44 protein-coding genes, 2 tRNA genes and 1 pseudogene (2 of these 47 cut by a window edge) are annotated in these 57,671 nt (G+C 42.6%); 35 read left to right on the forward strand and 12 right to left on the reverse strand.

Annotated features, from left to right (window positions below):
• The 18 genes and pseudogenes from ACOYVE_RS12210 to ACOYVE_RS12295 form a co-directional block, all read left to right on the forward strand.
• Positions 1–25 carry the end of a response regulator gene (locus ACOYVE_RS12210; RefSeq protein ID WP_422882214.1) on the forward strand. Its footprint begins 371 nt before the window's first position, so only the last 25 of its 396 coding nucleotides appear in the window; its start codon lies off the left edge, out of view; it ends in the stop codon at positions 23–25.
• A gap of 1,472 nt (positions 26–1,497) precedes the next feature.
• Positions 1,498–3,522, forward strand: a complete 2,025-nt coding sequence (locus ACOYVE_RS12215; RefSeq protein ID WP_422882216.1) for a type I restriction-modification system subunit M — start codon at positions 1,498–1,500, stop codon at positions 3,520–3,522.
• 365 nt (positions 3,523–3,887) lie between these two features.
• Positions 3,888–5,735: an ATP-dependent nuclease gene (locus ACOYVE_RS12220; protein WP_422882218.1), complete on the forward strand. Its 1,848-nt coding sequence runs from the start codon at positions 3,888–3,890 to the stop codon at positions 5,733–5,735.
• Positions 5,732–7,222 carry a restriction endonuclease subunit S gene (locus tag ACOYVE_RS12225; RefSeq protein ID WP_422882219.1) on the forward strand — a complete coding sequence of 497 codons (1,491 nt, stop codon included), beginning with the start codon at positions 5,732–5,734 and terminating at the stop codon, positions 7,220–7,222. The genes ACOYVE_RS12220 and ACOYVE_RS12225 overlap by 4 nt, the downstream gene beginning before the upstream one ends.
• Before the next feature lie 113 nt (positions 7,223–7,335).
• On the forward strand, positions 7,336–9,504 hold the full coding sequence (locus ACOYVE_RS12230) for a DEAD/DEAH box helicase (protein ID WP_422882221.1): 2,169 nt from the start codon (positions 7,336–7,338) through the stop codon (positions 9,502–9,504).
• Positions 9,497–10,177, forward strand: coding sequence for a DUF2290 domain-containing protein (locus ACOYVE_RS12235; protein ID WP_422882223.1), 681 nt, complete (start codon positions 9,497–9,499; stop codon positions 10,175–10,177). Before ACOYVE_RS12230 ends, ACOYVE_RS12235 begins: the two co-directional genes overlap by 8 nt.
• A gap of 3 nt (positions 10,178–10,180) precedes the next feature.
• Positions 10,181–13,213, forward strand: coding sequence for a type I restriction endonuclease subunit R (locus ACOYVE_RS12240; protein WP_422882225.1), 3,033 nt, complete (start codon positions 10,181–10,183; stop codon positions 13,211–13,213).
• 67 nt (positions 13,214–13,280) lie between these two features.
• Positions 13,281–13,475, forward strand: a pseudogene (locus ACOYVE_RS12245) (hypothetical protein); the annotation flags it as partial.
• 593 nt (positions 13,476–14,068) lie between these two features.
• Positions 14,069–18,109, forward strand: coding sequence for a PQQ-binding-like beta-propeller repeat protein (locus tag ACOYVE_RS12250; protein ID WP_422882227.1), 4,041 nt, complete (start codon positions 14,069–14,071; stop codon positions 18,107–18,109).
• 228 nt (positions 18,110–18,337) lie between these two features.
• Entirely contained in the window at positions 18,338–20,773 is a 2,436-nt protein-coding gene (locus ACOYVE_RS12255; protein ID WP_422882228.1) for a hypothetical protein, read from the forward strand.
• Between the two features lie 188 nt (positions 20,774–20,961).
• Positions 20,962–21,777 carry an ArdC family protein gene (locus ACOYVE_RS12260; protein ID WP_422882230.1) on the forward strand — a complete coding sequence of 272 codons (816 nt, stop codon included), beginning with the start codon at positions 20,962–20,964 and terminating at the stop codon, positions 21,775–21,777.
• A 126-nt stretch (positions 21,778–21,903) separates the two neighbouring features.
• The gene (locus ACOYVE_RS12265; protein ID WP_422882232.1) at positions 21,904–22,074 is read left to right on the forward strand and encodes a hypothetical protein; all 171 of its coding nucleotides are present in this window, start codon (positions 21,904–21,906) and stop codon (positions 22,072–22,074) included.
• Complete coding sequence (locus ACOYVE_RS12270) at positions 22,049–22,573, forward strand: hypothetical protein (RefSeq protein WP_422882234.1); 525 nt, start codon at positions 22,049–22,051, stop codon at positions 22,571–22,573. Before ACOYVE_RS12265 ends, ACOYVE_RS12270 begins: the two co-directional genes overlap by 26 nt.
• Positions 22,551–23,012, forward strand: coding sequence for a hypothetical protein (locus ACOYVE_RS12275; RefSeq protein WP_422882235.1), 462 nt, complete (start codon positions 22,551–22,553; stop codon positions 23,010–23,012). Before ACOYVE_RS12270 ends, ACOYVE_RS12275 begins: the two co-directional genes overlap by 23 nt.
• Before the next feature lie 552 nt (positions 23,013–23,564).
• On the forward strand, positions 23,565–24,344 hold the full coding sequence (locus ACOYVE_RS12280; protein ID WP_422882236.1) for a hypothetical protein: 780 nt from the start codon (positions 23,565–23,567) through the stop codon (positions 24,342–24,344).
• Positions 24,345–25,557: 1,213 nt separating this feature from the next.
• Positions 25,558–26,313 carry a hypothetical protein gene (locus ACOYVE_RS12285; protein WP_422882238.1) on the forward strand — a complete coding sequence of 252 codons (756 nt, stop codon included), beginning with the start codon at positions 25,558–25,560 and terminating at the stop codon, positions 26,311–26,313.
• A 114-nt stretch (positions 26,314–26,427) separates the two neighbouring features.
• Positions 26,428–26,748: a hypothetical protein gene (locus ACOYVE_RS12290; protein ID WP_422882240.1), complete on the forward strand. Its 321-nt coding sequence runs from the start codon at positions 26,428–26,430 to the stop codon at positions 26,746–26,748.
• A 124-nt stretch (positions 26,749–26,872) separates the two neighbouring features.
• Positions 26,873–27,796 (forward strand): tyrosine-type recombinase/integrase, encoded by a 924-nt coding sequence (locus ACOYVE_RS12295; RefSeq protein ID WP_422882242.1) that lies wholly within the window; start codon positions 26,873–26,875, stop codon positions 27,794–27,796.
• A 203-nt stretch (positions 27,797–27,999) separates the two neighbouring features.
• On the opposite strand, the gene ACOYVE_RS12300 is transcribed toward ACOYVE_RS12295, so the two are convergent.
• Positions 28,000–28,072: transfer RNA gene (locus ACOYVE_RS12300), tRNA-Thr, on the reverse strand.
• Between the two features lie 138 nt (positions 28,073–28,210).
• On the opposite strand from ACOYVE_RS12300, the gene ACOYVE_RS12305 reads away from it, so the two are divergent.
• Positions 28,211–28,996, forward strand: coding sequence for a TrmH family RNA methyltransferase (locus ACOYVE_RS12305; RefSeq protein ID WP_014856084.1), 786 nt, complete (start codon positions 28,211–28,213; stop codon positions 28,994–28,996).
• Here the strand turns inward: ACOYVE_RS12305 and ACOYVE_RS12310 are convergent.
• Positions 28,993–30,876, reverse strand: a complete 1,884-nt coding sequence (locus ACOYVE_RS12310; RefSeq protein ID WP_014856085.1) for a putative porin — start codon at positions 30,874–30,876, stop codon at positions 28,993–28,995. The genes ACOYVE_RS12305 and ACOYVE_RS12310 overlap by 4 nt on opposite strands.
• 209 nt (positions 30,877–31,085) lie before the next feature.
• On the opposite strand from ACOYVE_RS12310, the gene ACOYVE_RS12315 reads away from it, so the two are divergent.
• Complete coding sequence (locus ACOYVE_RS12315; RefSeq protein WP_014856086.1) at positions 31,086–31,367, forward strand: HU family DNA-binding protein; 282 nt, start codon at positions 31,086–31,088, stop codon at positions 31,365–31,367.
• 47 nt (positions 31,368–31,414) lie between these two features.
• Here ACOYVE_RS12315 and ACOYVE_RS12320 read toward each other — a convergent pair whose 3' ends face one another.
• Positions 31,415–31,915 (reverse strand): hypothetical protein, encoded by a 501-nt coding sequence (locus ACOYVE_RS12320; protein ID WP_014856087.1) that lies wholly within the window; start codon positions 31,913–31,915, stop codon positions 31,415–31,417.
• 56 nt (positions 31,916–31,971) lie between these two features.
• On the opposite strand from ACOYVE_RS12320, the gene ACOYVE_RS12325 reads away from it, so the two are divergent.
• The 4 genes from ACOYVE_RS12325 (at position 31,972) to ACOYVE_RS12340 (ending at position 35,431) form a co-directional block, all read left to right on the forward strand.
• On the forward strand, positions 31,972–32,958 hold the full coding sequence (locus tag ACOYVE_RS12325) for a YpdA family putative bacillithiol disulfide reductase (RefSeq protein ID WP_014856088.1): 987 nt from the start codon (positions 31,972–31,974) through the stop codon (positions 32,956–32,958).
• Between the two features lie 76 nt (positions 32,959–33,034).
• Positions 33,035–34,270, forward strand: coding sequence for a phosphoglycerate dehydrogenase (gene serA / locus ACOYVE_RS12330; protein ID WP_422882245.1), 1,236 nt, complete (start codon positions 33,035–33,037; stop codon positions 34,268–34,270).
• Between the two features lie 80 nt (positions 34,271–34,350).
• Positions 34,351–34,917, forward strand: a complete 567-nt coding sequence (locus ACOYVE_RS12335) for a thioredoxin family protein (RefSeq protein ID WP_422882247.1) — start codon at positions 34,351–34,353, stop codon at positions 34,915–34,917.
• A gap of 1 nt (position 34,918) precedes the next feature.
• The gene (locus tag ACOYVE_RS12340; protein WP_014856091.1) at positions 34,919–35,431 is read left to right on the forward strand and encodes a TlpA family protein disulfide reductase; all 513 of its coding nucleotides are present in this window, start codon (positions 34,919–34,921) and stop codon (positions 35,429–35,431) included.
• Between the two features lie 22 nt (positions 35,432–35,453).
• On the opposite strand, the gene ACOYVE_RS12345 is transcribed toward ACOYVE_RS12340, so the two are convergent.
• The gene (locus tag ACOYVE_RS12345; RefSeq protein WP_014856092.1) at positions 35,454–36,653 is read right to left on the reverse strand and encodes a purple acid phosphatase family protein; all 1,200 of its coding nucleotides are present in this window, start codon (positions 36,651–36,653) and stop codon (positions 35,454–35,456) included.
• Positions 36,654–36,667: 14 nt separating this feature from the next.
• Positions 36,668–38,005 (reverse strand): deoxyribodipyrimidine photo-lyase, encoded by a 1,338-nt coding sequence (locus ACOYVE_RS12350; RefSeq protein ID WP_014856093.1) that lies wholly within the window; start codon positions 38,003–38,005, stop codon positions 36,668–36,670.
• A gap of 122 nt (positions 38,006–38,127) precedes the next feature.
• Here ACOYVE_RS12350 and ACOYVE_RS12355 point away from each other — a divergent pair, with 122 nt between their 5' ends.
• The 5 genes from ACOYVE_RS12355 (at position 38,128) to ACOYVE_RS12375 (ending at position 44,687) form a co-directional block, all read left to right on the forward strand.
• The gene (locus tag ACOYVE_RS12355; RefSeq protein WP_422882249.1) at positions 38,128–38,763 is read left to right on the forward strand and encodes a response regulator transcription factor; all 636 of its coding nucleotides are present in this window, start codon (positions 38,128–38,130) and stop codon (positions 38,761–38,763) included.
• A 101-nt stretch (positions 38,764–38,864) separates the two neighbouring features.
• The gene (locus tag ACOYVE_RS12360) at positions 38,865–41,147 is read left to right on the forward strand and encodes a TonB-dependent receptor (RefSeq protein ID WP_014856096.1); all 2,283 of its coding nucleotides are present in this window, start codon (positions 38,865–38,867) and stop codon (positions 41,145–41,147) included.
• Positions 41,148–41,161: 14 nt separating this feature from the next.
• Positions 41,162–41,752 (forward strand): HmuY family protein, encoded by a 591-nt coding sequence (locus ACOYVE_RS12365; protein ID WP_014856097.1) that lies wholly within the window; start codon positions 41,162–41,164, stop codon positions 41,750–41,752.
• An 18-nt stretch (positions 41,753–41,770) separates the two neighbouring features.
• Positions 41,771–42,337: a sirohydrochlorin chelatase gene (locus ACOYVE_RS12370; protein ID WP_014856098.1), complete on the forward strand. Its 567-nt coding sequence runs from the start codon at positions 41,771–41,773 to the stop codon at positions 42,335–42,337.
• Positions 42,338–42,395: 58 nt separating this feature from the next.
• Positions 42,396–44,687 carry a TonB-dependent receptor gene (locus ACOYVE_RS12375; RefSeq protein ID WP_014856099.1) on the forward strand — a complete coding sequence of 764 codons (2,292 nt, stop codon included), beginning with the start codon at positions 42,396–42,398 and terminating at the stop codon, positions 44,685–44,687.
• Positions 44,688–44,787: 100 nt separating this feature from the next.
• Here ACOYVE_RS12375 and ACOYVE_RS12380 read toward each other — a convergent pair whose 3' ends face one another.
• From ACOYVE_RS12380 to rnhC, 5 genes are all read right to left on the reverse strand, one after another.
• Positions 44,788–45,249 carry an EVE domain-containing protein gene (locus tag ACOYVE_RS12380; protein WP_014856100.1) on the reverse strand — a complete coding sequence of 154 codons (462 nt, stop codon included), beginning with the start codon at positions 45,247–45,249 and terminating at the stop codon, positions 44,788–44,790.
• A gap of 12 nt (positions 45,250–45,261) precedes the next feature.
• Positions 45,262–48,042 carry an excinuclease ABC subunit UvrA gene (gene uvrA, locus ACOYVE_RS12385; protein WP_422882251.1) on the reverse strand — a complete coding sequence of 927 codons (2,781 nt, stop codon included), beginning with the start codon at positions 48,040–48,042 and terminating at the stop codon, positions 45,262–45,264.
• Positions 48,043–48,131: 89 nt separating this feature from the next.
• Entirely contained in the window at positions 48,132–48,578 is a 447-nt protein-coding gene (locus tag ACOYVE_RS12390) for a hypothetical protein (RefSeq protein ID WP_157867336.1), read from the reverse strand.
• Between the two features lie 118 nt (positions 48,579–48,696).
• The gene (locus ACOYVE_RS12395) at positions 48,697–49,800 is read right to left on the reverse strand and encodes a 6-phosphofructokinase (RefSeq protein ID WP_014856103.1); all 1,104 of its coding nucleotides are present in this window, start codon (positions 49,798–49,800) and stop codon (positions 48,697–48,699) included.
• A 28-nt stretch (positions 49,801–49,828) separates the two neighbouring features.
• Positions 49,829–50,725 (reverse strand): ribonuclease HIII, encoded by an 897-nt coding sequence (rnhC, locus tag ACOYVE_RS12400; RefSeq protein WP_014856104.1) that lies wholly within the window; start codon positions 50,723–50,725, stop codon positions 49,829–49,831.
• Between the two features lie 419 nt (positions 50,726–51,144).
• On the opposite strand from rnhC, the gene ACOYVE_RS12405 reads away from it, so the two are divergent.
• The 5 genes from ACOYVE_RS12405 to ACOYVE_RS12425 all read left to right on the forward strand — a co-directional run bounded on the left by ACOYVE_RS12405 (position 51,145) and on the right by ACOYVE_RS12425 (position 55,995).
• Positions 51,145–51,231, forward strand: a tRNA-Ser gene (locus tag ACOYVE_RS12405).
• Between the two features lie 427 nt (positions 51,232–51,658).
• On the forward strand, positions 51,659–53,497 hold the full coding sequence (locus ACOYVE_RS12410; RefSeq protein WP_014856105.1) for a hypothetical protein: 1,839 nt from the start codon (positions 51,659–51,661) through the stop codon (positions 53,495–53,497).
• Between the two features lie 166 nt (positions 53,498–53,663).
• Positions 53,664–55,010: a phosphomannomutase/phosphoglucomutase gene (locus ACOYVE_RS12415; RefSeq protein WP_014856106.1), complete on the forward strand. Its 1,347-nt coding sequence runs from the start codon at positions 53,664–53,666 to the stop codon at positions 55,008–55,010.
• Positions 55,011–55,064: 54 nt separating this feature from the next.
• On the forward strand, positions 55,065–55,280 hold the full coding sequence (locus tag ACOYVE_RS12420; protein ID WP_014856107.1) for a hypothetical protein: 216 nt from the start codon (positions 55,065–55,067) through the stop codon (positions 55,278–55,280).
• A 67-nt stretch (positions 55,281–55,347) separates the two neighbouring features.
• Complete coding sequence (locus ACOYVE_RS12425; RefSeq protein WP_422882255.1) at positions 55,348–55,995, forward strand: phosphoribosylanthranilate isomerase; 648 nt, start codon at positions 55,348–55,350, stop codon at positions 55,993–55,995.
• On the opposite strand, the gene ACOYVE_RS12430 is transcribed toward ACOYVE_RS12425, so the two are convergent.
• Positions 55,992–57,134 carry an aminotransferase class V-fold PLP-dependent enzyme gene (locus ACOYVE_RS12430; RefSeq protein WP_014856109.1) on the reverse strand — a complete coding sequence of 381 codons (1,143 nt, stop codon included), beginning with the start codon at positions 57,132–57,134 and terminating at the stop codon, positions 55,992–55,994. The two genes, ACOYVE_RS12425 and ACOYVE_RS12430, sit on opposite strands and share 4 nt — an antisense overlap.
• 70 nt (positions 57,135–57,204) lie before the next feature.
• On the opposite strand from ACOYVE_RS12430, the gene ACOYVE_RS12435 reads away from it, so the two are divergent.
• Positions 57,205–57,363, forward strand: coding sequence for a hypothetical protein (locus ACOYVE_RS12435; protein WP_157867340.1), 159 nt, complete (start codon positions 57,205–57,207; stop codon positions 57,361–57,363).
• A gap of 59 nt (positions 57,364–57,422) precedes the next feature.
• On the opposite strand, the gene pepF is transcribed toward ACOYVE_RS12435, so the two are convergent.
• On the reverse strand, positions 57,423–57,671 hold the 3' portion of the coding sequence (pepF, locus tag ACOYVE_RS12440) for an oligoendopeptidase F (RefSeq protein ID WP_014856110.1). Its footprint extends 1,632 nt past the window's final position; the window shows 249 of its 1,881 coding nt (coding positions 1,633–1,881); the start codon falls outside the window, past its right edge — the gene reads right to left on this strand; its stop codon occupies positions 57,423–57,425.

Here is a 57,671-nt window from a genome sequence, read left to right on the forward strand (position 1 = left end):
TATAGAAAATAATAGACAGTATTAAAATTATATGGTTTATACTTTCTCTATGGAAAGAATAGTTGCTTGTATTTTATGAAAAGAGTACATCGGTAAATATGCCATGGTAATTTAAATCAATTTAAACAAAAAAATAATGATATTAGAGGGTTTTCGGATTTGGTCCCGCCTATGGCGGGATAAACTCCGGGACTTATGAAGAGTATTAATCGGTAAGCATATACTGATAAATTAGTCGATTTAAAATAAAAAAACCCGGTAATTAAACCGGGCTACCAGAGCTGGCGAAGGGACTTGAACCCCCGACCTGCTGATTACAAGTCAGTGAAAACCTGTCGATTTCTTACGCGTAAAATTCCTCTAACCGCTTTTGTTGCAATGAGTTACAAAGACGGCAAGGCTTGTTGCGTTATAGGACTGAAGTACATTTGAAGTAATCTTCTGATCTGGGTGTTGTTATTAATCTTATTAATATGCTATTGTACTAAGTAAATAAATTGTGTGGATAATTTGTTCTAACTGAATGATTTAGCAGCAGGTTTAAATCATTGTTCTTAACCAATATACAGGCAATAAAGGGAGAACTCTACGCCGCGCTTGAAGTCTTGCTGGGCGATGGCATGGTGATTGGCAGTGAAGGTTCCGGGATACTAGGTTCGCCTATGGCGTATGATTTTACATGGTGGGTCAGAGTCGCGCTTGAGCTAAAACCGTCGTGAACCGGATGCTGAAAGAACTTTGTACCAATCCGGACCCGGAGAAAGAGAGGCAAGCTCTGAAGACCTGCCTGTAGCTGATAGAGACGGAAACGCCAACCTTTAGAGCGGTGAATGGAACGCAGGAAGCCTTGTACTGTGAACTCCGCGACTATTAACAAACTGACCGGATGCAAGATGCAAACGTCTGCGGTAGAAAAGAAATGATTTGCCGCTCCGGGCCTAGCCTTTGAGGAATAATTCTGAGGACATGCAGACCCGGCTACATACAATACGAAACATATTAATACACTGCGGAGACGCCGTATATTCCAAAGGCGCTTTAGTGTGTGTGCAGAATAATCAGTGCGGAAAAAAGCAGTTACGTTCAAATTACAAATTTACCGCAGATTGCCTAAGCGGTAAGACGATGGTCAATTGAACCTGCAAGATATACTGCTATAGAGTGGGTCTGCGTAGATACCGGTTCTGATTCGAACAATGACTTCGGATGTAGAATGACTCGCAGAGGGGCTAGTCCATAAAAGGAAGAATTTTACAAAAGAGTTATTTAACTTAGTGTATGCTTTTTAGTGGGAACATGTCGCTATTGTTGATTAGGATTCTTTTTTAATAATGGGGTTTTTATGACCCGGGGTAAAAGCAAGCAGAAAAAGATACGGATGCCGTACGGGAAATTATGGGATTTGAAAGATGATGATTATAATGGAATAAGATTATATTTAACTAAATAATTAAAGAAATTTAATATATTTCAAATGTGTTTTTATGAGAGGCTAACATGGACTCAACGCAACTCAATTGGATAGTAAATTTCATCTGGGGTATTGCCGACGATGTGCTTAGGGACTTGTATGTGCGGGGTAAATACCGCGATGTTATCCTGCCAATGACAGTTATTCGGCGGCTGGATGCGGTTCTTGAACCTACCAAGCAATCTGTGCTTGATATGAAAGACAAGCTGGATAAGGCGGGAATTACCAATCAGGAAGCGGCATTGCGTAAAGCCGCAGGTCAGGCGTTTTACAATACTTCAAAATTTACGCTGAGAGACCTTAAAGCCCGCGCAAACCGTCAACAATTGGAAGCCGATTTTCGCGCCTACCTCGATGGATTTTCCGCTAATGTGCAGGATATCATCAATAATTTTGAGTTTCGTAATCAGATTCCGCGGTTATCAAAAGCTGACGCTCTGGGCACGCTCATTGAGAAATTTCTTGACCCGGCTATAAATTTGAGTCCACAACCGGTTTTAGATAGTAATGGTGATGTTATTAAGCCGGGCCTTGACAACCATGCTATGGGAACTATCTTTGAAGAACTTATACGCAGGTTCAACGAAGAAAACAATGAAGAAGCAGGCGAACACTGGACGCCTCGTGACGCCGTTAAACTGATGGCGCGGTTGATATTTGAACCAATTGCCGACCGTATACAGGATGGAACATACCTCCTCTATGACGGAGCCTGCGGAACCGGCGGTATGCTAACCGTCGCCGAAGAAACATTACTTCAGTTGGCAAATCAAAAGGGTAAAGAAGTCTCCGTGCACCTCTTTGGGCAGGAGATCAATGCCGAGACCTATGCCATCTGCAAAGCCGATCTGCTTCTTAAAGGCGAGGGGTCGGCGGCTGATAACATTGTAGGCGGTCCTGAGCATTCAACGCTTTCAAACGACGCTTTTCCAGATAAAGAATTCGACTTCATGCTATCCAATCCGCCCTATGGAAAAAGCTGGAAGAGCGACCTCGAACGCATGGGAGGTAAATCCGGCATAAAAGACCCCCGCTTTATTGTACAACACAGAGGCGAGGAACTCTCGCTGCTTACCCGTTCCAGCGATGGGCAATTGCTTTTCCTTGCCAATAAAGTAGCAAAGATGAAGCACAGTTCGTCTCTGGGCAGCCGCATTGCCGAGGTGCACAATGGTTCTTCGCTCTTTACCGGCGACGCAGGCCAGGGCGAAAGCAATATCCGGCGTTATATCATCGAAAACGACTGGCTCGAGGCAATCGTAGCCTTGCCTCTTAATATGTTTTACAACACAGGCATCGCAACCTATATTTGGGTTCTTTCCAACCGTAAACCGGAACATCGCCAGGGGTTGGTGCAGCTTATCGATGCCACGCAGTGGTATACGCCTCTTCGTAAAAACTTAGGCAAGAAAAACTGCGAACTCTCCGAAGACAACATTCGCCGGATTATGGAAGCCTTCCATGCCTTTGAAGAGACAGAGCAAAGCAAGATTTTTCCCAACGCTGCATTCGGATACTGGAAGGCGACTGTAGAACGCCCCTTAAGACTCAAAGGGATAAATGAAAAACGCGTTTATAGCGCAAAAGAAATAAAGAAATTAAAGGAAACGGCAGAGCGCGCAGAAGACGCTCCCGCTGTGATAAAAAAGATTCACAAACCAGGAACCAAGCCCGATCCTTTGCGCGGGTTGTTTGAGGCGGTTATAGACGGCAAGCCGCATGTGGTGGAATACGAGTCGGACACAGAATTACGAGATACAGAGCAGATTTCATTTCTCGAATGTCCTGCTTGCAACGAACCCGGCTATCTGCCCACCGATACAGATACACAAGCAGCTATTGAAAGCTTCCTTCGCCGCGAAGTGATTCCCTATGCCCCGGACGCCTGGTACGACCCGGCAAGCGTCAAGATTGGATATGAAATCAGTTTTAACAGATATTTCTACAAACCAAAAGCCCTTCGCACTCTTGAGGAAATCCGCAGCCATTTGATTGCAGTGGAGAAGGAATCGGAAGGGTTGTTGGAGGAGATTCTGGGAGGGAAATTATGAAACAGCAGCACAACCGCCGAATCATTCGCCTGAAACGGTACGATTATGCCTTTAAGAAGAAATGTTATTCATTTCAAAGCTTTTTCCCATGGGAAACATTATGTTAAATGGAAACTATAATATAGAGATAAAAACAGTCTATATTAAACGCAGACTATAATATGGAGCGTAATGTTGGTTATGTTAAACGCAGACTGTAATAAAACGAAATCAGATAGAGTAGGTCGTTATGTGCAACAGCCGGCGGGGTATAGGGCGTTTATATTTGCCCCATTGCCTCCGGATCCTCCGAATCGGCTGCAGGATCTGATGGTAGAGGAGAAGGAAGTGGAAGAGGTCTTAGAGGGAGATAATGGGAGGAACATATGAGAATTGAACGATTAAAAATCCATAACTATCGTAGTATTCGTGATTTAGAAATGGAATGTTTTCCCTTTGTAACATTGCTTGGGCCTAACAATCACGGAAAATCTAATTTGCTTTCCTCTCTTGAATTTTTCTTTTCAACATCTGCGAAACCAGTAGATCAGGACTTTTTCTTATATCGCGAAAAAGGGGATAATGACTTTTGGGTTGAGATAACTTTTCACGAGCTTACAGAACAAGAGAAGAACACTTTCAAGAAATATGTTCAATCCGACGGAACCATTTGCGTTCGTAAAACAGCCCGTATACAAAATGGTATAATTGAATCCTTCTATAATGGTTATGTAGAACAGCCTGACGTAGAATGGCTTAATTCCGACAATGCGGGGGATTACACGTCACGGGAAGTTGTTAATCAGACACCGCTAAAAGATTTAATCCCACCAAGCGGTCGAGTAACTAAGGCAAACATCGAAGAGGCTCAACAACAATATATAGAACAACATCGAGAGGAACTCAAGTTTACACGGGATCTCGAAAAAGGACCCTTGCTAGGCCAGAAGAATGTCGGTGGCGGTGTGTTACCCGATTTTTATTTAATCCCAGCAGTCCGGGATTTAACAGACGAGATCAAAGTGAAGACTACAACTACCTTTGGACGCTTATTGAATCGTGCGGTGCGTGAAATGGCAGAAAGGGACCCACGTTTTATGCAAGCACGCAAGCACTTGGAAGAAGTGGTTCAGTCTTTGAACGTCCGTGACAGTAAAGAACAAAATAATAATCAATTGGCGGTTCTTGAAAAGTCCATTGAAGAGGAACTTCGGACGTGGGGTGTCAAAGTGAATATAGAAGTAACACCGCCAGAACTCGAACGACTCTTCGAACTCGGCACTGATGTTCACCTGAACGATGGAGTCAAGACCACTGCTGACCGAAAAGGTCATGGGTTGCAACGTGCAATGATGTTTGCTCTTCTTCGAGCTTGGGCGAAGACCCTGCGAGAAGAAAGAAGCTCTCAAAATCAGGAAGAACCAGCCCCGCGCAAGCAATCGGACTCGGTTATTTTTGCCTTGGAAGAACCTGAGCTTTTTCTGCATCCTCATGCTCAACGTAAATTAGCCACGACGCTTCGTGAAATAGCTGCAACCTCAGAGCATCAAGTATTCATCTGTACGCACTCAACCCATTTTGTCGATCTTGAACACTACAAAGAGGTTGCAATTATCACCAAGGATTCTCCGGAAAAAGGAAGCTGCGTCCGCCAATGTGTCAAGGAACTGTTTGAGGGTAATGATACCGACGAAAGGAAAAAGCGGTTCCATATGGCTCAATGGATAAATCCAGAACGTGGCGAAATGTTTTTTGCCAAACGGGTTGTATTTGTAGAAGGTGAGACTGAAAAAGTTTTGTTGCCTTATTTGGCTAAAAAATTGGGTGTCTTTGATCCAGATATTTCTATCATTGACTGCGGTTCCAAACACAACCTCCCCTTGTATATTGCCATAGCCAAAGCATTCCAAATACCTTATGTTGTGATCCATGACGAAGACCCCTTGCCCGATCCGATACCCGATGATTGGAACGAGGATAAGAAAAAGGCAAGTGAGAGGACATTCGAACTGAATGATAAGATTAAAAGTCTTGTTGAATCACCTTTAGGCCTGGTGGAAATGCTCTCGCCAGATTTCGAGAATGTAAGCGGAGTTTCCAAAAGCCAGGGTGAAAAGAAGGGAAAGGCCCTTGCCACGCTAGACCATTTTGAAGCAATGAAAACATTAACTATCACCGAAAGGTTGAAACAAGTGGTATGCGCAGCCTTCAACTGTCAAGGAGAACAATCATGATTCACAATATACCCCCCTACCCCTCCTACAAAGAAACCTCCATCCCATGGCTCGGCAAGGTGCCGGAGCACTGGGAGGTGTTGCCGGGTCGTTCGGTCTTTCGTGAAATCAATGTGCGTGGTTACCCTAACGAACAAATGTTATCTGTGGCCATTAAAAGTGGTGTACTACGCCAGGTAGAATTGCTAGAGGACAGTTCCAAGAAAGATTCTTCGAATGACGATAAATCCAAATATAAACTTGTGCAACCAGGTGACCTGGTATACAACAAGATGAGAGCTTGGCAAGGGGCAATGGGAGTATCGGCTTACAGGGGAATTGTGAGCCCTGCTTACATAGTTCAAAGACTAAGAAATGCAGAAAACTTGCCTCGCTATATTCACTTTCTTCTTCGTACACCGCTTTTTGCCTCGGAGGCCGAGCGATGGTCGTATGGTATTACTTCGGATCAGTGGAGTCTGCGGGCAGAGGAATTCAAGTGTATCTACTTCCCGCTTCCCCCACTCCCCGAGCAAAACGCCATTGTTCGTTTTCTGGACTACATGGATAGTCGGATACGCAAGGCAATACGCTTGCGAAAAAAGCGCATCAAACTGCTGGAGGAATACAAGCAATCCCTGATCAGCGAAGTGGTAACCGGCAAGCGGGATGTGCGGCGCACAAATAATCCCAAAAAACCCTACGAACTCCACACCCGACCACCGGAAAAGATGAAAGACTCCAGGGTGGAATGGCTCGGCAAAGTGCCGGAGCATTGGGAGGTGAGGAGGCTGCGTAGCATAACGGAGATGCGAGTTAGTAATGTGGATAAGCATACTACTGAAGATGAACAGCCAGTCCGTTTATGCAATTATGTAGACGTATATAAAAATGAACATATCAGTTCATCAATAAATTTTATGAAAGCAACAGCAACCAAAGACGAAATCAAGCGTTTCCAATTAAAATGCGGTGACGTTTTGATTACTAAAGATTCTGAAGAATGGGATGACATCGGTGTTCCAGCAATTGTCGATAATATTGATGAAGATGTATTATGTGGATATCATCTGGCCTTACTAAGACCTTTCTCCGATATAGTTACAAGTGCTTATCTTTTACGAGCATTACAAAGTACTTCAGTTACTTATCAGTTTCATATTTCTGCAAATGGGGTTACAAGGTATGGACTGTCACACGGGTCAATTAAGGCTGTATGGCTTCCCCTTCCCCCACACCACGAGCAAACGACCATTGTGGAATATCTCGACTACCAGATTGCAAAAATCGACTCTTCCATTGCATCAGACAAAAAAATCATTGAACTGCTGGAAGAATACCGCACCCGCCTGATAGCCGATGTGGTGACCGGCAAGGCGGATGTGCGCCAGATAGCGGCAACACTTCCCGAGATACAAGAAGAGGGAACAGAAGAACCGGACATCGAGGAAGAAGAGGAAACAATAGGGGAAGGAGAAAATGTTGAATTTGAAAATGAGGGAGAATAAGAATGGATAAGAATTGTCTATATTTAAAATATTACTTTGTCGAATCTCATTATAGTGAGAAAGGTTTGTTGTTGAATATGCTCTACCAAACTAATTCTCAATAAGGAGCGAAAATGAATAATATTAATTTTGTACACGGTATCAATGGCAAGCCCGTCGCCTCTCAGGCACTCAAAGAAACCTTGGATACCATTGACCGGCTGTCGGGAAAGTGCTTTTTCGGATACCCATTAATCCCAACGCCGGAAGGCAAATATTTCATCGATGCGACACTTGTGAGCTACGAAAAGGGTGTTGTCCTTTTCGATCTGGTCGAAAGTACGGATGTGGGCGACTACGCGGCGCGGCAGGATGATCTCGCTAACAAGATTGAAGCCAAGCTGAAGCTGCATAAGGAGCTGGTCAAAGGGCGACGTCTGCTCCCGCCGTTAAACGTCATTACCTTTGCACCTGCTCTCCGCGACGTCGAAAAGTTGGCTAGAGATGGCTACCCGCTCGCTAACGAAAGCAAACTCGGAGAGATCATGTCGGGTCTTTCCTGGCAGGATGTCAGTGAAGATCTCTATCGAATGACTCTTTCGGCCATTGAGAGTTTGTCATCAATCCGCAAAAGTCGGTCCAAGCGCGAAGTGAAAAAAACTGATTCACGAGGTGCAAAACTCAAAGCATTGGAGGACTCTATCGCAACGCTGGATCATCGGCAGAACCGAGCCGTCATTGAAACAGTCGAAGGCGTACAGCGCATTCGTGGACTTGCCGGTTCCGGAAAGACCATAGTACTGGCTCTTAAGGCTGCATATCTCCATACCCAGTATCCGGACTGGCGGATTGCAGTTACCTTCCACACTCGGTCGCTGAAAGGACAATTCAAGCGGCTCATTAACAATTTCTGTATCGAGCAAAGTGGCGAGGAGCCAGATTGGACAAAGATACGTATAGTCAACGCTTGGGGCGCGCCCGGTGGTGATGAGCGTGACGGAATTTATTACGAGTTCTGCCGCTACACTGGGCAGGAGTTCCATGATTTCACATCCGCCAGCTATCGATTCGGTGGTGGCGATGGGGCGTTCGATGGTGCTTGTCAGGTAGCCTTGAGTGCGGTTGCTAATCCCCCAGAGCTTTACGATGCGATCCTAGTTGACGAAGCACAGGACTTTACCTCGAGTTTTCTGCGCTTGTGTTATGCAATGCTTAAACCGCCGAAGCGGCTGGTTTATGCCTACGATGAACTCCAGAATTTATCGGGCACCTCATTGCCGCCCCCCGAAGAAATCTTTGGCACCAATGATCAAGGGCAGCCATTAGTATCCCTTGCAGATGATATACGTCGGGACGTAATCTTACAGAAATGCTACCGCAACTCACGGCCAGTATTAGTGACGGCTCATACCCTCGGCTTTGGTATCTATCGGAAGAAGTCAAAGGGCACCGAGACGGGGTTGGTGCAGATGTTCGATCAACCTGCTTTGTGGGAAGAAATCGGATACAGAGTGAGAGAAGGACGTTTGGCTAAGGGAGAGCGCGTCGTTCTTGAACGAAACGACGAGACCAGCCCTAGGTTTTTAGAGGACCATTCCCCTATTGACGATCTGGTCGTTTTTCGGCAGTTCGATAACGAAGTTGAACAGAACGCATGGTTGGTCGAGCAGATCAAGAAAAACATTGAAGAAGACGAACTCCGGCATGATGACATTATTGTTATCCACCCTGACCCTTTCACTGCCCGAGAGCGATTGGGGCCGATCCGTAAGGCATTGTTAGAGATGGGTATTCAGAACCATCTTGCGGGCGTCGACACAGATCCCGACGTGTTCTTTAAGACCGAGACGCCTTCCGTGACCTTCACTAGTATTTACCGAGCTAAAGGCAACGAGGCGGGCATGGTTTATGTGGTCAATGCGCAAGACTGCAATGGTACTGGGGTAGGGTTGGCCAGTTTGCGCAATCGCCTATTCACAGCAATCACCCGAAGCAAGGCTTGGGTACGGGTGATTGGCTATGGGCAGGGGATGACTAATCTTATTGACGAGTTCAAATGCTTGAAACAACGAAAATTTATACTCGACTTCACGTATCCGACCGATGAGGTTCTTAAAAAACTGAGGATTGTGCACCGCGACCTATCGCCGCATGAAAAGCAGCGCTTAGAGCAAAGGCAGACTGGCGCTCGCGATTTAGTAAATGCTCTGGAGCGAGGCGAAATAACACCGGATGACTTGGATGCTGAAACAAGGCAAAAACTGATTGAGTTACTCAGGGGGACAAAGGATGAAGATGCCTAAGATAGTGCAGAACATTAAGATTGATATAGAAGGGCTACTCAAGTCATTAATTGAGTGCGGGATCGCTGATGATCAGAACTTTCCTATGCCGCGCTCTGCATCGAACAATGTATGGGAAGTTACTTTCGCCTGTGCCGAGCATGTGTCGTTTGCGATGGGTGGTATCGATTACGCAGCAATCTATAAAGAACTTTCGGAGAAACGCTCTTATACTGCAAAACTGCTCGACGGGGGACTGTTGCAACTGATGTACCGCTTTGAAGACGAGCACCTCGTCCGGCATCGCTTGGCATACTACCCTTCACCTGAACTTCGGCCTTTTCAAGAAGACCCCGAATTGTACATGCAAGATGAATTGTACCTCGACATAGTGTCGAGACGCATCGTTCCTTTCCCGCTGCGATTCGATTTCGATAAAACGGCTGCTCGGGATGTCGTTCATCCCATGTGTCATCTTACTTTGGGAGATGTCAAAGGCTGTCGCATTCCCGTTTCGGCACCACTGACCCCACGTTGGTTTATCGACTTTGTTCTGCGGAATTTCTATCTAACTGATAAATACGATTTTATCAGTAAATTACCAACTCATAAACTGAACTTTGATTTGACCATCACGGCGAATGAAAGGCATTTGATTCATATTGTTATTCCAGGCCCTTTACGAAGAGGATGAAGAATGAAACCAACAGACATATCCGAACGCGGACTAGAAACACTCATCTGTCGAGCGCTAACCGGCACAGACTGTCTGCCTGCTAAGACAGATGTGACTCCCGCCGTATCAGAGGATAAAACCCCTTACAGCGGTGCAGGTTGGCTGCCCGGCAGTCCAGCGGACTATAACCGCGAATACTGTGTGGACCTGGTTCAGCTCTCCCTGTTTCTCAAATCTACTCAACCTGAAATTGCCGAAGCTCTGGACATTGATAATGATAGCCCAACACGACGCAGTTTCCTTGCCCGTTTGCAGGGAGAAATATCCAGACGAGGGGTTGTCAATGTGCTACGAAATAGCATTGATCATGGTCCGCATCATATCGAATTGTTTTACGGAACTCCCTCCGAAGGCAACCAACAGGCAAAAACGCTGTATGAACAAAACCGGTTTACTGTTACACGGCAACTGCGGTACAGTCGTGAAGAAACACAGCGGGCGCTGGACCTTGCATTGTTTATAAACGGATTGCCGGTTTTTACGTTTGAGCTTAAAAATTCTCTTACCAAACAGACCGTACACGATGCCATAGAGCAGTACAAACGCGACCGCAATCCACGTGAAAAGCTGTTTGAACTGGGCCGGTGTATTGCCCATTTTGCCGTGGATGATAGCGAGGTATGGTTTTGTACGCATCTGCAGGGCAAGGCTTCCTGGTTTCTGCCTTTTAACAAAGGCAACAACGATGGAGCAGGCAATCCGCCTAATCCCAATGGCATCAAAACCGACTACCTGTGGCGGGAGATACTCACTCGTGAGAGTCTGGTTGATATCATAGAACACTACACCCATCTGGTGGAATTCAAAGAGGAAAAAACAAACAAAAAAAAACGGGTTCAAATCTGGCCCCGTTTTCATCAACTCGATGTGGTGCGCAAGCTTTTAGAGGATGTTCGCAAAAACGGTGTGGGACAGCGATACTTAATCCAGCATTCTGCCGGTAGCGGCAAGTCCAATTCCATAGCCTGGCTTGCCCATCAGCTTATCGGCGTGCAAAGTCACGGAAAACCTGTATTTGATTCGATTATTGTGGTGACCGACAGGCGTATTCTCGACAGGCAGATTCGCGCCACAGTGAAGCAGTTTACGCAAGTGAGCGCTACTGTGGGACATGCCGAGCGCTCGGGAGATTTGCGGGCTTTCATAGAAAGCGGCAAAAAAATCATTATCACCACGCTTCAAAAATTCCCTTTTATTCTGGATGAGATAGGCATTGAGCATCGCAACAGGAATTTTGCCATTATCATTGACGAAGCCCATTCGAGTCAGGGTGGCCGTACTCAAGCCAAAATGCATCAGGCATTGTCAACAGCTATTCTTAGCGAAGACGATGACGAAACCTTTGAAGATGAAATCAACCGCTTGATGGAAGCAAAAAAACTCCTGTCTAATGCCAGTTATTTTGCATTTACCGCCACTCCAAAAAACAAAACCCTTGAGATTTTTGGCATCCCTGTGCCTCAGCCAGATGGTAAAGTAAAACACACCCCTTTTCACAGCTATACTATGAAGCAGGCTATCCAGGAGAAATTTATCCTCGATGTGCTGGCTAACTACACGCCGATTAAAAGTTACTATCGTCTGGTAAAAACCATCAAGGATGATCCGGAGTATGATAAGAAGAAGTCTCAGAAGAAACTCCGTCGTTTTGTTGAGAACCACGAGCATGCCATACGCCTTAAAGCAGAAATCATGGTGGATCATTTTCATGAACAGGTACTTGCCAGAGGGAAAATAGGCGGAAAGGCAAGGGCAATGGTGGTTACAGGAAGTATCGCCCGTGCTATTGAATATTTTCATGCTATACAGCAATACCTGCAAGAGCGCAAAAGCCCCTACAAAGCTATTGTGGCATTCTCAGGAGAACACGATTATGGGGGCAAAAAAGTAACCGAGGCTACATTAAACGGTTTTCCTTCCAACATGATTGCCGAAAAGATCAAGGAAGACCCGTACAGGATTTTAATCTGTGCCGACAAATTCCAGACCGGTTACGATGAACCTCTCATGCATACCATGTATGTTGATAAAATTCTCTCAGGCGTTAAAGCCGTCCAAACGCTTTCACGTCTTAATCGTTCTCACCCGCAGAAGTACGATACATTCGTTCTGGATTTTGCCAATGACCCAGATAACATTCGTAAGGCCTTTGAACCATACTATAGAACAACGATTCTTTCAGAGGAAACTAATCCCAACAAGCTTCACGATCTCAAGGCAGTTCTGGATGGTTACCAGACGTATTCTCAGGATAATGTGGAAGAAGTAGTGCGGCTCTATTTGGAGGGCGCCGAGAGAAATCGTCTTGATACCATCCTGGACAGGTGTGTAGCAGAGTATTTGAATCTGGATGAGGATGATCAGGTGGATTTTAAAAGCAAAGCCAGGACATTTATCCGCACCTATAATTTTTTATCTACAATCTTGCCATACACAAATGCTTCGTGGGAGAAGCTTTCTATTTTTTTGCAGCTTCTGGTTCCAAAACTTCCCATGCCTAAAGAGGAAGATCTTTCAAGAGGCATACTGGATGCTATCGACATGGATAGTTACCGCATTCAAAAACAGCAAAATATTAGAATTTCCCTCAATGACAAAGATGGTGAAATTGATCCTATTCCAACCGCCGGCATCGGGCGTAAAAGTGAGCCGGAACTCGACCTTCTGTCAAATATCATAAACTCTTTTAATGAACTTTTTGGTAATATTAAGTGGACAGATGAAGACCGCGTACAAAAGCTTATTACCGAAGAAATACCTTCGCGGGTTGCTGCTGATACTGCCTATCAGAATGCAATGAAAAATTCAGACCGCCAAAACGCTCGCATCGAACATGATAAAGCGCTTGAGAGGGTGATGACCGCCATTCTGCAGGACGATACGGAGCTTTTTAAGCAATTCAGTGATAATGATTCTTTCCGCAATTGGCTTAAGGAGAAAATATTTTTATTAACATATCAAAATCAACAACAAGCTTCTTCTTCACAACAATAAATAGCCTGTATGCCCATTTAGAACCATTTAAAGCCTGCGCCGGCCAAATTCGGAACTTATTTATAGCGGAACTATTGAAAGGACGGTTAATTTAGCCGATAAAGTAACTATGCTTTCGGAAAATGGGGCTAAAACAGTGTTAGTTCCTCTTGATAACTCCTCCGAGATAAGTACAATCCCGGCCAGTATCTTAGGAAAAACAGACATTCCTTTCTATGGTAATAGTCAAATGTTATTGCAGAAAGCGGTTTTTAACGAATAAAGATTGTTCATTCCCTAGCGTTGATCAAATTCAGAGTTCTTGCCAATAAAAAGCCCCGGCGAGGGCAAACCGGGGCGAAAAAATAAATATAGATGTAAATAGGCGTTTAGCGCCGGCAGAAGGTGGGAGCCGACGCATTTACAACCTAACGAATGCCATAAAAAAAGTCAAGACCTTTAACTTCCAACAAAAAATCCTGCCAATACAGCCTTCCTGTACCGGGTTCCAAGAGAGTCATATGGAGTCCCTTTGGGTTTCACTGCGAGCCCACTCACTTTATTATTAGCTACTTTATCAAAGAAATTAAAAATATCATTGTTATGAATTATATTGTTGATACTGTATTGTAATTCAATTATTTTCGTATTAAAGCATCTTATGGTTACGAATATAATTATGACTTTTGAGGGTATTAATTTTTATCGTAGTAACAAGTCTTATAAAGGAAATCTCTCAATATATTCCCGCCGGGATACCATATTAAATTCTGTTTCTAAGTCAGCCGATAAGATTATAAATACAATGTCTTTATATAAAACTGTTCATATAATAATTGTAAAAGTCTTATTCATCAATAATAGAGGGATTATCTTATGAAATCAAAATTACCGTTAATCACATTTATCTTAATATTAATTGGTTATAATATACTCTACGCTCAGGAATCATGGGCTTTACTCTGGACAGGGAATCACTCCAGTTTTGTACATTCAGTTGCTTTCAGTCGAGACGGAAATATGGTCGTTTCTGGAAGTTATGATAATACGGTCAAAGTCTGGGATTCTTCAACTGGAAGTTTACTCTGGACGGGTAATCACTCTGGTTATGTATATTCTGTGGCCTTCAGTCCAGACGGTAGCAAAGTAGTTTCGGGAAGTCGTGACAATACAGTCAAAGTCTGGGATTCTTCAACTGGAAGTTTACTCTGGACAGGGAATCATTCTCATAGTGTATATTCAGTTGCCTTCAGTCCAGACGGAAGCAAAGTGGTTTCAGGAAGTGGTGACAATACAGTCAAAGTCTGGGATTCATCAACTGGTAGTTTACTCTGGACGGGGAATCATTCTCATAGTGTATATTCAGTTGCCTTCAGTCCAGACGGCAGTAAAGTGGTTTCTGGAAGCTATGATAATACGGTCAAAGTCTGGGATTCGTCTACAGGAAGTTTACTCTGGACGGGGAATCACTCTGGTTATGTATATTCTGTGGCCTTTAGTCCCGACGGAAGCAAAGTAGTTTCTGGAAGTTGGGATAATACCGTCAAAGTCTGGGATTCGTCCAATGGAAGTTTACTCTGGAAGGGGAATCACTCTTCTGGTGTATATTCAGTCGCCTTCAGTCCGGACGGTAGCAAAGTGGTTTCCGGAAGTTATGATAATACAGTCAAAGTCTGGGATTCATCAACTGGTAGTTTACTCTGGACTGGGAATCACACTGGAGTGGTATATTCAGTCGCCTTCAGTCCGGACGGTAGCAAAGTAGTTTCTGGAAGTGATGACAAGACAGTCAAAGTCTGGGATTCATCAACTGGTAGTTTACTCTGGACTGGGAATCACACTGGAGTGGTATATTCAGTCGCCTTCAGTCCAGACGGTAGCAAAGTAGTTTCTGGAAGTTGGGATAATACCGTCAAAGTCTGGACTAACCAAAAATTAATTCAGGTTAAAACCCCCAACGGCGGCGAAGTATTTGCACAAGGGACAAATAGGGACATTACTTGGTTCTCAGCAAATGTTACTCTTGTTAAAATAGAATATTCAACTGATAACGGACTAACCTGGCAAACAATAAAAGATGTAATTTCCGGAGCATTAGGAACGTATACATGGACAGTCCCTTCAGTTGTGGCAAATAATTGTAAAATAAGAATAAGCGATTATAACGATCCGACATTATTTGACGTTAGCGACGGTAATTTCACCATTAAAGAAGTAAAGGAGGAAACCTGGTATAAATTCTGGAGCGGAAGTCATACGGGGCAGGTTAATTCGGTGGCTTATAGCAAAGATGGAAAATTTGTAGTTAGCGGAAGCGATGATAAAACAGTAAAAGCGTGGGATGCAAAATCCGGCATAATGCTCTGGACCGGTGACCATGATGGGGGTGTGAGTAAAGTGGTAATTAGCCCGGACAGTACAAAGGTTGCTTCAATCGGAGACGATTATCTGATAAAAGTTTGGGATGCCACCAGCGGCAGTTTGATTTGGTTAAATGCGCATTTAGGTAAGATAAATGATCTGAGTTTTAGCAACAACGGCAGCAAAATAGTTACAGCGAGTCAAGATTATACTTTGAAGGTCTGGAATGCTTCAAATGGAAAAGTATTGTGGTCAGGCAGCCATAATGGGAATGTAAGTTCAGTGGCATTTAGCCCTGACGATTCTAAAGTTGTCTCGGGAAGCAGTGATTATAATGATAGAAAAGTTAAATTATGGGATGCTGTAACGGGAAACTTAATGTGGGAAGCTAATCATGGCGATAATATTAAATTCGTAATATTTAGTTCAGATGGCAGTAAGGTTTTTTCAATGAGCTCTTATAATAAAATCAAAGCATGGGACGCATCATCAGGTAATTTGAAATGGGAAAAAGAAATTTCTAATGATATAAGATCCGTAAGTGTGAGTCCCGATGGCAGTAAAATTGCCATTGGAACATATGGCGCTATTATAATGTGTGAAACATTAACTGGAAATACTATCTGGAATGGAAAATTAGATGAATCCTATACTCAAGTAAGCTCGATAGATTTTAGCTCTGATGGTACTAAAGTAGTAACTGGAACTTCTAGGGGCGCTTCAATATTGGACGCCGAAACAGGCAAAGTGTTATGGAAAGAAAATACTTATAACGGAGTAAGTTCAGTTGCTTTTAGTCCCGATGGAACTAAAGTTTTTTCTGGCGGAACCATGTGGACAAACAAGAAAACAATAAATTTACTATCCCCAAACGGAGGAGAGTCAATCTTAGCCGGAAGCGATTATGATATTACTTGGGAGACCGATGGAATAAAAAATATTAAACTGGAATACAGCCCAAACAACGGCTCTATCTGGAATGTAATTTTATCAAGCACAGATGCAAATACGGGTAAATATACCTGGAAAGTTCCGGTGATTAATTCGACTTCATGTAAAATAAGAATAAGCGACGTTGATTATCCTGAGATAACGGACGTCAGCGATGGAACATTTAAGATACTGAAGAAAAGTCTCAAGATTGTATCACCCAACGGAGGTGAGACTCTGCCTGCAGGAACCCAGCAGGAAATAAAATGGAGCGGCGAGAATGTCGCCAAGCTAAAGATAGAATACACGGTTGACGATGGTAAAACCTGGCTGATAGTCGCAGACAGCGCGTCCGGAAGCGCCGGGAAATATAGTTGGGCGGTGCCTGTGATAAATTCGAGTTTATGCAAAATTAGGTTAACCGACCTCGAAAATTCGACGATAACGGATATAAGCGACAATAATTTCACAATATTAACTAAGACTGTACAGCTTACAAAACCCAACGGAGGAGAAGTCTGGACATCCGGCACGGAACAAGAGATTGCGTGGTCAAGCAGCAATGTAACAAATATAAAGCTAGAATACTCTACTAATAACGGCGTAAGCTGGAAGGAAGTTATTGCCAGTGTAGCTGCCAGCACGGGTAAATATAAGTGGGTTGTACCAACGGTCAACTCGGACAGTTGTTTGGTGAGGGTAAGCGATGCGGAGTATCCGTCAATATCTGATAGAAGCGACAGTATGTTTACGATAATAACCAAAAGCTTGCGCTTGAAGCAGCCGAACGGGATAGAGGTATGGACGGCGGGAATGGAAAAAGAAATTCTCTGGGAGAGTGAAAATGTATCGGTACTAACGATAGAATATACGACGGATAACGGTGCAAACTGGAATATGATTTCAGACAGCGTTGAGGCTGACTCGGGCAAGTATACATGGATGACGCCGGAAATAAATTCAGAGATGTGTAAGATAAGGATAAAGGATGCGAAAGAGCCGGTGATATTTGATGAGAGCGATGAGACGTTTACAATACTGATAAAGACGTTAAAATTAACAAAACCCAACGGAGGAGAAGCCTGGACATCCGGCACGGAACAAGAGATCGCGTGGTCAAGCAGCAATATTCAAAACGTCAAGTTAGAATACAGCTCGGATAACGGAACAACCTGGAATGAGATAATGGCAATAACGTCGGCAGGTTCTGGCAAATATAAGTGGGTTGTACCAACGGTTAACTCGGACAGTTGTTTGGTGAGGGTAAGCGATGCAGACGAACCGGGAATAACGGACATTAGCGACAGCGTATTTACAATCGAAGAATCCACGGTGGAGGTAGCCGAAGAAATAATACCTACGGAGTACAATTTATATCAAAACTATCCGAATCCATTCAACAACAGCACAATAATTAAATATGCATTGCCGGAGAATGAAACAGTAACAATAGAATTATACAACATACTCGGTCAAAGAATAAGAACGCTGTTGGATGGAGTTTATAAATCAGCCGGAACCTATGAACTAATGTTCAATGGAGATGGTTTAGTAAGCGGCACATATTTTATCCATATGCACACATCAAAATACAGCAAAGTTATTAAAGTGAATTTACTTAAATAGCCTACTTTCCAAAAAAGAAGGGCTGCCGAAGTAAACTGCCAGAGGACAGCCCTTCTGCCCTCTTATAAACCAATAAAACTGCATATTCAGAAGAGTTTAAATTAAAGACGCTCCCGCCTTTGTAACCGGGTTCCAATAGAGTCATATGGAGTCCCTTCGGGTTTCACTGCGAGCCCCCACCCCCCTTTCGTAAAACAATCCCATAAAACAAACTAACAGGAGGTAACTATGCGTAAAAGGCAGTTAAACTCTATTTCCTCAAACGAATCAATGGGTCATTATCGACCCATTTTTTTTGCCCTTCCGGAGTTCAAAGTAAAATCCGTCGACTTCGAGTCACGCTTTTTTGAAGAGGGAGATCTGTCCTTGGAGATATTAAGCGAAGGGTATTCCTTCGCATACTTGAGGGAAGGCAAATTAAGAACCGTCAAAGCTGAGACAGACGAAGGCGCGGTAAGCTTCGAGGATTTCTTAAGGCGCTTCAACCTTGAGGCGGAAGCCAAAAACATTTTCAAAGCGGGCAAGTACCTAAGCCGAATATTTCGCCCTACAAGGTACGCCGCCTGGTACGAAGAGCTTAGCCTGTATGTCAATGCCAGGGAAGGCAAAGACGTTGACGGGATAAGTCTGGTGTCAGTCAAACTTGCAAAAGACTTAGGCTGGCATAAGGCCAAGCCCGGAATGTCGGGTCAGTTTACGCTATTCTGCAACAAAGGCCTGATTAAGGGTCACTGCGTTGTAAGCGACAGGATAACTAGCGATGTGGTGATCTACAGCGAGAACGTCAAGGAAGAGATTAAACTCACCAAAGACGGTCTTTACTACCTCGCCATTGAGCCTGTGAAATTAGGCAAGTCTTTACGTCTCGATATCCAGACAATGCTTAACGTCTGGGAGATGTTCGGCGAAGAACAATTTTTCAAGTGGACGCTCGACGGCATAGAGGCATATGTTAACGACTTACTCCAGGGCAAACTTGCTGAATATCTTGACGATGTCGAAAGCAAGACCCTCGAAGAGATAGACCAAGAGGGATGGAAACTCAAGAAAGCGATCTACCATGGCATCGACTACAGGCAGTATCCTGGACTATTCCGGTCTGCTTGGACAATGTACCGCAATGCAATATTACGCATACCTGAAGATAAGTCCGGTATGCCGGTATTTCACATACCTGTGCTTGGAGGCTTTAGAGCTTACATCAGACCGGACTTAAGAGACCACGATGAACATGGCAACTTTGAAATTCCCCCGGAAGAGAAAGTTGCGCTTGACAAATACGGCAATCTCTGGATATCAGGCAAAGACAGGATAGAAGACCTTCTTCAAATCTTAGGCGGAGGCGATTGGGACGACGGCGTAGGTATTATCCCGCTTGCCGGCGGTAAGGCATTAATTTACCGCAATCCAAACCAGAAGGGAGAATTTACTATCGAAAAACTTGAAAGCGAAGTTACGCCCAAGAAGCTTTATACGCTCAGGAGCGAGATAAAGCAAAAGAGACTTTTAAGAGAGGAAGCAAAGAAGGACGAGGTTAAAAACAGCCTGATTGCCCTCTACAAAGAGATAATGCCAACCTATGCTGAGGAGAGATACGACCGTTATAATATCATGCGGACGTACAGCAGGATAAAACATAACGGCAACTCCATTGGACTTGTAGCCAATGCCGAGATGATACGATCTTCGCTAAAAATAAGCGACGGCAGGTTCGGCAGAGTCTTGATGGGATTTAACTGGAATCTTGAACGTGTAATAGACTCCACTGTCAAGGAAGGGGTATCGGCAAGCGACGACTTAGATCAAGTAGAGCGTTTTTACAAATTCATCGCTGAGAACAAAATTAAGGTGTCCGAAGCCTTAAGACCCCGCATTCCGGAGAAATACCGCATGAAGACAGTTTTTGTAAAGAGTAAGCTCGACGAGCTGCTTGAGGCGATAAAATACGTTGTGGCCGATATGGAGATTAAAATGATCGGAGACGGCGTAGTTGGCAAAGACAGAATACCCGGATACATAGATAAGATTGTGGTTCCGATAAAAGAAATCATGCTCAACAACCTTGAAAATCCGATGGTAAGCCTGGCTGTCGAGATGTTGAAAGAATACAACTCTGAGATAGCAATGATACTAAGCAACAGGAAAAACCAGCTTGAAGACGTCGGAGATAAAATCAAGGCAGTACAGCAAAAACTTGCCGAGGAGTTTACTCAGTATACCCGTGAAGAGCAAATCGCAATAGTTCTTGCCTGGGCTGAAGAGATCTACAAGTCTCCTAAGTTTGTTCACGACAGTATCCTCTGGATAAACGGAACGACGGCAGATGTGATGATTGAGATGCTGGCAAATATCGGCATAGGGCTTCAGATCAAGAAGAACGGCACGGTAAAACGTTACCGGGAAGTAAGAAAGGCGGAGCTTGGTCTAAAGGCTATCCGTCTTTGGGACCGCCAGGAGCTTAAGAGCGAAGATTTTCACAATGCAACGGAGATCTTTGTTGACGGCTCGCAGGCATTGCTGGGAGATAGAACCCTCAACGTTGGCGATGAAATCACCATCCCTGACGGAATCTACAAAGTAAAATCCGTCAACCGGGCTTACAGCAAAAAGACCGGCAGAACGCTTAGGAACAGTATCGAGGTCTTGGTAGAGCTCAACGTTTAATTCTGAGTACGTAAGCGCTCTAATTCAAATAAAACTCCGGCGCAGGATAAGAGGCAAGGGAATCTGCAGTTTGCCTCGCAACACACACACGCCTCCGCTCGCCCTCCCTCCGCTAAGGGGGCTCGCTCCGAGGCTCCGCCTTATCCTTAAGGTTTGGAAGAACCGGAAATAAAAAAGGAGGAATACCAATGAACCGGAGAGAACTCTACGAAAGACTCACATCTCAAATAATATCAGATCTTAAGAAGGGAATAATCCCGTGGCGAAAGACCTGGAAGGTGGAACTTCCGGCAAATTACCTCACAAAGAAACCCTACCAGGGAATAAACTTTCTTAATCTCTTAAGATGTGAATATCCCACTCCGTATTATCTGACCTATCTTCAATGCAAAGAAAGAGGGGGCTACGTAAAGAAAGGAGAATCTGGTCATCTGATAATCTTCTGGTCGGTAAAAGAGGTTGAGGAGGGGGATGAAGTCTGCAAGGTTCCCATAGTGCGTTACAGTTACGTATTTAATCTTGCTCAGACGTCGTTGTACAAAGGAGACTGCGAAGAGATAGAGCTTAGGAGCTGTCGGGAGATAGTCGACCGGATGCCGAACCCTCCGGAGATAAGATACAACACGAGCCGGTGTTATTATAATCCGGCAGAGGACGTCGTATCGATGGTTCCCAAGGAGAACTTCATAAACGTCGAGGAATATTACTCGGCGCTTTATCACGAGTTAATCCATTCGACGGCGCATGCCGGCAGGTTAAACCGGGGGTTTATGGAGGATTACGCATACGAGGAACTGATAGCCGAGATAGGTTCTGTCTACTTAAGCGGTCTTAGCGGCATCATGCCCCGCACGCTGAAGAATCAGGTCTCATACATTGGCACATGGCTTAAGATGATAGAGGGCAACCCAAAAGTATTGCTTAGAGCTGCGGCCGAGGCTCAGAAAGCGGTAAACTACATAACTCAAACCAAATCAAAGGAGGAAGAACCATGCAAACAATAATCGGAGTTATAATCTGTCCGTGGTGTTATCTGCCCTTTATAGGTGGAGACGACAGCCGGGAGGAGTTCATATGTCCGCACTGCAATCGGCGTATTAATCAATGGGACATAGAAGAGGAGCTCTCGGGTGATGTATAGTCCGAAGATAAAAGAGGAATACGTAGTGGAGTTATATCGCCTGAAGTTAAAGACGGGCAGAGCAATGACGAAATTAGTCAACGAAGCTATAAGGGAGTATTTAGAGAAACAGAAAAAACAAGAGGAGGAATCAAATGGAAGAGAAGAACTTTCTGGATGAACTGTTAATGGAAGTCGAGACCCGGGAGTCGGAGCAACAGCTGGCCTACTGCGACATGTTAATCCTAAGGGCAAAGGAGTTAAAGGAGAAGATGGAGAAGAATCTCAGACAAGCAGAGGAGGAAAAGCGGATAATAGAGACGTGGCTGATAAGCAAGAACCTTGAGTTGGAGGAGAGGTATGGGATGATAATAAAGAAGTTAGAGATGATAATGACGCAGAGGGGAGAGAAGACGATTGATTTGCCGCACGGAGTAATGAAGATCCGTAAGATGCCCGACCGCGTAGAAATAGAAGACCTAGAAGTATTTATGAAGAACGCAGGCGAAGAGCTTGTGACGGTAATACCCGAGCAGATACGAGCCGATTTACAGAAGATAAAACAATATATAAAACGAACTCAAAGAATCCCGGCCGGAGTAAAGTATATAGAGGGACGGGAGGAGTTCAGACTAAAAATAAAAGAGGAGGATAACAATGACACAAAGAGCCAAACTTGAATTGCCGTTGAATCGCCCGGCGGAGATCGAGCTTCTATATGATGAGCCGATAACCGGCAGATCGCAGTACGGCGACTATTACATGTATGCGGTACTCTACGAAGGAGAAGAATACACGTTCTTTGCGCCTGAAGAGGTACACAATCAGATAAAGAACCTTGGTAAGGGAGGCAGAGCCGTCATCACGAAATTTGCCGCCCGGCGGGGCAGTAAGATGGCTGTAAGTTATGACGTCAGTCTGCCCGATAAGCCGAAGAACGAGGAAGAGGAGTCTCGCGATGAGAGTACGCCGGATAAGCTCTATGACTTGCTGCTAAAGTCTTATGAGGATGCAATCTCGATGCAGAAACGCTTAAACGGAATAATCGACATAGAGAAGGCTGCAATAACGCTCTTTATAGCTCGCAGCCGCATCAATGCAAATACCCACCTTGAATAAACTCCCGCCTTAATACCACTCAATGCCCGGGCAGCATAAATTAGACTGTGATACCTAATGGCAAAAAAGATTTGGTCGCTTCTCTTTGGGGGACCTAGAAGTATGGAACACTTTTTGCAAAGAATTGTATAAGAAAACGAATTTATGAATAAGGATGAGGTTGCCTATGAAACAGGTCTTTGACATTTTGGAAGACTTGCAGGGTTTTTACAGTCCAAACTGGCAGACTTATCTAGCATCTGGCAGTTTTATGTAAATACTCTGAAGGCGATCATTTCTTAGAACCGAGAAAATATTATATTAATCTTTCTTATGTTTGATAAATTATACCTGTCTGTTATAACTATAAACTTCCCTCATCTCTCCTTGGACTTACTTGCCTGATTTAATGAGCCGTTGCCATAGTCTGACGTATTAGTGTAGTAAGCTTTGTGTAAAAAAGGCAGGGTGGAGTACGCTCTATTGTAGGCTGCTTTAAGGGGATGGTTGGTTTACTCCGGATAACTTTCCTATAGTCAACACTCTAACCAATCACAATTAAAAAGGAGCTTAATGAGTAAAACAAAAACCCAAACTCCTACCAGGCGCGTAAAAGCGCTTAGTAAGGAAGAAGATGTTTTTGCTCGTTATTTAAGAGAGCAAAGAAGTTTCTTGTTTAATCCGTATTTAGAAATTGATAACGAACTGGGCTATAATAAGGTTGTTGACGGAATTGTATCGAAGTTGTTACAAGACTTTTCAAAACGCGGAACGTACAAAGCGGATGTGCGGGAAAAGTATCTGAGAAGTCTTGTGGTTAATTTAATCTTTAGCATATATAACCGGAAACTCTTGGTAATATCGTTGAACAGCAAAGATTATAACAAAACCGAAGATGTTGATTTCAAGGGATTGACTTACAGGTTGCTTTTACAGAACTATGAGATGCTAAAGAAGAAGAAATATATTTATGAGATCAAAGGAAAGTGGGATGGCGTAAACAGTTTGAGGACGCGTATCTTTGCAAGCGAACGTTTCCTGAAGTTGGTTGAGGAGTTCGAAGCCAAGAACGGAATCTATCTTAAGGGGTTCATTAAAGAAGTGATTGTAGGTCGGAAACGTTACAAAGTCTATCAGGAAATCTTTAAGGATGCGAAGTATCAGGATAATTTCAGTCGAGTAGTCCTGCGCAAGCGAACTAAGAGCAGAAAAAAAAAGAGAAGGAATGAAGAAGAACTGACTCCCAGCATCCTGAGCGCTAATGACCAGAAATCCGTTAAAAAGATGGAGCGAGAACTAAAGAAGTACAACCAATTCGCTTTACGGCATAAGGTCTGGTTGGCGTTAGTTTAGCAAGCGCCATCTGAATACAAACCAACCATCTCCGGGCTGATAACATTATCCGTTAGGCAGTTTATGCGGGTATGAGCGCATGACGAGGAAGCTTAAACAATAATGAGTCTTGCTGCAGTGTCGATACTTACCTGTTAATATTGAATGAGCTGATCCACTCCTCCCCCCACCCCCCCAAAAAAAAAAGGACTCCCCCCCTCTATGCAAAGCGGATGCCGTCACTGAAAAAAAATATGTCTACCGGGGGAACTGTTGTTGACGCTGACCGATGAAGCAAAGAGTCTGTACAAAGCCGCAGTCTTTGCGGAGGCGAGAGATGCAGCCCTAGCATAGTACATAACAGACAGATAACGCCGGTGTATGTAAACGGGAATGTGATAAATGTAGAGTCCGGGACAACTGACCTTCCCCCCCAAAAAAAAAAATGCTACACTCGCTACTGTGTATCAGTGGAAGGTGTATATATATATATGCGTGTGTGTGGATAAGCGCAGTGCAACGATGCGTTGATGTTACAAGTGCGCCAAGAGGTGATGTAAGCCGCGTTACAATCGCTGAGATATGTTTGCGCTTGCGGAAGTGTTAGAGAGGAGAGAGAAGGTATCAGCCGGGCATTAAGCTAGTGGCAATAAACGAGGCATTTGTTACTAGAGTGGTAGAAGAGGTAACGCCGCGAGTTAGTTAGCATGTACGGCGGTGTGTGTGAGCAGCAGCAGACGTGTTAGCAAGAGAGAGGCAAGGAACGTAATTACAAGCGAGCAAAGAAGAGGAGTGTTTATGACAAGGCTATGGAGAGAAGTGCAAGTACGCGGCGTAGGATGTTCAAGACGGGAGTGACACGTGGAGTGCGTTGCGAAGAACGGGAACGCGCGCATGAGAGAGTGTGCACAAGCGCAGGAAAGGTGCAGATGCAAGTAACCAGGAGTAAAGCGAGGTATTCAGGAAGAAGTAAAGACAGCGTATGTGTGCGACGACAGGCAAGGCGTAGAAGAGGAAGAGAGAGAGCGACGGGCACAATGTGCTAAGAGACAAGCAATCGAGAGAGACACAGAGCGCGTGAGCCACGTTGTAGAGAGAGGCCGTGCGCCGGAATAAATAAAGTACGGATGTATTCTTAGCGTCTTATATACCATATACTAATAACTTTTCATAGTCTCGTTTGCATAGCGGCATTCTTAATCAAAACTAATTTAACAACAATAGGAAAATATCAATGAGATATACCAAAGAAGAATTAAGACATGCTAAACGCACACTGAAAAAGTGGCAAACTCTAAAAGATAATAACAATGTTGTTCACGTACCAGATGACGAGGCAATCGCTTGCATTGAGTTAGAACCACAGCTTTATCGTGTGTTTACTATTGACAAAGATAAGAACCTGGAAAAAGGCGGAAGATTTTACGGCGCTCATTATCAAAGGTTAAACGAGGAAGAACGCGCGAGAATTTTAATCAATAATGAACCAACCGTAGAACTGGATTTCGGCTCTTTGCACATCAGTATGTTGTATCACCGCGAAGGACTTGAATGTCCGGAAGATCCTTACAAGATAGAAGGCATTCCCGAGTATGCGCGTCCGTTGATCAAAAAGGCGACCAATATAATTATTAACGCCCACAGCATAGTGAATGCTAAGACGTCATTGAAAAATAACGTTATAAAAGACAGCGAGCTTCAAAATATTTTAATGAGGTTAGGCAATATAACTATCAATACAATAATCGAAATGATTAAGGAAGCGCATTCGGCTGTGTCGAAATATTTCCACAGCGATTGCGGCGTCAAGCTTCAGAAAGATGATTCGGATATAGCCTTCGGCGTTATTAAACGTTTGATGAAGAAAAATATACTTGCGCTGATTGTGCATGACAGCTTCATCGTTCAGAAAAAGCACGAGGACGAGTTGCGGAAAGCAATGATCTTGGAATACAAGAAAAAATTTGGTAAGAGTCCTGTTATTAAATAGTCCTTTGTAATTACACTCTTCTTTAAGCCATCTTTAATTCCCCGGGGCTAATAACACAGGGCTCCGGGGCCCCCTAATAATAAACTAAAACCCAAACACAAAAAACGGAGGTGAATGACAACTGAAACTCCTAATGAGCTTACGCTCTTAAGCAGGCCCCAAGCTGCAAAGCTTATGGGGATAAGCCTTGATTTACTGAACAGTCTGATTGAAACCGGGAAGCTGAAATTTATTCTTGTCGGCAAAAGGATAAAGATCCCGTGGTTGGCAATCAGAGAATATATCCTCAATAACATGACTGATATTAAGAGAAGCGACGACGAAGTTATACAAATTAACGATATCGTGATTGAAAACGGTTACGATCGGCGTGTGTATTCATCCTTTGACTCTGAAAAATATCTCGAAGAAATTAGGGAGGCAATAAATGGCTAGTCTATACAAGAAGGGTAATTACATCTACATCAGCTGGTATGACTTCATAAAGCAGAAAAGGCTGAACAAATCTCTTAAACTTACGGCGACGAGCACTAACTGGAAGAGGGCCGAGAAGATTAAGATGGCCTTGGAAAAGAAACTCGAAGCCGAGAAAAACAAGTATTCTGTGGCGGGCATTAGGCAGATTACGATTGCCGATGCGTTTGAACATTTCCTGAGCAACAATCGTCACAAGCACCCAAAGACAATCAAGGACTATTACCGGTTTTACAATTTGTTTAAGGAGACTTTTCCCGAAGACCAACCTTGCGGCTTGATAACAAAGATCAAAGTGGAAAGTTGGCTCAGCGAAATTAAACTCCTTAAACAGAAGCGCAACTCAATATTCGGCTACTACAAACAGCTGCGGCATTTTCTGAACTTCCTCTTTGAGTACAACTACGTCCCGATGTTCAAGATTAATCGGGACGTAGCTCCCAAACCTGAAATTGTAGAGAAAATAGTCTTTCACAAAGAAGACTTGATAGCCATATTCAAGAATCTGGATGACAAGAACAATAACTTCAAACTGCTAATCTACCTTCTTTATTACACCGGACTAAGATCTTCCGACATTCTGAATATCGACCCGGAGAAGATTGACTTGAAAAGGCGGGAGATGGTTTATTACTCTCCGAAGAGGAAACTAAGCAGGCGTATCGCATTCCACGAAGCTCTGCTGCCCGTCCTTGCTGAAAGGCTTCAAGAGCGTAGAGACGGGCGTCTCCTTGAGTACGGTACCGTAGAAGCGGTTCAGCGGGCATTAAGCCGGTACTTCAATAAGATAGGCATCGATTCTCGGGATTATTCCTCGAGGACATTCCGTAAGAGCTTCATAACTTTGGCAAGGAAGTCCGGCATGGACGAAAGCGTTGTCAAAGAACTGGTAGGACATAGTCACTCTTCGACGACAGACAAATTTTACAATCGGATAGACACCGACGCCATGAGGTCAGAACTGCGTAAGTATCCCACGATAGAGAAGCTTTCCAAGGAGGGTGGATAACCGTGTTAAAAAAGGATGCGGAGTCTTAAGTTGAAGTAACCTGATTACTTCAGTCTTTTAAAGAAGACGTCCGCATCCTAAACTGAAGTACAAATTGAAGTACATCAGTTAGAGTCAATTCCTTGAAAGCCGGTGAAATTGTGGAAAATGTCTCGGATAGGGCATAAAAAAAGCCCGAAAACAAAGGATTTTCGGGCTACCAGAGCTGGCGAAGGGACTTGAACCCCCGACCTGCTGATTACAAGTCAGCTGCTCTACCAACTGAGCTACGCCAGCATTAAACAAAAAACCTAAAGTCAGCAGCTCTACCTCCGTCGGTTGACGGAGGAGCATTCAACTTTTTAAAATTGACGTCTGCAAATCTACTAAATTATCCTATTTGAGTGCAATATCGAACGGAATTTTTTTTTATCTTTGCCGACAAGTATAAATCTTACAACTATGACCAAAAACGAACTGAAATATTATTCATCGCTACAAAAAAAGAAATACCGAAAAGCGGAGAAAAAATTTCTTGTAGAAGGGGCTAAATTAATCCGTGAAGCTATTGATTCGGAATTTCGATGCGAAATTGTATTCTATACTAATCAGTTTGAAGAAAAATTCGGTGAGTTCCAGGAGTATCTCAAAAGCAAAGGATGTAAGTCGGAATTAATATCCCAAAAGGAATTGGAAAAACTGAGCGACACGGAATCGCCGCAAGGGATAATCGGAATCTTCAATGAAAAAACCGACTTCTTATCGCACTCAAACCCTAAATTCCTGCTGGCGCTCGAAGATATCTCCGATCCGGGAAATATGGGCGCCATTATCAGAAATGCCGATTGGTTCGGACTGAAAAAAATTATTGCAAGCAAAGACTGCGCGGAAATTTATAATCCGAAAGTAATAAGAGCCTCGGCGGGGTCGGTTTTTCATTTGGAGATTTTATACTCTGATGATTTTTATGAATTTCTTTTGAGACTCAAACAAGAAGGGCATAGTATTCTTACGGCGGATTTGAATGGCGAAAGCGTTTATGAATTTACGCCCGGAGACAAAATTATATTGACTCTTTCTAACGAAGCCAAAGGACCGTCCGATAAATTGAAATCGATTACGGACAATTCAATTACAATTCCGGGACGCGGTAAAGCGGAATCGTTGAATGTAGCTGCGGCGTCGGCTATCCTGATTTCGGAATTGGCTCGTAAAATTTAATCGAAAAATTCCCACGCAACACCGAATCTTACCGAGCGCTCCTGCTTGGGATAATAGGGAACTATGAAGTATTTGGAGTTTAGCAAATTCTCGAAAACAAAATAGAGAATGGCGCGCTCCTGCAATTGACCCGCCAGGAAAAAGTCGATTTGATTCGAGGACTTGAATAAATAATCGTCGTCTTTGTAAATCGGCCAGGAAGCCGAAATCATTTTTTCTAAATCATAATAAATGCCCGGTCTTCTTCCGTAGATGTAAAAATTAAATCCGGTTTTTAAATTAAGATTATTATTGAAGAGGGTGTCGACGTAATAGATTCCTCCCGTCGATATGATTTCCGGAAGACCGAGCGAATTTCTTCCTTCCCGGTTGAAATAATAACTTGAATTGGTTTCGAACAGAAATTTCCAGAGCTTTAATGAGGCGCGTAAATTCGCGCCGTCTATTAAAATATTCTTGGAAATGAAACCGGATTCTGTCATGATTAATCTATTCTTGATATCCTTTCTAAAGTATGAAGCTTCGGCGTTCATCAGAGGAGAATAATAAGATAATTTGATTTCGACATTATGATAGATTTGTTTGTCGGATTCGCCGAATAAACTTTTCTCGTACGGATTATACGGTTTGCTGAAATTCGAATAGCCTGCGTAGAATATAAATCCTGACAAAATTCTCAGACTGAAATCCGCTCCGTATCCCAAATGGGAATCGCCGTTGTAATTCAGGTATTTTCCGAAGAACGAAAGTTTGAGTTTTCCTCTCATTATTTCCGTTGCGCCGATTAAAGAGGAAGCGAGAACCGTTAGTTTATCCTCGTCGATAAGCGGCGACGAAAAAGAAGTATATTCAAACTGATTAATCGAAAAGAGTTTGAAGGCGCCAAAGTTTAGCGACTGGTTGTAATTCAAACCGGCGCTCATCGAACCGTTGTCGCGAATTATTGTGTCTATGCCTGATTGCGTTATAAAATATGTCGTATCGTTTTGTCTGTATTCGTTCAGATGCGAGCGCAGAAAGAACGAAATTTTATACGGCGCATTCGAACCCAGGTAGGATTTTATTCCCGCGTCGAAGTATCGAAGCGTCGACTTTTGATACCTATAATAGAAATTAACCGGCGCGAGTATCGGATTATAAATTACGGGATTTTCATAGTCGAAAGGCGATGAAACGGCGGAATCGATATTTACTCCGCCGTTTAACTGCGTAATTGTTTTGGAATATTTATACGATAAAAATGTAAACGAGGAATCGTTTAATTTGTAACGGGCTCTCAGCGCAAATGACCAAAGCCCGTAATCGCTGTTTGGATAGCGGGGGCTTGTGCTTTGATTTGTAAGTTCAAACGATATATTTAATTTTTCCGCAAAGTTAGAACTGAAGTATCCGTCGATAAAACCTTCGTCGTATGGCGCCTGATAATAACGCAATCGCGTATACGGTCTTTCATGCAAATATTTTCTTGATACGAAATTTATTGCTGTGGAATTATTATTCGCGCCGTATAAAAAACCTCTCGCCAGAGGAATTAATTCGATTTTCTCGAGGCTTTCGGATTGGAATAAATTTAAGTCGAAGGCGTTAAAGATTCGGTCGTTAAGAAAAACTCCGTCGTTTAAAACTGAAATATTATTAAAGCCTTCTCCATATAAAATATATTCGCTCGGCTGTCCCACCGTACCCAGATCTCTCAAAAATCCGAAAGGCATTAATTTGAAAAAATCGCCGGGGTACCTGTAGTCGGAAAAATTGATATATTTTTTTGAAATCGAATTGTCGTTTATGTCGATTAAATCGTCCGTCTTGTGAAGAGTGGAGTCCGTTTGTCCTTTGATAATCACAAAAGAGATTATAACCAGAGCTAAAATTCTTCTCATCGTTCTTATTATTTTCTTAGTGCAAAGATAGTTTTAATTATTTAATCAAAAAAGCGTGAAATCTATTGATTAATTATTAGCCTTTGACATAAATCAAAATGTTGATAAAAAAGACAAAAAATGTTTGTTTTAAGTTGAAAAATTGTTAAATTTTGTACGTCTGCGAAAAGCAGGAATGTAAAACATTCAATAATAAAAGGAGTAATCCTATGCCAATGACAAAGAGTCAAATTGTAGACCACATGGCAAAGAAGACCGGGCTTACAAAAAAACAAACAGCTCAGTTCTTGGAAGAGTTTATAGCTCTGGCTTACAAAGAAGCTAAAAAAGAGTTTCTTATTCCCGGTCTGGGTAAAGTAGTTCTTGTTAAAAGAAAAGCTCGCAAAGGAAGAAATCCCCAAACAGGCGAAACAATTAAAATTCCTGCAAAGAAAGTTCTCAAATTCAGATTCGTTAAAGCAGCTAAAGACGCTATCCTGGGAACAAAATAATAAGCTATCTTCGCTTTTACTATATCTTTGTTAAAAGAGGCTGATTTTCAGCCTCTTTTTATTTTCCCTCTATCGGTTTTAATTTTGTTTAACAGCTCGTTGTAAAGTTTTTCAGGGATGTTGCGGAGAATTTTAGTCGATAGTTTTTGGAAATCGCCGACGTGCGAATAAAAACCGACCGTAACATTCTGCGATTTATCATGAAGATAAATAGGACGTGTGGGAAAACCGCTGAAAATCCCCCCTTTCAATTCGTCGATATTTTTGTAATGAATGATTACCTTCTTTTTGCTCATAAAAAAGTCGCTGCACACCATCTTTTCGTTGTCCGCTTCGATTACAAACGGAAAAAGACGGTAGGTCTTTATGAAATATCTGTTGATGATGTAGATTATCAATCCGTTTATTGCGGCGGGAAAGACGAAATACCATTTCTCGGTTATGAAATAAACCGAAGAGATAAAATGAATCGAAAGAAAGAATGTAGCTATTATATTTCCGTATCGATAAATTATGCGAGCAAAAAAAGAATAACTGAATTTTTCCATTTCGTTTTTTGTTAATGTTTCGAATAACCAATTGTTAATATAGAAAAAAATATTGTATGAATAAGACGACTTACGACGTAATAATAGTGGGAGCCGGTCCGATCGGAATGGCATGCGGCATCGAAGCTTCCAAAAGAAAATTAAAATATCTGATACTCGAAAAAGGATGCCTGGTAAATTCAATTTATAATTTCCCCGTCAATATGACGTTCTTTTCGACGTCCGAAAGGCTGGAAATTGGAGGCGTGCCCTTTGTGTCCCACGGCACGAAACCGACTCGGAGGGAAGCCCTCGAATATTACAGACGCGTAAAATCCGCCTGGAATCTTAAAGTGAATTATTTCGAAAAAGTTGAAGAAGTCTTGCGCGGCAAAAATCTATTCGAAGTTATTTCGGATAAAGGAAAATATCGCTGCAGGTATCTGGTGTTGGCTACGGGATATTACGACCACCCCAATCTTATGAACATTCCGGGCGAGAATCTTCCTAAAGTATTTCATTACTATAAAGAGCCGCATCCGTTCAACGACCAGAAAGTGGCAATAGTAGGAGGAGGAAATTCCGCAGTCGACGTAGCTTTGGAGACATTCAGACACGGCGCCGAAGTAACTATGATCGTCAAAAGAAACTCGCTCGATAAAAATGTAAAATATTGGGTAAGACCCGATATCGAAAATCGAATTAAAGAAGGAAGCGTCAAAGCCTTCTTCAACGCAAAACTTACCGAGATAAAAGAAAAAGAAATTGTAATCGAACAAAACGGAAAAAGAATTACTCTGGAAAACGATTTTGTTTTTGCGATGACCGGCTATCATCCCGATTTCAAGTTCCTTGAAAAAACCGGCGTTGAATTCGAAGGAAGAAAATTGAAAATTCCATCAGTAAATTCTGAAACGCAGGAGACAAACATCCCTGACCTTTTCCTGGCTGGAGTCGTATGCGGAGGCATGGATACGGGAAAATGGTTTATCGAGAATTCGATTGAACACGCAACCAGAATATTCGACGCGATAGAAAAAAGAATACGCGGGAGAAGAAAATAATAGAAAGACTTTTCTATTGTCTTTTATCCGGCATATATTTGTAGAATAATTTTCAATTTAATTGCCGGTTAAAACGATGGGGAAGACCTACTCGCTTCCGAAAGAAAAAATCAAGATTTTGCTGCTCGAGGGCGTGCATCCCAAGGCCGTCGAATATTTCAGAAACAACGAATTCAGCAATATCGAGTATCTCAAAACGTCTCTTGAAGGAGACGAATTAATCGAAAAAATCCGGGACGCCCACATTATCGGCATTCGTTCGCGCACGCACCTGACCGAAGACGTATTAAAATATGCAAAAAAATTGTTTGCCATCGGATGTTACAGCATTGGCACGAATCAGGTTGATCTCGATGCCGCGCGTATGAGAGGTATTCCTGTGTTCAATGCCCCTTTTTCGAATACGCGTTCAGTGGCGGAACTTGTAGTAGCGGAAATAATTTTTTTGATGAGAGGTATAGCCGAAAAGAATATTCTGGCGCACCAAGGCTTATGGCTTAAAGAAGCAAAAAATTCGTACGAAGTGCGCGGTAAAACTCTCGGAATTGTAGGCTACGGGCATATCGGTTCGCAGGTATCGATTCTCGCCGAAAGCCTCGGCATGAATGTCTATTATTACGACATAGTAAAAAAATTGAGTCTCGGAAATTCCAAACCGTGCGACAGTCTTGACGAACTTCTGAAAATATCGGACGTGGTTACTCTCCACGTGCCTGAAACGGAACTGACGAAAAATATGATCGCTCATGAACAACTTAGTCTTATGAAAAAAGGCTCTTATTTGATAAACAGTTCGCGGGGAACGGTAGTCAATTTGAACGACCTGGCAGAATTTATTGAGTCGGGTCATATTGCCGGCGCCGCCATCGATGTTTTCCCCGAAGAACCCGTTTCCAACGAGGAAAAATTCGTTTCGATTTTACAGAAATTCAATAATGTGATATTGACTCCCCACATCGGAGGCAGCACGTGCGAAGCGCAGGCTAATATCGGATTGGAAGTTTCAGAAAAGCTGGTTCAATACTGCGACGTCGGCTCGACGATAGGAGCGACTAATTTTGTGCAAATATCATTGGCGCCCAATATAAATCGTCAGCGGTATCTCCATATCCATCACAATAAACCCGGCGTAATGAACAAGATATCAAAAGTTTTCACCTCGCGTAAATTGAATATTGCGGCTCAGTACCTTCAAACCGATCCTTACATAGGATACGTAATCATCGATATCGACAGCAGAGAGATGAGCGGAGAAATTATGAAAGAATTAAAGGCAATTCCTGAAACTATTAAAACAAGGATGTTGTTGTAATGATATCTCGGCGTTATAATTTGACATCGAGTATTTTAAAGAATATCTTACGCAACCACATCACAACAAGAGAGGTAAAGATGAAAAGCGCATATAAATCATTTGTATTGCTTGTAATGTTTTTCTCGGCTGTAATTACTACTTCCGGTCAAAAAGCGGAAAATTTCAAATTAAAGGACTACAACGGTAAAGAATACCGGCTGAGTGATTTCAAAGACTCAAAAGCAATAGTAATTATGTTCATTGCCACGCAATGCCCCGTTTCGAACGAATACAATTCCAGAATGATAGAACTCTACAAGGACTACAAAGATAAAGGCGTTAGTTTCGTCGGCATCAATTCAAACAAACAGGAAAGCGTGGAAGAAATTAAAGAACACGCAAAAGAAAACGGGTTCGAATTCGTAATCCTCAAAGACGAAAAAAATGTGATCGCAGATAAATTCGGAGCTTCAGTAACCCCCGAAATCTACGTTCTGAACGGCGACTTCGAAATTTTGTACCACGGAAGAATTGACGACTCGCGAAAAGAAGACGAAGTTAAAACTCACGATTTGAGAGTAGCTCTCGACGAAATTTTAGCCGGCAAAAAAGTTTCAAATCCCAAAACAAAAGCGTTCGGATGTACAATAAAAAGAGTAAACTAACATGCGCAAATTAATCCTGGTTGTTTTACTGACATTAATACCAGCGACCTTCTTTGCCGAAAGCAAACAAAAAGATACGGCAAAAGAGGTCAAAATTGTTGCTATTAATAAAGACGGATTAAACAAGGTTATTAAAAACAGGAAAGGGAAGGTTCTCTTTCTGAATTTATGGGCTACTTGGTGCATACCGTGCCGCGAGGAAATACCCGACATCGTGAAATTAGCGGGGGAATACGAAGACGTTGAATTTATCGGATTGAGCGTCGATTTTCCGGAAGACGTCGACTCCAAGGTTATTCCCTTTCTGAAATTTAATAACGTGCTATATACGAATTACATTAACGGTTTCGAAAACGACGAGGAGTTGATAAATTTTCTCGACGAAAATTGGAACGGCGCATTGCCCGCTACGTTGATTTACGACTCCAAAGGAAAAAAGACTTCATTTCTAGAAGGCAAAAAAACTTATAAAGAATTCAAGGAAGAAATCGAAAGAGCAAGGAAAAGAAAATAATCCTTGCTCTTTCCCTAATAAATTATTTCTTCAGTTCGAAATGGTCGTAAAGCTCGCCCGTAACCGTATAGGAATTATAAATCAATCTGTCGCCTTGTATGTCGATTACCTGAAAAAGTTGCGTGAAAGTTCCGAGTTTGGCGATTAAATCTTTGTACATCGGATTTGCAGGATACTGTTTTGGGCCTGATACGGACGTTACATATACGGTTCCTTTCGATTCGTCGTCCGAAATTTTGCCGTTATATATTTTATATGTCCTGGCATAAGTATGATCGTGACCCTGCAAAACGAGATCCACATTAAACTTGTCGAAAATCGGCATGAATGTTTCCCTTATATCCTTATTGTCTCTTCCTTCGCCCGTTGAATAGACTGGGTGATGATACGTTACGACTGTCCATTTGTTAGGATTGTCGGATAATATATTTTCAAGCCATTCGGCCTGATCTTTCAGGCGGTAATTTGTGTTGAGCACAATAAACCTTACGCCCTGGTAATCTACATAATAAACCGATTCTTCCAATCCTTCGGGACCGTTTTCGGGCAACGTAAAAAGACTTTGCCAGAGCGGATATTTGTCGGTTTTTTTCTTTTTACCGTCTGCCATTTCAAAATAGAGGTCGTGATTTCCGATGGCCATAATCGATGGTACAATCCGGTGAATGAATCCCGTGGCGTCGAACCATTCTTTCCACATCGACTCGTCTGGCAGGTCTGTTAGATCGCCCGCAAAAAGCCAGAAAGAAGCTTCGGGCGCGGTCATTAAAGCTTTTCTGAATACTCTTGCCAAATCTTCGCGGATTCCGTTTTGAGGGTCGCCGAAATAAACGAATCGGAAAGGTTGATCGGTATCGGATGCGGTTCTGAATTGATTCCATTCGCTCGTTACGGAGTCGTAGCCCACCCTGTAAACATAAAGCGTATTCGGTTTCAAATCGTTCAGTACCGCCGAATACGTATATGACAAATTGCCTTTGTAATTCAGTTCGTTCATTTGCGCCGGAGTTTTAATAGCGCTGTCTTTGAATTCGATCCACTTTGTCGCCTCTGCCAATTCTACAAAACTATTGTCATGGCTTTCGTTTGTATGCCAGGTTACGGCGATACTCGACGAGGGTTGTTCGGTCAGATTAAGAATAATTCTGTCCGGGGCGTCAATGTGCTGCGCTTTCAGAAAAGCGACGAAAAGCAGGAAATAGATTAATGTTATTTTTTTCATTACGAACCTTTCTATTATTTGAAAACGTTGATTGTGTATTTACTAACGTCAAATTTTCTTTTGCAGCCCGCATAATTCATATACCTAATTTTCCCGAAAACGGGTCGCTCGCTCCAGGCGCGGTCGTGAACGCCCCCGATAGACCATGCAATGCCTGTATATCCGTTAGGGTCGCGTCCGTCGAGTTCGTGCTTGTCGTTTAGATAGATTGCATATTTAAGCGCTTCTTCGGGCGAGTTTGTCCATTCCAAAATTTTCTTAGCCCAATACATTCTGAGATAACCGTGCATTTTCCCTTTTGTCTTCATTTCAAACTGGGCGGCGTTCCACAGCGAGTCGTGAGTTTTTCCTTCTTCGAGTTCTTCGAGCGAATAGACGTATTCTCGTTTGTCGCGGCGGTGTTCGTTAAGCGTCTTTTGAGCCCATTCGGGAAAACCTTCGAATGAATCGTATTTCTTGTTATAGTAACAAAAATTGTCCGACAATTCTTTGCGCACTATCAATTCTTCGAGAAAGCTTTCTCTCGATTTAGAATGCTCCGTTCTTCTGAGTATTTCGAGCGCAATACGCTGAGCCGATATGTGTCCGAAATGGAGATGAATCGATAAATTCGAAAGTGCATTTTCGTTCGGATCGTTCTTTTTGTCCGAATAAAATTCCAGTTTGCTTTCGATGAAGCTATCGAGAATTTCAAAAGCCGCCTCTTCGCCGGGCAAAATCCAGTCGATTTCTTGCACGCTCGCATCGGTTTTAATTTTTAAGTTTTCCCAGTCGTTTTTAATGTTTGTAAATTCATTGACGGGCATTTTTTTCAACGGCGGAAAATCGTCCATAAACTCGGGGAGAAGTTTCTGAATTTTGGGTCTGAATGTATATGCGGCAAATTCCTGCTTCCCTGAAGCCAGAAAACAAGGAACGATATTATGCGCGTCGACGTCGTAAAACGGAATTTTGATTTTTGAATGAACTTCCTTTTTCCACTTCCTGGTAATTCTAAGAGGATTGAAATCCGTGATTAATTCCGAACAGCCCGATTCCTTTACAAACGCCGGAATTGTAACTGCGGGATTGCCTGAAAGAAGTTTGAAACCGATATTCAATTTCGACAATTTTTTTTCGACCTGTTTCAATCCGTTTATCATGAAAGAATATTGACGCAGCGAGGCGCCCAAGAATTCCGGAACGAGATTGAAAATTACAATCAGGGGCAATTGTCTCTCCTTTGCTCTGTGATAAGCAAACAGGAGCGCCCAGTTGTCGTATACTCGCTGGTCTCTTTGCATCCAGTAGATGACAGCGCCGTTTTTGAGCTCGGCGTCTTTCAGTTTCCGCACTCTTTTGGGAAGAACCATATCCGTCCGTATCAGATTAGATATCAAAAATAAAAAAAGAATTTAAGATACAGAAAATCATACCTGCTTGTATAATTTAAGGAAATTTATTAATTTATACTCAGTCTAAATAAATATTATATATGAAACCGATTCTGATATTAATTGCAAACAAATTTTTTCTGACAAATTACGCTATAAGCTGTATTCTGCAGGATTTGGAAGGCATGAAAGTGACGGGAGCGCAGGAAGAAAAATTAAAGGACGAAATACGTTCCCAAAAGCCCGATATGATTATTGTGGAAACGGATATGTTAAAACAGGACAGCGTGCGGTTGATGAAAGAGATCAAGGAGGAATTTCCGCGTCTGAAAATCATGGCGTTAGTCGACTCGGAAGACCTGTTCAATCTGAAGCGTCTGCTCGACCTTGGGCTGGACGGCTATCTGTCCAAGTCCGTCACTAAAGAAGAATTGCAAAGAGCGGCATTAAAAGTATACAACGACCAAAAGTACTACAGCCAGGATATTAGCCGAAAAATATTTGATCCCGAATTTAATAGGACGCTTTCGGAAAAGCTGAGTGAACGCGAGTACGAAATATTGCGCCACATAGCGGAAGGATTAAATAATAAAGAAATAGGAAGACTGCTTTTTATCAGCGAGTTTACCGTTCTTACTCATCGCAGGAATATTATGCGCAAGCTTAATGTAAAAAACACGCCGCAACTTATTGTCGAAAGCATCAAGAGGGGATTAATCAGCATAGGAGATAATTAATACTAAGTTTTTAGTATCATTTTACTAAGAATGATGTATTGACGGAGGCGAAGAGTTCTATTAGTTTTGTAGTAAAGATTTAGTCTAAATAAGGACAAGAAATGAAAAAATTAATTATATCAATATTTATTTCGCTTACGGGGATTATAGCTCAAACTCGTTTTCAAGGAAGGGTGGTTGACGCCGCCGGTAATCCGATACCGGATGTAAATGTATTGGTTGCCGGTACGAGTTACGGAACTTCTTCCGATAAAAATGGGATATTTAAGCTTGATTATCCCTTGAAGTCCGGCGATGAGATCTCTTTTTCGTGCATCGGATTTGAGGCTAAAACAGTTAAATATAATCCGTCAATTAATTTTTTGACTGTCCGTTTGCAACCAAAGGAGTATTCTTCCGAAGCAGTTGTGGTGACAGGAACGCGTAATCTCAAAAAACTGAAAGATACTCCGGTCAGAACGGAATTGATTTCCGAAAAGGAAATTAAAAAATGCGGTTATGTCAGTCTGAAAGAAGTATTGATGGAACAGACGGGGCTTGCCGTAATCAACAACCACGGAAGCGGCATCCAGATTCAAGGACTCGATCCCGATTATACGCTTATTCTTATCGACGGCGAACCGGCAATCGGAAGAACGGCGGGCACGATTGAACTGTCACGCTTCGACGTGGCAAATTTAAAACAAATCGAGATTGTCAAAGGCCCTTCTTCTTCTCTTTACGGCAGCGAAGCGCTTGCCGGCGTCGTTAATCTCATTACCTCTTTCCCCGAAGTCCCGGAAAAAATCGCCCTTTACGCTCAAACCGGAACTCACAATTCGTATCAATTGAATGGAGACCTCTACAAATCTTTCGGTAAATTCAAAGGTTCGCTTTTTCTGAATACAAGGGGAACCGAAGGATTCGATCTTACACCCGGGTCGATTTCGAAAACCGCGCCGGAATATGACAATATACTGATTAATCCTAAACTCGAATATAGTTTCGACGAGTCAAACTCACTCAAAATAAACGTCAGATATTTTAATGAAAATCAAAATAACCTTGCAGAGATTACGGAAAACGATCGAACGGTAATTCTTAAAGACGAAGACAGACTGCGCGATGTTAATATTTCTTTGAACTATTCGGGTAAGTTAAGTAATTCGTATAGTCATCAGTCCAGATTATACGCAAGTAATTATTTTACCGAAAGCAAACTGAATTATCAAATTGGAGGCGAACAATACGAATATAGCAGGTTCGATCAATATTACTATAAAGCGGAATACTCGGGCAATCTGCTAATCGATCAAACTAACCTGACTACGTTCGGAACCGGATACGTGAAAGAAAGCATCAATGCAGACAGAATCGACAAGGAAGCAGACGACATAAATTCGCATTTCGTTTTTTTGCAGCACGAATGGATTCCGTCCCGGTTTGTCGATATTGTCGGAGGTCTCAGGTACGACTATCACAGCAAATATTCGTCGCGCATAAGTCCCAAAATATCAGCCGCAATAAAACCGTATGATTTTTTGAAATTTAACGTGTCGGTCGGCAGCGGATTTAAGGCTCCTACGCTTCAACAGCTTTATCTCAATTTTACAAATCCGCAGGTCGGATATTCGGTTTACGGAGCAACGAATTTTTTGTATTACTTCAATAAACTTCTGGAAGAAGGACAAATCGACAGGATTCTCATTAATCCCGAAAACATAAATAAACTCAACGCCGAGAATTCCTGGTCGTTAAATTTTGCTGTGGAGTACGAACATTCCGAAAATTTCTGGGCGTCTTTGAATTTATTCAGGAACAACGTAAGAGATTTAATTGACGCAACGCCAATCGCGATCAAGAAAAACGGACAGGGTCTATACACCTATTTTAATCTGAATAAAATTTATACGCAGGGCATTGAATCCGAGATTAGAATAACTCTGTACGATTATATCAAAATGAGCGCCGGGTATCAATATCTCGATGCTGTAGACGAGGAAGTTCTCGAAAAAGTCAAAGCCGGCGAATATTTCAGACTAACCGAGTCTGGTCGATTGAAAAAAATAACCGAATCCGACTACGGAGGATTGTTCAATCGCTCTAAACATTCGGGAAATATCCGACTCGCCTACGATAACGAAACATACGGAGTCTTTGCGGCGCTTACCGGAATTCTCAAAGGGAAATACGGATATTACGACAGAAACGGAAATGGCATTCTCGACGACAAAAGCGAATATGCGGCGGGATACGCCGTCTGGAATTTTGCCCTCAACAAATCGATAAACGACCACTTGGCTCTGCAGCTAAGAATTGAAAATTTGTTGGATAGAAAATTGAGCGGACAAAATATGAATTTGTCCGGTAGAATAATTTACGCCGGAATTTCAATTAATTATTAAAAAAGGGAGAATAGATGAAAAAGCTATATTTACTCGCGTTACTGTTTACTTTATTATTTGTCGGTTGCGACGACTCGAGCAGCACCGAACCGGTTGACGATACGCCGGATGTTAAAGTTGTCGAAGTTAAGGACGTTCCCGCATTGGGTCCGGGTTTAACGTACTTTCGTTTTTCCGACAGCACAATTGTAACCGGAGCCGATACTTTATCCGATAAATGGGATATTGCTTTCAGAAGAACCGCAATTTACACAAACGGCGGCGTTAGCGGTCCCGGCAAGGGCGGAGCGATCGTACTGAAAAACACCGACTTTTATGATTTAAAGGAAGCTCCGTCTGAAGGATATCAGGTCGACGCAGAAAACGCACCCGCCATCCCAACCGGGTCGGGTAACGGCTGGTACAATTATAATCCCGAAACTCATATCATTTCTCCGATTCCCGGGGTTGTGCTTGTTATTAAATCGGGCGACGGCAAATATGCAAAAGTTCAGATTATAAGTTATTACAAAGGAGCTCCCGAAGCTCCGACGTCTTCGGACGAATCGAAATACTATACTTTCAGATATGTTTATCAGCCGGACGGCTCAACTAAATTTGAATAATAAAGGAGAGATATAAAAATGAAATCATATAAAACATTACTTTACTTCTTAATTACAGGCTTATTTCTTTACTCGAATCTCCTGGGTATGGCAGGAGACGGCAAAAAAGTGTCCGTTATAATAGTCGGACACGGAGCTCCTGCCAAAGATTTTCCGAAACTCAAAGAATATTTCAAATTGCACGACAGCCACACTCCGGAAGCCGAAGAAATCGAAAACGAGCTGCGAAACTGGCCACGCAACGAGGAAAACGATCCTTATTGGGCGGGCTTTATGAAAATAGTCGAAATATTTAAAAGTAAGTTTCAGAATTTTCATTCGGTCCATTATGCTTTTAATGAAATGTGCGCTCCTACTGTAGGCGAAGCGCTCAAGAAAGCATCCGAAGACAAACCGGATTTAATCCTTGTAACGAGCATAATGTTCACTCCTGGCGGCGGGCACTCCGAAAAGGATATTCCCGCCGCAATTGAAATGTTTCAGGAAGAACACCCTGAAATTAAGATTGAATACGCCTGGCCTTACAGCCAGGAATCATTGGCGAATTTCATCAATTCACACCTGTTGCGCTTTATTGATAAATAACCGTACGGAGCCGGCGCCGTCCGGCTCCATTATATTAAAATAACCGGGAGATTTGGAAATGAAACGAATTATCATGACGATAATTTTTTTTGTATCATTAAATCAGGCATTGATGTCTTATTCCGGAGACGGAATAAATATTTCCGGGAGAGTCCTGGATGCATCGACAAAAGAGCCTCTTATCGGCGCAAACATCATTATAAAAATGACCAATCTGGGTACAGCCACCGATATTAACGGATATTTTGAAATAAAAAGAATACACGTGGAAAATCCCGAATTGATTATATCAATGGTCGGTTACCAGTCGATTGTATTTCGTCTGAACGATAAAAATTCGGAAAATCTAACATTCGAATTAAAACCAGCTCTAATTGAAATGGGCTCGATTGTGGTGACCGGCACAAATACGCTTCATCTTTACGAGAATACGTCGGTAAAAACCGAAATTGTGCCGAAAAAATTGATACAGCAGCAGAGTGCATGTAATTTGGCTCAGGCTCTTGGACTTCAAACCGGCGTTATGGTAGAAAACGACTGTAATAATTGTAATTTTACGCAGGTGCGTATTCTCGGTTTCGACGGGAAATATTCGCAAATACTGATAGACGGCGACCCCGTCGTCAGCTCGCTGGGCGGAGTTTACGGACTGGAGCATTATCCTCAGGAAATGATTGAACAGATCGAAATAGTTAAAGGCGGAGGCTCGTCGCTCTACGGCGGAGGAGCAGTTGCCGGAACGATCAATATGATGACTCGTCGTCCCGCATTTAACGGCATAAAAATTTATTATTCCGGAAATTCGATCGACGGAACTCCCGATCATCAAATAGGCGCCATTGCCGAAATTGTAAGCGACGACAATAAATCGGGATTTTATGTGTTCGGCTCTACGAGAGACAGAGGAAGCTACGATCGCAACGGCGACGGTTATTCCGAATTGGGGAAACTCAAAAACGAAACGGTCGGTTTCAACGGATATATCAGACCACTCGAAAATTCGGAATTACAACTCTCCTTTCATCGTATAGTTGAAGATAGGAGAGGCGGCGGAGACTTCGACAAACCCGTCCATGAAGCGTCGATTGCCGAATGGACGAATCACGAAAAGTGGGGCGGCAAGCTGAGATGGAATCAAAAAGTCAACGCGTCGTTTGAATATAAAATAAATTATGCGTTTAGCATACTCGACCGCGACTCGTATTATGGCGGTTTGCCGGACGATACTCCCGAGGCAAAACTCCAGGCTCTTAAATATTACGGACACTCGGACAACCCGCTTCATACGGCCGGTATTCAGGCAAACTATTATTTAAGCGGTCATATTATAACGGCTGGCGTTCAATACGATTACGACAAACTTATAGATAAAAGCGTTTCGAGCGAGGCTTATTATGTCGACGAAATATTCAGAAATATCGGAGTCTATTTACAGGACGAAATATCGTTCGACAGCGAAGAGCATCTGCAGTTAGTAGGAGGAGTGCGTTTCGATAAACATTCGGCTCTGTCTGATTGGATTGTTAGCCCTCGGATCAACGCTAAAGTTAAATTGTGGGACGCGCTGAATTTGAGAGCCGGATTTACGACGGGCTTCAAAGCGCCTCAAATTTTCGACGAGGATTTGCATATCTGCGGACTCGAAGGAACTCAGCGCGTTATCCGTAATTCGGCTGGACTAAAAGAAGAAAAAAGCTACTCTTATACATTCGGCGCTGAATTCCAGGATTTTGTCGGCGATATTCCTCTGCTGGCGGGCGTAACCCTGTTTTATACGCGTCTTTCCGGAGCCTACGGCGAAAAGTTTATTTCTTCGGACGGCGTTATTGAATATTGGGAAAGAATTAACAGCAGCGGCGCCAGAGTAAAAGGAATCGAATTTGATTTCGGCGTTAAACCCCTAAATAAACTGGAAATTCGTTCCGGCTTTACTTTTAAGAATAATCAGTACGACGATATTCTGGAAGACTATAATACAAAAGAATTTCTCAGAACGCCCGATATTTTCGGCTATGTGAGAATTGCCTATGACTATTCGAATAAATTCAGCCTTTTTACAGCCGTTAAATATACCGGCAGTATGTACGTGCCTCACGAAATTGCCGTCGATTATCAGGATAATCCCATTATCGAAGTTAACAAGAGTAAAGAATTTTTTGAAATAGATTTTGCCCTCAACTATAAATTGAATTTGATTGAAAATCTCGCTACGGAAATATCGCTCGGAATAAAGAATATTACAGATCAATATCAGGAAGACCTTGACTTTGGAGTCGACAGAGATCCGGGCTATGTATACGGTCCGTCGTCACCTCGTACGGTATATCTTAATCTGGGATTCAAATTGTAATTGCAAGAGGCGGTTTGAGGGAATCCGTCCAGCTCATAAGCTCGCACATTTTATGAGTTGATGGATTCCTCCTTATTTAAAATAAATTTTTGTTCTGGATTTAACTTCCCATCCTGACAATCTCGTCGTATTCTTCTTTTGTAACGGGCATTACCGATAGTCGATTTCCTCTTTGAACCAACTTCATGTTTTTAAGTTTGGGATTTTGTTTAATTTCGTCGAGCGTTACGGCTTTGGGGAATTTTTTTATCAATTTAATGTCGACCATATACCAGGCGGGATTCTCTTTTTTGCTTTTGGGGTCGTAGTGTTTGTCGTCCGGATCGAAAGCCGTAAAATCCGGATATCCTTCTTTGACAATTTCGCAAATACCGACAGCGGCAGGCGGTTTTGTGTTGCTGTGATAGAAAATCACCTTGTCGCCTTTTTTCATTTCGTCGCGCATATAATTGCGCGCCTGATAATTTCTAACTCCGTCCCAATACGTCGTCTGATTTTTACTTTTTGCAAGGTCGTCTATCGAAAAAACATCCGGTTCGGATTTTACCAACCAGTATTTCATTGTTCCCTCCTTTTAATGATTTTCGAGATAAGCTTTCAAAAATTTCCCGGTATACGAACTGTCGCAATTCATAATTTCTTCCGGCGTTCCCATTGCAACAATTTCTCCTCCGCGGTCCCCGGCTTCGGGTCCGAGGTCGATAATGTAATCGGCGCATTTTATTACGTCGAGATTATGCTCGATGATGACAACCGAATTTCTATTGTCGATGAGCATCTGAAAACTTTTCAAAAGCTTATTAATGTCGTCGAAATGCAAACCGGTTGTGGGCTCGTCGAAAATAAAGAGGGTATGCTGACTTTTTCTACGTTGTGCAAGATGAGATGCAAGTTTAACTCTTTGAGCTTCGCCTCCGGAGAGAGTCGTAGACGGCTGTCCTAACTTAATATATCCCAAACCAACGTCCGACAATGTTTGCAGTATATCTTTTAACTTGTCGTGATTGGCAAAAAATTCAAGCGCTTCGTCGACGGTCATATTTAATACATCGACAATGTTTTTGCCTTTGTAAGTAATTTCCCGAACTTCCTTTTTAAAGCGCGTTCCTTTGCAATCGTCGCATTCGAGATACAGATCAGCCAGGAATTGCATTTCGATTTTTACGAATCCGTCGCCCTCGCATGTGTCGCATCTGCCGCCGGGAACATTAAAGGAAAAATAGCCCGGTTTATAGCCGCGCGCTCTTGCCTGCGGCGTGGAGGCGAATATTTCCCTTATCAATTCATACCCTTTTACATAACTGATGGGATTAGATCTCGGCGATTTACCGATGGGCGATTGATCTACGATTTCAATATTATCGATATAACGCGCTCCTTCGATAGTATCGAATTTGCCTACTTTGGGCGGATTTCCTCCGCTCATCTTTACAAGTCCGCCGTATAAGATATCGTGCACCAGAGTGCTTTTTCCCGAGCCGCTGACTCCGGTAACGACAACAAACTTTCTCAGCGGGAATTCGACGGTAATATTTTTAAGGTTGTTTTCTCTTGCTCCGGTAATTTTTATTATTTCTGTTTTTGAAGTGTTTCTCTTTTCCGGAACGGGAATTTTTAGCTTGCCCGATAAATATTTACCCGTTAGCGAATCGGGATTTTTTATTATTTCGTCGTATGTTCCGTGCGCAACGAGTTGACCGCCGTTTATACCCGCCTTCGGTCCCATGTCGTATATCAAATCGGCTTCTTTCATCATTTCGGGGTCGTGTTCAACAACCAGTACTGTATTTCCGATATCCCGAAGGGATTTAAGAATCTTTATCAAACGGGCGTTATCCCTCGGATGAAGCCCTATCGAAGGTTCGTCGAGTACGTATAACGTGCCCATTAATGCCGAACCCAAAGAAGTGGCAAGATTAATTCTTTGCGTTTCGCCGCCCGATAGCGTGCTGCTCAATCTGTCCAATGTAAGATAACCCAATCCCACGTCGTTTAAGAACGTAAGCCGTTTTAGAATTTCGTCGTAAATTCGCTGAGCTATGGTTTTTTCGTAGTCGCTTAAACGAAGGTTTAGAAAGAATTCGCGCGCTTTTTCAATCGACATTTGTACGATATCGAAAATCGAAAGTCCGCCTACCTTCACCTGGAGAGCTTCTCTTCTTAATCTTGAACCTTTACATGCATGACATACCGTATAACCTCTGTATTTGCTCAACAGGATACGGATATGCATTTTATACGTATGATTTTCGAGCTCTTTGAAAAATCCGTTAATACCTTCAAAGCCGTCATAACCTTTTTTAAGAATTTCAATCTGCTTGTCGGTCAAATCTTTGAACGGTTTATCGAGAGGAATTTTGTATTTGTTGTTTCGTATTAATTGTCTGAGATATTTGCTGAATTTCGGAGTGCGCCACGGAGCTATTGCTCCTTCGCTAATGCTCAAATTCGGGTCGGGAACGATTAGATTCATGTCGTAATCCATCGTCTTACCGAATCCCTGACAGACGGGGCATGCGCCGTACGGATTGTTGAAAGAGAAAAATCGAGGTTCAGGCTCTTCGTATTTTATTCCGCAACATTCGTAAAATCGGTTGAAATTTTTCCTTTCGAAATTGTCGGCATTGATTACGAGCAATCTTCCTTCGCCTTCTTTGAATGCAATTTCAATCGATTCGGCCAATAACTCTCGTATTTTTCCTTTTTTTATTTTGAATCTGTCGAGCACTACAATAATGTCTTCTTTTTCAACTTCGGCAAAATCCCGGAAATTATCGAGTTCGCTTAAATCGACGAATTCGTTTTTAACGATTATCCTGAAGAAGCCTTTCTTTTTCAAAAGTTCTATTTCTTCTATTACTGAGCGCTTTTCGTGAGGGTGTATCGGAAATCCGAGGTAAAATTTCCCGTTTTCTTCCCGGGTTTCGAGCCACTCGCATACGGAAGCGACTGTGTCTTTTTTTACTTCGTTTCCGCAATCGAAACAGATAGTCTTCCCGATTCTCGCAAACAGCAAACGCAGGTAGTCGTAAATTTCGGTGGAAGTGCCGACGGTAGAACGGGGATTGCGCGCTGTGGTTTTCTGTTCAATAGCTACCGCAGGCGAAATTCCCTGAATGATGTCGACGTCGGGTTTGTTCATTCTTTCGAGAAACTGACGCGCATAGGACGAAAGGCTTTCTACGTATCGGCGTTGTCCTTCCGCATAGATTGTGTCGAATACAAGCGAGGATTTGCCGCTGCCGCTGACGCCGGTGAAAACAACCAGCTTGTGTTTCGGAATTTCGAGGTAAATATTCTTAAGATTATGCTGACGCGCCCCTTTAATTGTTATTTTCTTATTGTCGAATGTCATATGCCATTTTAAAAAAATCGTAACCGGAAAGTTACGAATAAGTTAGAAGATTTTCTTGAAAGGGAATGGTGAAAGATTTGTTTGAAGAGCTACTTTTCTTCTTCCCAATCGATCAGTTTGCCGTCCCTGAAGAAGAATGTAATTTTCCCGTAATACCATTGAGTAAAAACGCCCCATTTTTCTACATTCTTATCGATTTTGTCGGGCTTACCCCATCCGGCTCTTAGCATCTCTTCGGTCATGCCTTTCCAGATTTGCTTGCGGTAGACGCGGGGTCCGTATTTTTTGCCAAACTTTTTAACGTAGAGCATTTCGATTTCATGCTCGGCTTGCGCAATCAATTCGTCTAAGTTCTCTTTTTCGATTTTAAGGGAATCAAGTTGAGCCTTCAGTTCGATTAATTCTTTCTTGAGGAGTTTCTTTTTATTGATAAGCGAATTAAGCGAAGAATTGTATTCCGATTTACTTAGCGCGGTCTGACCGGTCAATAAAGAAGAAGAAAAAAATAACAAAAGAAGAATAATTCTGTTCATCATATACCATTATGAATTTTGATAAAAACAAATCCCGCATAAAGCGGGATTGCAAGTAGTGAGATATTTTTTTATATAATTGTTTATTGATGTCACAATGATAATAAAAATAATAAAAAAATTACAAGTCTTTGGTGCCAAAACAAACGCCTACCGCCTTAGCGGCAAGTACGCCCTGGTCGGTTTTCTTTACGAGCTTTTGTTTGGCAATAGCGTCTACAATTCTTACGCTTTTAATTTCATTCCCTTTCAGAGCGACCATTTTGCCGAATTGTCCTTTAATAGCGAGCTGAATCGCCTGAGTTCCGAATTTTGTAGAGAGAATGCGATCGAAAGGAGTAGGGCTTCCGCCGCGCTGAAGATGCCCGAGTACCGTATAACGGGTTTCGAGACCTGTATTCTCGCTTATTTTCTTTGCCACATATTCGCCGATTCCGCCTAATTGAATCGGGTCGGTTCTTTTAATATCTTTACCTTTCATAATCATAGTGCCGTCTTTGGATTTGGCGCCTTCTGCAACGCATACAATACTGAAACGTTTGCCCATCATATTGCGCATGAGAACCTTGTCGTAGATCGCTTCCCAGTCGAACGGAATTTCGGGTATCAGAATTACGTCGGCGCCTCCGGCAAGTCCTCCGTTTAAAGCTATCCACCCGGCATATCTGCCCATCACTTCGATAACCATTACGCGGTGATGAGAGGATGCAGTTGTGTGGAGCCGGTCGAGCGCTTCGGCAACAACATAAACTGCGGAGTCGTGACCGAATGTCAGGTCGGTTGCATCCAGGTCGTTGTCGATTGTTTTGGGAACTCCCACCACGTTCATACCCATTTGACTGAGTTGATGAGAAATATGCATCGTGCCGTCGCCGCCGATTGCAATAATGGCGTCCAAATTCCAGGCGTCGTAATTTCGCATTGCCTCTTTCGAACGGTTAATAATTTTGATTTTTCCGTCGACTTCCTCAGGCCAATGGAACGGGTCGCCTTTATTCGAAGAGCCTAAAATCGTACCGCCGGTGGCAAGAATTCCAGAAACGTCTTTGTTGTATAACTCCATTGCTTTGCCTTCAACCAATCCCTCGAAGCCGTCTAGAATGCCGAGAACCGTCAAGCCGTTGTCCAGCGCGGGTTTTGTTACGCCTCTGATTACTGCGTTGAGTCCCGGGCAGTCGCCGCCGCCTGTTAGTATTCCTACTCTTTTAATTTTTTTTGATGGCATAATACACCTTATTTTTTAGTCAATTCTATTATCGTAATTTTAGAGTGACTTTAAAATGTAATTTAGCAAATTTTTGCAATTTATCTTTCCCGATATTTTTCGCCGCTTGCAGGACTGCATCCGAGGCTCCTTTGGGCAAGTCTAATCCTTGCTCTTTTAGTTTTAGGAACCATTCGTTGAATTTATTTCTTGCCAGAATCGAAGCGGCGGCAACTCCCGTATATTTTTCCGCTCCTGTTTCCATTATGAACTTGATATCTTTCGTATCAATCGACGGATGGATTTCCAGATTCCTGTTGCTGAATTTATCCGTTATTACAAGATTACATTGAACTCGCTTTAGAAGTTTGCCCGTAACCAAAGAATGACAATGAACGAGCAGTTTGTTCAGATTCCGGTATTGATCGTACAATCGGTTGTAATCTTCCGGCTCAAGAGAACAGATTTCAAAGTCATTTCCGATAATTTGTTTAATAGATTCGGCAAGCAAATCGATTTGAGTATCGCTTAAATCCTTGCTGTCGCGCACTCCTATCCGTTTTAATTTTGAGGCGGTTTCCTTATTCACATAAACTGCCGCAACTACCAGCGGACCGAAATAATCGCCTTTGCCGCATTCGTCCGAACCGATATATTCTTCGTATTCGATGTCGTCATTTCCAATCTCAGGAGAATTTTCGTCGAAGACAGCGCTTTTGATTTTGTTATATTCGAACGAATCCGGGTCGCCCTGAATTACAATCTTATTTCCTTTCTTACCGAAATAAACCTGTACTTTTACTTTCTTTTTATTGTAATTAACCGTGAATTCGTAGTTGTAATTTTTTTCTTCGATATCCGAAGGATTAAAATCCATTGTTGAAATTTTATTTCGAATAGATTTGATAATATCGAAAGCCGATTTTTTAAAGCCGGTATTTGTCATAAGTATAAACAAAATTAATTGGAATCGTAACTTATGAATTTTAGACGAGAAAATTGCTTACCCGGCGTGAATTACCTTTTTCAATGGAGAAATTCGATAAAATTTTGTAATCTTGTGACCGTCTTTTTAAGTAATTATGGTCAGGAGAGGTGGCAGAGCGGTTGCCTGTCCGACACAGACGGAAATGCGGCGGTCTTAGAAGGCTTATTGAGAATAAAGTTCTTTCATTGACAACGGAGAGGTGGCAGAGCGGTTGCCTGTCCGACACAGACGGAAATGCGGCGGACTTAGAAAACTTATTGAGAATAAAGTTCTTTCGGTTATTACGGAGAGGTGGCAGAGCGGTTGCCTGTCCGACACAGACGGAAATGCGGCGGTCTTAGAAAACTTATTGAGAATAAAGTTCTTTCATTGACAACGGAGAGGTGGCAGAGCGGTTGAATGCGGCGGTCTTGAAAACCGTTTGGCGCTTGCGCGCCACGGGGGTTCGAATCCCTCCCTCTCCGCAAGAAAATTATACAAAAAACTCAATTGATTTCAATCTATTCCTTTTTGCTTCGTGAATTATAATTCTGTCTTTATTTTAATATGAATAGCTCTTGTGGAAGGAGAGTGCATTTTTTGAATTGTGATTGTATTAGTAATCTATTTTTTTAAATACTGCCTCACAATTGTCTTGCATTCATTCTTTAGGAAATCCTTGTTCCTCTAATTTATCTTAACATTACATAAAATGTAACCCCTAAAATTTTTATAATATTGCAATCCTTTTTTAAAGCATCGACCCCAAATGTAAAACTTTTGTAAAACCTGCAAATGAAGCTCTGAGAAAGAGTGTATTCTATTTTATTTTGATTATGTTAGCTGATGTGTATAACGTAAAAAAATTACACATCAGAACAATAAGTAAAAAGTAAACATCGGAACAAATCAATGAACGGAAACAACATACATAAATTTCATATACCCGTACTGGGCGTCGGCTATTCGATAGACACGCCGTTAAAAGTAGCAAAATACGGTATCTCGTCGGTAATGTCGCTTGTAGACGACACTTTAATGGAAAAATTAAGAAAACACTATCTAGAAAAAAGAAACAAAACTTATGTCCCGATAGAAAGCGACCAATACGATTCGCGGGCTAAGAGGACTACCGCATATTTAAATATGATCGGTGAATTTGTAGAGGAAGATTTTGCAAAGCTGAAATCGACGCCTTTCGAAGAGGGCAGCGAAATAAATAAATATTTTGAAATGCTGCGGGACGATTCCGATTTGAAACGGCTCTACAACAGAATGCTGAAGTCGAACGATCCTTACCGAAAAAAGCTTATGGAAGAGCGGCTCAGGAACGGTATGAAACCCGGTTCCATAGACGTTAATATTATGACGAAAGTTGATAAAAGTAATTACGACAAAGACGGAACGTTGCTGCCTTCGGAATTCAACGATGCGCATGCCGCATTGCGCGGGTTCGCGCAAAGTAATTTGAAGAGTAAAATTATTTTTTCCGCAGGAATGAATCCGAGGCTTTACGGATATATCGCCGCTTTTGACGATTTCTATCCCGACTATGAAGGCAATTTTAAAAAGAAAATCGTGATAAAAGTGAGCGACTTTCGCTCGGCGCTTATACAGGGTAAATTTCTTGCAAAAAAAGGTTTGTGGGTCTCCGAATTCAGAATAGAATCGGGACTTAATTGCGGAGGACATGCTTTTGCTACCGACGGTTTGCTGCTGGGTCCTATTCTCGAAGAATTCAAAAACAGAAAAGACGAATTGATAAATTCGCTAAAGGAAATTTATCTTCCTTCCATAAACAAAAAGGGAATCGACCCGGACGAATCGAAGCTCGGTTACGAACTTACGGTCCAGGGCGGCGTAGGGAAATCGAGCGAGCAGGAATTTCTTATTCGTTATTACGGGGTAAGTTCGGTCGGATGGGGTTCTCTATTTCTGATGGTGCCCGAAGCTACAAACGTGGACGATTATACTCTCGAAAAATTATGCGAAGCGCGCGAAGAAGATTTGTACCTGAGCGAAATATCTCCGCTGGGTGTTCCGTTTAACAACCTGAGAGACAACAGCAAAGATATTGAAAAATTCGGACGCGCCGAAGCCGGCAAACCAGGCAGTCCCTGTCCGAAAAAATATCTGGTTTCCAACAAGGAATTTACCGATAAGCCGATATGCACCGCTTCGATTACTTATATCAAAAAGAAAATTGCGCAATTGAAGAATACCGCTGTCGATCCGGCTGAATATGAAGAAGCTTATGGCAAGACAATTGATAAAGCCTGCCTTTGCGAAGGACTTACGGTTACGCCGTTAATTCTTAACGACATTCCGACTCCAAAACAAAGCAGAGCCGTGTCCGTATGTCCGGGACCGAATATTGCATATTATTCCCAAAAAGTATCGCTAAAAGAGATGGTAGATCATATCTACGGAAGGATCGATTTGGTTACGGATAAATTACGACCGAATATGTTTGTAAAAGAATTGACGCTCTATACAAAATATTATGAAAAACTAAGGCTGAAAAGCAAAACGGCGGAGAATTCTTTTGAAGAATTGGCCAAGAAAACGGAAATCCGATTGAAACAATTTCACGAGAATCTACTCGAAGGAATTAAATATTACCAAAAGATTATTCCGGAAATAATGGAAGAAAGTTACGATAAGAAACAGGAAATCCTGGCTTCGTTATATCGACTCGAACAGAAATTAATCTCTTTTATTTACAGCGAAAGCCAACCCGTACTTAGCTGATAAGATAAGAATTTTCTCTATACCGATGGATTTAATGCGACTTTAAAGGGGTCGCATTTTTTTTAGATTGAAAGAGTATAATAACCGTTTTTTATTCCTAATATGCTTTATTAGTCATATTCGTCAAAATTCCTTATTTTTGCACAAAAATTTTTCGGAGGTGTTGATGGAAAGAATCCCTGGGTTCAAAGCGTATGATATTCGTGGGAAAGTCCCTTCTGAACTGAATGGCGATCTGGCTTATAAAGTAGGCCGAGCCGTCGCAAAATATCTCGACGCCAAATTAATCGTAATCGGTCACGATGTTCGCCCTTCTTCTCCCGAATTATCGGAAGCTTTGGCAAAAGGGCTTACGGATGCAGGATGCGACGTTATCGATATCGGATTGTGCGGCACGGAAATGATCTACTTTGCCACTCCTCATTTTAACGCCGACGGCGGAGTGATGATTACAGCAAGCCATAATCCGCCCGAATATAACGGACTTAAATTTGTCAGAGAAGGCTCCAAACCTCTCGGTTACGATTCAGGACTGAACGAAGTCGAAAAAATGATACTCAACGACGATTTGGGCGAAATTGCGGAAGTTAAAGGCGCGGTGCAAAAGAAAGACGTAATGGACGAGTTTATCCGCCATATAAATAAATTCTACAATCCGGATAAAATTGCTCCTTTCAAAGTGGTTGTAAATGCCGGGAACGGCTGCGTAGGACCGGCGCTCGACAGGCTCGAAAAACTTCTTCCTATTAAAATGGTCAAAGTGTTTCACGAGCCCGACTCGCGATTCCCGAACGGAGTTCCGAATCCTCTTCTGCCGGAGAACAGACAACCGACCATCGATGCCATCAAAGAAAGCGGAGCCGATCTAGGAGTAGCGTGGGACGGCGACTACGACCGCTGCTTTTTCTTCGACGAAAACGGCAATTTTATCGAAGGCTATTATATTGTCGCTTTGCTGGCAAAATCGATTTTACGAAATCATCCCGGCGAAAAAATCGTTTACGATCCGCGTTTAACATGGAACACAGTTGACGTAGTTACCAAAGCCGGAGGAGTGCCGGTTATTTCCAAGAGCGGACATGCGTTCATTAAACAAAAGATGAGGGAAGTAAACGCAATCTACGGCGGTGAAATGTCGGCTCATCATTACTTCAGGGAAAATTCTTACTCCGACAGCGGTTTGATTCCGTTCTTGCTGATTCTCCAGCTGCTTTCGGAAGAGAATGCCAAATTATCCGAGCTCGTAGGCGAAATGATTAAAGCTTATCCGTGCTCGGGAGAAATTAATTCAAAAATTCCCGACCCGGCTGGCAAACTGGCTGCCATTAAAGAAAAATACAGCGACGGAAAGATTGACGAACTCGACGGCGTTAGCGTGGAATATCCGGATTGGCGGTTTAATGTGAGAATGAGCAATACTGAACCTCTGTTGAGGCTCAATGTGGAAGCCAGAGGCGACATCGAATTAATGCGTAAAAAAACAGAGGAATTGCTTAATTTTATCAGAAGTTAAAACATTTTATTTAATTCGCCGTCTAAAATGCACAATAAATAAGGGAGACTTATCATGGGCGAGCAGGAAAAACCGATTGATGTGGATAAATTGCTGCAAAACAAACTTAAAGGCGTAAGCGTTAACACGCTCGAAAATGCAATTGCAAAAGTAATCAGCGATTTGGTGGGCGAGGATTATAAGTGCACAATCAGCGAAGTTAAATACACGCTTTTCAGCGGAGCCGACTTTCATGTTAAAGTTGAATTGACCTATAATCCTAACGAGTAAAATTTGATTTAGCGCGCGGAATCTTCTGATTCCGCGCATTCTGTTTTCTCTCCTTTGGTCCATACTTATGCATACCAGAGTTAAAATATGCTGCGTCAATTCGATTGAAGAAGCCCGGTTGGCAATAGAATTCGGAGCTTCCGCTATCGGATTGGTCGGGAAAATGCCGAGCGGTCCGGGTATAATACCCGACGACTTAATTCGTAAAATTGCGTCCGAAATTCCTCCGCCCGTTTCAACCTTTCTGCTTACAAGCGAAACTTCCGCCGATAAAATTGTCGAACATCATTCCAGAACCCACACGTCTGCAATTCAAATTGTCGACGAAGTTGAAACTTACGTCTACGCTTCGATAAGGAAAGCGCTCCCTTCCGTGAAAATCGTTCAGGTAGTGCATGTAACCGGAGAAGAATCGATTGATAAAGCCGTAATGATTTCTGAGAATGTCGATCTTATCCTGCTGGACAGCGGCAATCCGAATCTTAAAATAAAAGAGCTGGGCGGAACCGGAAGAACCCACAATTGGAAAATCAGCCGCAAAATAGTAGAACAATCAACAGCGCCAGTCTTCCTTGCCGGAGGTCTAAATCCCGAAAATATTAACCGCGCTATCGAAGAAGTGAATCCGTTCGGGGTAGACGTATGCAGCGGCGTCAGAACCGGCGGAAAATTAGACCCGCTTAAACTTGAGAAATTCTTTGCGGGTATATCTTAAATGTTTTTTCCCGCCGACTTCTTAAGGATGTCGATCGTCCGGTCTATTTCGTCTTTAGTGTTGTAAAAATGAGGTGAAAAACGGATCAGACCCTGTCTCAGCGAACAATGAATTTCATGCCTTTCAAGCTCTTCAAATATTATTTCGGGGTTGTCGACCGGTATTGTAACTATCCCAGCACGATTGCTTTCAGGAGTATTTTTTAACACGGGCTCGAAACCCGATTCGGATAATTGTTCGATAAAATAATTCGTATTTTCAAGAATTCTTTTTTCGATGTTCCCGATTCCGTATTTAGTAAAAATATCGAGCATGGCGTCGAATAGGGCAACGCCCAGAGTATTCATTGTGCCGTTTTGAAAACGGTCGGCGTCTTTTTTTAGAATAAGATTGTAGTCCAACAAATTCCAGGCGTCTTCAACCGAAGTCCAGCCTACGAATTTCTGATCGATTTTTTCCTGCAATTCTTCAGTAATGTAAAAATACGCCAATCCTTCCATCGACATCAGCCATTTTTGAGTTCCGCCGGTTAAAAAATCCACGTTATATTTTTCTACGTCCGTATTAATTACGCCGACGCCTTGAATTGCATCGACGCAGAAAGTTATTCCTTTATTTCTGCATAATTTACCGATCTCTTCGATATTTGCCCTGTAACCCGTAAGAAATTGCACCGAGCTTATCGAAATTAATTTTGTCCTTGTTGTTATGGCTTTTTCAATATCTTCCAGGTCGACCGTTCCGTTACGGTTTTTTACTATTGTAATTTCCACGCCGTGTTTTTTCAAATTCAAAAACGGATAGACATTCGAAGGAAATTCCAGGTCGTTTATTATAATTTGGTCGCCGGTTTTCCAGCTAAGTCCCTGCGCGAGTATGTTAAGACTGTTAGATACGTTATCCGTCCAGGCAATTCTGCCGCTTTTTGTATTGAGCAGGCGCGCAAGTTTGGATTTTGCAGAGGCGTTCCATCTCAGAAAAAATTTAAAGTTTTCGATTTTTTCGCCGCTCCTCTGGCGAGCATACAGTTCCAGCCGTTCCAGCAAAGGCTTTGACCATGGTCCGAGAGCCGCGTGATTGAAGTAGATTTGTTCTGTTTTTAAATGAGGAAAGAGATTCCTGATCTCGTTTATTTCCATAATTTTATTCCAGGCTATTTAAAAAATCTTTTTCGATCCGATAATAAATCAGAGATTCGGGAATATTAAAATGAACAAGTTATTAGAATTAGCCGCTGCGTTTTACGGAGTTTTGATACCGAAGAGATATAAAGAAAAGTTTTGCAAATTGGTAATTGAATATCTCGACGAACGTTACTCCGTTGAAACCGCAATCGGAATGGCATTGAGAAAACTGAACTTGAACTAATAAAAAGGGCTAGTTGACCCATAGTTATTGGAAGCCCCGCAGTGCGGGGCTGGCTGTTTTTAATTTTGTCTCCTTTCGAGAATCTCTTCCATCATGTCCATCACTTTATTCATCTTAGCCATTGTAAGATCGAATGCTTCCGAGGAGAGCGGATCGATGCCCGCCTTTTTAATTAAATCGATCGGATATTCGGAACTGCCGCCTTTCAATATATGGTAAAATTTGTCTACCGCCGGCTGCCCTTCGTTGACAATTTTTTCGGCAAAAGCAGTGGCGTAGATTAACGACGTCGAATACTGATAAACATA

The organism is Melioribacter sp. (assembly GCF_049325435.1).
Lineage (GTDB): Bacteria > Bacteroidota > Ignavibacteria > Ignavibacteriales > Melioribacteraceae > Melioribacter > Melioribacter roseus.

What these genes read in the sequence shown, in the direction of transcription:
- serA (WP_422882245.1), top strand. Translation starts at nt 33,035, where the DNA reads ATGGGGAAGACCTACTCGCTTCCGAAAGAAAAAATCAAGATTTTGCTG.
- ACOYVE_RS12370 (WP_014856098.1), top strand. Translation starts at nt 41,771, where the DNA reads ATGAAATCATATAAAACATTACTTTACTTCTTAATTACAGGCTTATTT.
- ACOYVE_RS12295 (WP_422882242.1), top strand. Translation starts at nt 26,873, where the DNA reads ATGGCCTTGGAAAAGAAACTCGAAGCCGAGAAAAACAAGTATTCTGTG.
- uvrA (WP_422882251.1), bottom strand. Translation starts at nt 48,042, where the DNA reads ATGACATTCGACAATAAGAAAATAACAATTAAAGGGGCGCGTCAGCAT.
- ACOYVE_RS12220 (WP_422882218.1), top strand. Translation starts at nt 3,888, where the DNA reads ATGAGAATTGAACGATTAAAAATCCATAACTATCGTAGTATTCGTGAT.
- ACOYVE_RS12360 (WP_014856096.1), top strand. Translation starts at nt 38,865, where the DNA reads ATGAAAAAATTAATTATATCAATATTTATTTCGCTTACGGGGATTATA.
- ACOYVE_RS12420 (WP_014856107.1), top strand. Translation starts at nt 55,065, where the DNA reads ATGGGCGAGCAGGAAAAACCGATTGATGTGGATAAATTGCTGCAAAAC.
- ACOYVE_RS12280 (WP_422882236.1), top strand. Translation starts at nt 23,565, where the DNA reads ATGAGTAAAACAAAAACCCAAACTCCTACCAGGCGCGTAAAAGCGCTT.
- ACOYVE_RS12260 (WP_422882230.1), top strand. Translation starts at nt 20,962, where the DNA reads ATGAACCGGAGAGAACTCTACGAAAGACTCACATCTCAAATAATATCA.
- ACOYVE_RS12380 (WP_014856100.1), bottom strand. Translation starts at nt 45,249, where the DNA reads ATGAAATACTGGTTGGTAAAATCCGAACCGGATGTTTTTTCGATAGAC.
- rnhC (WP_014856104.1), bottom strand. Translation starts at nt 50,725, where the DNA reads ATGACAAATACCGGCTTTAAAAAATCGGCTTTCGATATTATCAAATCT.
- ACOYVE_RS12355 (WP_422882249.1), top strand. Translation starts at nt 38,128, where the DNA reads ATGAAACCGATTCTGATATTAATTGCAAACAAATTTTTTCTGACAAAT.
- ACOYVE_RS12225 (WP_422882219.1), top strand. Translation starts at nt 5,732, where the DNA reads ATGATTCACAATATACCCCCCTACCCCTCCTACAAAGAAACCTCCATC.
- ACOYVE_RS12290 (WP_422882240.1), top strand. Translation starts at nt 26,428, where the DNA reads ATGACAACTGAAACTCCTAATGAGCTTACGCTCTTAAGCAGGCCCCAA.
- ACOYVE_RS12320 (WP_014856087.1), bottom strand. Translation starts at nt 31,915, where the DNA reads ATGGAAAAATTCAGTTATTCTTTTTTTGCTCGCATAATTTATCGATAC.
- ACOYVE_RS12395 (WP_014856103.1), bottom strand. Translation starts at nt 49,800, where the DNA reads ATGCCATCAAAAAAAATTAAAAGAGTAGGAATACTAACAGGCGGCGGC.
- ACOYVE_RS12425 (WP_422882255.1), top strand. Translation starts at nt 55,348, where the DNA reads ATGCATACCAGAGTTAAAATATGCTGCGTCAATTCGATTGAAGAAGCC.
- ACOYVE_RS12230 (WP_422882221.1), top strand. Translation starts at nt 7,336, where the DNA reads ATGAATAATATTAATTTTGTACACGGTATCAATGGCAAGCCCGTCGCC.
- ACOYVE_RS12310 (WP_014856085.1), bottom strand. Translation starts at nt 30,876, where the DNA reads ATGAGAAGAATTTTAGCTCTGGTTATAATCTCTTTTGTGATTATCAAA.
- ACOYVE_RS12435 (WP_157867340.1), top strand. Translation starts at nt 57,205, where the DNA reads ATGAACAAGTTATTAGAATTAGCCGCTGCGTTTTACGGAGTTTTGATA.
- ACOYVE_RS12430 (WP_014856109.1), bottom strand. Translation starts at nt 57,134, where the DNA reads ATGGAAATAAACGAGATCAGGAATCTCTTTCCTCATTTAAAAACAGAA.
- ACOYVE_RS12325 (WP_014856088.1), top strand. Translation starts at nt 31,972, where the DNA reads ATGAATAAGACGACTTACGACGTAATAATAGTGGGAGCCGGTCCGATC.
- ACOYVE_RS12235 (WP_422882223.1), top strand. Translation starts at nt 9,497, where the DNA reads ATGCCTAAGATAGTGCAGAACATTAAGATTGATATAGAAGGGCTACTC.
- ACOYVE_RS12240 (WP_422882225.1), top strand. Translation starts at nt 10,181, where the DNA reads ATGAAACCAACAGACATATCCGAACGCGGACTAGAAACACTCATCTGT.
- ACOYVE_RS12335 (WP_422882247.1), top strand. Translation starts at nt 34,351, where the DNA reads ATGAAAAGCGCATATAAATCATTTGTATTGCTTGTAATGTTTTTCTCG.
- ACOYVE_RS12215 (WP_422882216.1), top strand. Translation starts at nt 1,498, where the DNA reads ATGGACTCAACGCAACTCAATTGGATAGTAAATTTCATCTGGGGTATT.
- ACOYVE_RS12315 (WP_014856086.1), top strand. Translation starts at nt 31,086, where the DNA reads ATGCCAATGACAAAGAGTCAAATTGTAGACCACATGGCAAAGAAGACC.
- ACOYVE_RS12365 (WP_014856097.1), top strand. Translation starts at nt 41,162, where the DNA reads ATGAAAAAGCTATATTTACTCGCGTTACTGTTTACTTTATTATTTGTC.
- ACOYVE_RS12350 (WP_014856093.1), bottom strand. Translation starts at nt 38,005, where the DNA reads ATGGTTCTTCCCAAAAGAGTGCGGAAACTGAAAGACGCCGAGCTCAAA.
- ACOYVE_RS12375 (WP_014856099.1), top strand. Translation starts at nt 42,396, where the DNA reads ATGAAACGAATTATCATGACGATAATTTTTTTTGTATCATTAAATCAG.
- ACOYVE_RS12250 (WP_422882227.1), top strand. Translation starts at nt 14,069, where the DNA reads ATGAAATCAAAATTACCGTTAATCACATTTATCTTAATATTAATTGGT.
- ACOYVE_RS12390 (WP_157867336.1), bottom strand. Translation starts at nt 48,578, where the DNA reads ATGATGAACAGAATTATTCTTCTTTTGTTATTTTTTTCTTCTTCTTTA.
- ACOYVE_RS12345 (WP_014856092.1), bottom strand. Translation starts at nt 36,653, where the DNA reads ATGAAAAAAATAACATTAATCTATTTCCTGCTTTTCGTCGCTTTTCTG.
- ACOYVE_RS12285 (WP_422882238.1), top strand. Translation starts at nt 25,558, where the DNA reads ATGAGATATACCAAAGAAGAATTAAGACATGCTAAACGCACACTGAAA.
- ACOYVE_RS12255 (WP_422882228.1), top strand. Translation starts at nt 18,338, where the DNA reads ATGCGTAAAAGGCAGTTAAACTCTATTTCCTCAAACGAATCAATGGGT.
- ACOYVE_RS12410 (WP_014856105.1), top strand. Translation starts at nt 51,659, where the DNA reads ATGAACGGAAACAACATACATAAATTTCATATACCCGTACTGGGCGTC.
- ACOYVE_RS12340 (WP_014856091.1), top strand. Translation starts at nt 34,919, where the DNA reads ATGCGCAAATTAATCCTGGTTGTTTTACTGACATTAATACCAGCGACC.
- ACOYVE_RS12415 (WP_014856106.1), top strand. Translation starts at nt 53,664, where the DNA reads ATGGAAAGAATCCCTGGGTTCAAAGCGTATGATATTCGTGGGAAAGTC.
- ACOYVE_RS12275 (WP_422882235.1), top strand. Translation starts at nt 22,551, where the DNA reads ATGACACAAAGAGCCAAACTTGAATTGCCGTTGAATCGCCCGGCGGAG.
- ACOYVE_RS12270 (WP_422882234.1), top strand. Translation starts at nt 22,049, where the DNA reads ATGGAAGAGAAGAACTTTCTGGATGAACTGTTAATGGAAGTCGAGACC.